This is a genomic window from Salinimicrobium oceani, assembly GCF_012037645.1.
Window position 1 is genome coordinate 1 of sequence record NZ_JAAVJR010000011.1, and the last position, 57671, is coordinate 57671.

Below are 57671 nucleotides of genomic sequence, written 5' to 3' on the forward strand. Positions count from 1 at the left end.
TCAATAGAAACATATAATAATGATAGGCCACACTTGAGTCTTCAAATGAAAACGCCTAACTTTATTCATGAAAAAACCTGTGAAGAAAACTCCACAGGTCTATCTAAATTTTTTATTTAAAAACTGTAAACCTATTTTAGGACGACACAAAATAATTTGATTTTCAGGAAGCTAGAAGTTACGCCGTTAAAACCTAAAGGAAAAATAGGCTTTCGGATAAATTCATAACGAATAATACATTTTTGACAGTTCAAATGCTTTAATGGCTGAGGATCTGTAAATATTCTGTACAAGTTTTTGAGAAAGATCATTTTAGGTAAGTCATAATTTCCTCCCTTTTGTTAACTTTAGCGCCGCAAATAAATTTTAACAAAAATTATGGAATCATTGATGATTTGGTTGCCAGCGATCCTGGCGATCATAGGGCTCATTTTTATGTGGGCAAAGCGCACCTGGGTTTTAAAGCAGGATGCGGGAGATGGAAAAATGAAAGATATTTCCTCTCATATTTACGAAGGAGCACTGGCATTCCTTAATGCCGAGTATAAGATCCTCACCATTTTCGTGATCGTGGCCAGTATTCTCCTGGCAGGAATCTCCTTCATTGTTCCTACCACTCATATTTTAATTGTTGTAGCCTTTATTTTCGGGGCTATATTTTCTGCCTTTGCCGGAAATATCGGGATGCGTATAGCAACCCAGTCAAACGTTCGTACTACACAGGCCGCCAGAACAAGTTTACCACAAGCTCTAAAGGTCTCCTTTGGAGGAGGAACTGTAATGGGACTTGGTGTCGCTGGTCTTGCGGTTCTTGGTTTGACCACTTTCTTTATCATTTTTTTCCATGTGTTCATGGGAGGAGAATGGACAGACGTTCATCAAATGACTATTGTCCTCGAAACCCTTGCCGGATTCTCTCTTGGAGCTGAATCTATCGCACTTTTTGCACGAGTGGGCGGTGGTATATATACAAAGGCAGCCGATGTGGGTGCCGACCTTGTAGGAAAGGTGGAAGCCGGTATTCCTGAAGATGATCCTCGAAACCCTGCAACTATTGCCGATAACGTAGGTGATAACGTAGGAGATGTAGCTGGAATGGGGGCCGACCTCTTCGGAAGTTATGTCGCTACTGTTCTTGCAGCCATGGTGCTTGGAAACTACGTGATCAACGACATGGGCGGAAATATTGTGGCTGAAGGATTCGGCGGAATTGGTCCTATTCTTTTACCAATGGCCATTGCCGGCTTCGGGATCATTTTCTCCATTTTTGGAACGTTCCTGGTAAAGATCAGTAGTAACTCTGCCAAGGAAGCACAGGTACAGGCTGCTCTTAACCGTGGGAACTGGGTATCTATTGTACTCGTGGCAATCTCTTCTTTCTTCCTGGTCACCTGGATGTTGCCTGAAACCATGCAAATGGAATTCTTTGGAGAGGGACCTCAGGAGATCTCTTCCCTCAGAGTTTTTTATGCTACTTTGGTAGGACTTGTTGTAGGAGGTGTTATTTCGGCAGTGACCGAATACTATACCGGCCTGGGCAAGAAACCTGTTCTGGATATAGTTAGAAATTCAAGTACCGGTGCAGGTACTAATATTATTGCAGGACTTGCTACAGGGATGATTTCCACTTTCTATTCTGTATTACTTTTCGCCGTTGCGATCTGGGCTTCTTATGCCTTTGCAGGCTTTTACGGGGTTGCGCTGGCAGCTTCGGCCATGATGGCTACCACTGCTATGCAGCTGGCTATTGACGCTTTTGGGCCTATTGCCGATAATGCGGGTGGTATTGCCGAAATGAGCGAATTACCTTCAGAAGTGAGAGAGAGAACAGACATTCTTGATTCCGTAGGGAACACAACTGCTGCCACCGGGAAAGGATTTGCGATCGCCTCTGCAGCGCTTACTTCTCTTGCGCTTTTTGCAGCTTATGTCACCTTCACCGGTATTGATGGGATCAATATCTTTAAAGCGCCTGTACTTGCAATGCTTTTTATTGGAGGAATGATCCCTGTTGTCTTTTCTGCTCTTGCCATGCAATCTGTTGGAAAGGCGGCTATGGATATGGTAAACGAGGTACGCAGGCAGTTCCGTGAAATTCCGGGTATTATGGAGGGTACCGGAAAACCTCAGTATGACAAGTGTGTGGAGATTTCCACCAAAGCTGCACTACGAGAGATGCTTCTCCCGGGATTACTTACTATTGGTTTCCCTATTCTTATCGTACTTTTTCCAATGGTTCTTGGTTATGAAAATCGTCTAATCGCCGAAATGCTGGGTGGCTACATGGCCGGAGTTACCGTAAGTGGTGTACTATGGGCTATTTTCCAGAACAATGCCGGAGGTGCGTGGGACAACGCTAAGAAATCTTTTGAAGCCGGAGTAATGATCAATGGAGAGATGACCTATAAAGGGTCTGAAGCGCATAAGGCGGCCGTTACGGGAGACACGGTAGGAGATCCATTTAAGGATACCTCGGGACCTTCCATGAACATTCTTATAAAGCTTACCTGTCTTATCGGGTTGGTGATCGCGCCAATTCTTGGGCAGGATATGGCTGTTGCCAATACCCCCGAGGTGGAGGAAGTTACCATCCTTCAGCCAGAGACGCAGAAGGAGCCTGGAGCACAGTTTTCTGAAGATAAAAATGAAACGCTGGTTGCTGCGGAAAAAATAGCAAATGCTGCGGAAGCTACTTCTACTGAAAAGCCTTTAGAGGAGATTTCCGAAGAAGAATAGTCTATTGGAAATTTCCTAAAAATTTTTTAAAATCCTCTGCAAAAGCAGGGGATTTTTCATTTTAGATGTACCTTGAAACAGGTGTCAAAAATGTCATTTTTAAAACCCTTTTATGCAGATCCTTTCCCGGCTAAAAAATCATCTCACCGCAAAACCTGAAGTAAAACTCGCTACTTACCGCAGCTATGGTACAGCCAGTCATTTGTATTTACTTGGTCGCGCGATTGATGATGATAACCTTAAAATGCACGAAGATCAATCCTTTTTCAGAACGCTGGCCAATACCTACAAGCAATTCGACAGCTATGAGATTGCAGGGGCAGAGGTTTGGCTGGAGCTTCCAAATGGAGAGATCCTCAAGACCGAAACAAATGCTGATGGCTATTTCCTATATGATAAGACCATTTCACTTAATTTAAGAGATTTTGCAGATGATGAAGGTTGGGTAAAACTTAAAATGTCTTTTGCTTCCGAAGTGCCCAACAGTATCATCACCCATAATAACCAGTTTGAAGCAGAATTGCTTATTCCTCCACAAAAAGCGAGTTTTGGAGTAATTAGTGATATCGACGACACCATTCTTCACACCGGGGTTACTTCTTTTCTAAAATGGAGGGTGGTTCATAATTCCCTTTTTAAGCACGCTTATAAAAGGATCTCTTTTGAAGGCTCTCCCGGTTTCTACCAGAAGCTACATGCGGGGAAAAATGGCAAGGAGCAAAATCCCATGATCTATCTTAGTAACAGCCCCTGGAATTTGTACCAGTACCTTAAGCTGTTTCTGGAGATCAATGATTTTCCAAAAGGGCCAATTCTGCTAAGAGATTTTAGAACTCCATTTGATAAGACGCTACGCCCTGAAAAACCGCATAAGCAGAAGGAGATCATCAATATCCTGAAAACCTATCCACACCTGAATTTCATCCTCATTGGTGACAGCGGGGAACATGATCCTGCGATCTATACCGAAATTGCAGCTCAATATCCAGATCGCATTCTGGCGATCTACCTGCGAAGTGTAAAGCACCGCCGAAAAATGGAACGGGTACAGAGTATCGTCGACGATTTCGAAACCGTACCTGTCCTGCTTGTCGAGAGCTCTAAACAGGCAGAAGCTCATGCAAAAGAGCAGGGCTTCATCTAAGTGAGCTTCGGAAAACCAGTTTATTTAAAAAGGCCGTGTAGTTCTCCGTCTACCCTGGTGATAATGTTACCAAGATCTTCCGGATTGTCAACGAAATTGATATTGTCTACGTCTATAATGAGCAGGTTGCCTTTGTTGTAGTTGTGTACCCAGGCTTCGTAGCGTTCATTAAGTCGGCTTAAGTATTCGATGGAAATGGAATTTTCGTAATCCCGGCCACGTTTATGGATCTGAGATACCAGGTTGGGGATACTGCTGCGCAGGTAGATCAAGAGATCTGGTCCCTGCACCACGCTTTCCATAAGGTCGAAAAGGGAGCGGTAATTTTCATAATCCCTGTTGGTCATAAGACCCATAGCATGCAGGTTTGGTGCAAAAATGTGGGCATCCTCGTAAATGGTCCTGTCCTGGATAATGGCTTTTCCGCTTTCCCTAAGTTCCAGGATCTGGCGAAAGCGACTGTTTAGAAAGTAGATCTGCAGGTTAAAAGACCAGCGTTCCATCTTATTGTAAAAGTCCTCGAGGTAAGGATTTTCAAGCACATCTTCAAATTGAGGCTCCCAGTTAAAATGTTTTGCTAGTAATTTAGTAAGGGTAGTTTTCCCTGCCCCTATGTTTCCCGCAATGGCTACGTGCATGTTCAGTGAATATTTTGGCTGTTAATTTGGAGTGGGGGAAATCCCCCGCGTGGTAAATATAAGAGAATTCAGCTTTGAAATAAAAACGGCTTTGCGTTAAAATGTATAGTTATCGGGGAATTGGAAAATGTTAAGTGGGATTAGAGCATCTGCCGGAAAGATCGAGAATGGCTTTCCTGTAACAGCTATCATCTCTGGTCCCTTAATTCTTAACTCTTGGCTCTAAAAAAGGCCTTCAAACACCTCTGCAGCCGAACATGCCTCGCACTTCGAGAGCATCCAGAGGCAATCGATAAAATCTGTGATCATGTGAAAGGCCAGTCCTATCATGATGAGGCGAATGATCTTGTGCTTTATAAAAACAGCTCCCAAAAAATAGAGTGGGATCACATATTCGGAATGCAGCAGATGAAATCCAATGCTGCATCTTCCGGGACTAAAAATGGGTGTAGCCAGCAGGTGATCGAGATCGACCAGCATTGTCGCCAGCAGGAGCAGCCAGTATTTCTTCCAGTTGTTTTTGTCGTACCAGTAGGCAATAGCGCCTATGAAAAAGAAGTGGAGGAAGTAATGAGTAATTGTTTGCAACAATTGTTCAAGGTTTAAAGTTGAATGTTCAAGGTCGGACCTATGTAAAATGCCGGTTTTAAAATTAGGTTCAAAGTTACATCTTTATAGGTCAGGATAGGGAATGGGAAAGGTTGGGCTAAAGCCCATTTTGTTGATTCCTTTTTAATCCTCCGGCTGAAGCCGGAGGCAATTGATGTTCCAACATTTCTCTCTGCTAGTCAAAAATGATAATAAATAAATTGCACCACAAGATCTTAAAGGAAATTCAGATGATAGGAAATGACAATTGAATAAAAGATTTTGGGCTAAAGCCCATTTTGTTGATTTCTTTTTGATCCTCCGGCTGAAGCCGGAGGCAATTGATTTTCGAAACTTTTTCTATGTTTTTTGAAATGAAAAAAGGAAATGATTTGCTCCACCGCTGCTGGAACCAGGGATTGAGATTCAGATCTTAATGGAAATTAAATGAAAGGAAATGACAATTGAATAAAAGATTTTGGGCTAAAGCCCATTTTGTTGATTCCTTTTTAATCCTCCGGCTGAAGCCGGAGGCAATTCATGTTTCAACATTTCTCTCTGCAACTCAAAAATGATAAAAAAATGATTTGCTCCACCGCTGCTGAAACTAAGAACTTAGATTCAGATCTTAATGGAAATTCAAATGAAGGATTGACAATTAAATGAAAGATTTGGGCTAAAGCCCATTTTGTTGCTTCCTTTTTGATCCTCCGGCTGAAGCCGGAGGCAATTCATTTTCGAAACTTTTTCTATATTTTTTGAAATGAAAAAAGGAAATGATTTGCTCCACCGCTGCTGGAACCAGGGATTGAGATTCAGATCTTAATGGAAATTAAATGAAAGGAAATGACAATTGAATAAAAGATTTTGGGCTAAAGCCCATTTTGTTGATTCCTTTTTAATCCTCCGGCTGAAGCCGGAGGCAATTCATGTTTCAACATTTCTCTCTGCGAGTTAAAATGATAAAAAATGAATTGCACCGATTCCCTTTTTTGCTGAAGCCGGAGGCAATTCATTTCTAATATTTCTCTTTGCTTTTCAAATAATAAAAAGAGAAAAGATCAAGTGCCCCCACCTTCAGGTGGGGGATAACAATTATAATCAGAACATGGGCTTTAGCCCAATGAAAAAGCCGAAATCCCAAGGATCCCGGCTTAAAAAATTCTAAAGGCTCAAGTTTTAATTTCGGGCCCTGGTTTCTACATAAGTTCAAAAACCATTTCAATATACATTATACAATCTTACACTATACAATTTAATGCGCCATACACCCATGTGCATGTCCTTCCTCATGCCATCCAAAAGAGGGATTATAACCATTATTTTCCCAGTAGAACTCATTCCTTTCTTTTGGTTCATTTCCAATTTCATTCATGGTATTAGCGTCATAAAGTCTTCCGTTTACCATGGTATAGATGATCGTGTTGGTATTCTGAATATCCTCCAGCGGATTCTCCTCAAGAACAATAAGATCGGCTAGTTTGCCTTCTTCCAAAGAACCTATCTCGTCACCCATTCCAATATATTCCGCAGCGTTTATAGTAGCGGTTTTTAGAGCTTCCATGTTGCTCATGCCACCCATCTGGATCAGCCAAAGCTCCCAGTGAGCTCCCAGCCCTTGTAATTGTCCGTGGGCACCCATGTTTACTTTTACTCCGACATCCGAAAGTTCCTTTGCAGTTTTTGAAACCAAAATAGGTCCGTGCTCGTATTCTTCATCAGGCAACTTGGTGCGGTGTCTTGAACGGGAATCAACCACTGACCGCGGAGTGAACTCTAAAAGTTTTTCATTCTCCCAAACATTGTGCTTGTCGTAGAAATAATATTCCCCGTTGATTCCGCCGTAATTTACTATAAGCGTTGGTGTATAACCGGTGTTACTGTTGCCCCAAAGGGTTTTGATATCCTTGTAAACCGGTGCGACTGGAATATTGTGTTCGATCCCGGTATGCCCGTCCACGATCATGTTCATGTTGTGGAAGAAAGTACTTCCGCCTTCAGGAACCACATTCATACCGAGCTCCCTGGCAGCCTGCATCACCTGCTGACGTTGCTCCCGGCGCGGCTGATTATAACTCTTTACTGAAGTCGCTCCAAAGGCCTTGGTTCTTCTCAAAGCCGATCTCGCGTCTTCTAAACTGTTAATCTCGGCCTTGAAGTCACCTTCAGCTCCGTAAAGTATAATTCCAGTAGAGTAGAGGCGTGGTCCCACCATTTCTCCGCTCTTGATGAGTTCGGCCATTCCGAAGACAGTTTCACTCAAAGCAGAAGGATCATGCGCGGTGGTCACTCCGTAGGCAAGGTTTGCAAAGGCAGGCCAGTGCTGCTGCGGCGTCAATCCGTATCTGAAAGCTCCAATATGCGCATGCGCATCTACCATTCCGGGCATGATGGTCTTGCCCTGAACGTCATAAACCTTCGCATTTTTCGGAACATTTACTTCGGAAGCATTTCCTATCTGCACAATCTTGTTGCCTTCAATAAGAATACTTCCGTTCTCGATCACTTTTTCGCCTTTCATGGTGATGATGCGGGCGTTGGTGAATGCTATCTGTCCCGAAGGTACATCGGTCTTCACTTTCAACCCGATCTTCGTTCCCTGCTCAGTAATTGGCGGAATGGAATCTACTGAGTTCTCTAAAAAGGTAAAACGCTCGGTAATTTTATTGGTAAAATATTCGTCACCTAAGGTCCAGTGTACATTCTTGCTGTCGTTAGACCAGTGGATATTGATCCCCGCGTCTTTTGCCAGCTGGCTCACAGGAACAGTTTTGGAATCGGGGCCAATTTCTACAGCCTTGCCGGTCATCATCAGCGGCGCCACGTAAGCTTTGTGAAGATTGCTGAAAGCTACCCATTTATTGTCGGGGCTTGGCACCAGGCGACCGCCGTACTTGGATTCCATATGCGTGCGTTCATCTTTTCCATTGAGGTCGACACTTTTCAGGCTCTTGGTAAGGCTTCCGAATAAATATCCTCCTGTCTGGAACAGGATGCGGTCATCACTGGCATTGAACATGGCAAATTCTCCTTTATCGCTGATCTTCCTTACATTCTCTCCGGATGCATTCATCAAATAGATCCCGGGATTTTTGGTAAAGGTTCTTCCCAGGTCTGAGTTTCCACCTTCCTTGTTGAAGACGATCATTCGGCCGTCACTTGAAAAAGAAGGGTTCCTGAAAATGCCTTTTTCGGCAGTCAGTTTTTTTGCATTTCTTCCGTTAAGACCAACTGTTCTCACAGCACCCATATTATCGTCGCTCCAGGTTACGTAAACAATGGTTTTTCCATCGGGTGAGAAGCTGGGTTCAAATTCGAATTCTTCAGCTTTGGTGATCCTTTCCGGAGTTCCGTTAGGAAGACTTTTCTTCCATAGGTAACCTACTGCGTTAAAGACTAGGGTTTTTCCGTCAGGTGAAGTCACTGCGTGGCGAATCACCTTCGGATTGAATTCTTCTGAAAACACCTTGTGCTTCACCTGGTGCGTTTCGGCGATCTTGATGGTGTTGTTGACCTCGAAAGGAATTTCAGAAACATTGGAGGTCTCAATATTTGCTCTCTTGATCTTTCCCTGGCTCCAGAAAACTAATTCCTGACTGTTAGGTAACCAGCCAAAGCCGGGATAAACTCCAAAAATGGCCCATGCTTCCTGTTGATCCTTGCTCAGCTGGTCATTTACCGGCCATTCTTCACCTGTTTCCAGGTCATGGATATAAAGAACAGAACTCGTGCGCACCCGCTTCACGAAAGCCAGCTTTTTCCCATCAGGTGACACCTGTGGTCTCGCCGCACCACCCGGGCCGCCTGTAACTCGATCGATCTCCCCGGTTTTAAAATCGTAGCGGTTGATCACGTAGATCTGGTTATTTGGATCTTTATTATACTGGAACACACCTCCGGGGTACACGTCCTGGCTGTAGTACAGGTAACGGCCATCGGGTGAAATGCTGGGCTCGTTGATATCCTGCTGCTCGTTCTTCTTTTCTACCAGCTGAATTCCCGCAGCGCCTGCACCTATGTGGTACATCCACATTTCTCCGGCACCAAGCGAACGGCCTGAAGTGAAGTGCTTGCGGGCAACAATTGCGTTGCCATTGGGCATCCACACTGCGTTGTTGAGGAGCCTGAAATTTTCTTTTGTTAGCTGCTTTGCATCGCTGCCATCGGCATCCATGATCCAAATGTTATCTCCGCCTCCCGCATCACTCGTAAAGGAGATCCTTTTTCCGTCGGGACTAAAGCGCGGTTGCACATTATAGGCCATACCGCTGGTAAGGGCGGTAGCTTTTCCGCCAGAGATCGGCATATGATATATATCTCCTAAAAGGTCAAAAACGACCTGCTTTCCATCGGGGCTTACGTCCAGGTTCATCCAGGTGCCTTCGTCGGTATTGAGAGCTACTTCTTTGATGTTCCAGTCGTCTGTATAGGGATCGTTCACATCCCATTTTATGTCATCTTTTTTTTCTTCTTCCTGTGCAAACAAGGCAGATGTGGTCATTAGCAGTACTAACGCCAACAGGTGTTTATATGTCATAAATTATAAATGAGTTAAAGTTTAAAGAGCGCTAAATATAGGGAATTTTTGAACTTTTAATAAAGAAGCCTTTAAGGTGAAAACAACAAAGGAGTGCAGATATTTTATAAAAATCCCTATCTTGATTCTCTTAACAGGTTAATGTTTGCGTCCCTACCCGGCAACCGACCTATTGTTTTTCCGTTTTTATTCATCGCATTGAACCTGCCTGTCATGAAAAAAAATTTACTGCTGGGGTTACTTTTTTCTACTATTGTCGTTTCTTTTTCATGTGAACCTGAAGGTTCTGGTGGCGGTGATCCCAATCTGCAACAAGAGGACATCATCTCAATACCCGATGCTGAATTTAAAAATGTGCTGATTCATACCAATTCCATCGATACCAATGGAGATCACATTGGAGACAGCACAATTGACCTTAATAATGATAATGAGATCCAGCGATCTGAAGCAGAGGCAGTAACAGGATTGATCATGAACTATAACTATTTTGGAATCGGAAGGCTTGTCGATTTTGCCGGAATAGAAAATTTCAATAACCTTCTGTACCTCAAGATCACAGGGCTGGGTGAAGCTTCAGGAGGCAGTATAAATGGAGATGAGTTGCTGTCTTATGATTTTAGCGCGCTTAAAAAACTGGAATATCTGGAATTCAACAATGTCGTCACCAATTTTAGTAACACCCTCAACCTCTCGGGCCTTCCTAATCTCAAGCACTTAAAATTAATAAATGACCGACCATATTACGAGGTCTTTACTGACGAAAATATTGCACTTCCTGTCAACTTTATAAATGTGGATCTCCAGGGTACAGAAAATCTTCTTGAGCTCGAAATGATCAACAGTTTTCTGAAAATCAATTTCTGTGAAGTCCCTGCCCTTAGAAAGCTCAACATGTCTTATTTAGAAGGAGGGGAGCCCGAAGTTTTCGATTTTCATTGCCTCACACAGTTGGAGTGGCTTGATATTTCGGAAAATTTAATCAAATCTCTTATTCTGAAAAATTCTTCTGTGACAAATACCTTGATCGCTAACGATATTGGAGCTTCCAATATGGGAAATTACCCGTTCGTGGAATATATCTGCCTTGACGATATTCCCGAAGAATTAGAACAGATTGTAAGCTTAAGAGACGAAAGTACTGTAGTAGATAGCAAATGTAGTTTTCAGTGATGGCACTTGATTTTAAGATCCTTCAAAAAAGACATTTTTGACACCTCTTCTAAAAAATCCTCTATGGCACTTATCCGAGCCTTATTCCTGTTTCTTGCTCTTGTGGCACTTATGCTTGCACTTGGTATGACCCAACTTTACCTGCTTGAACTGGTGAACCCTTCAGAAAACGTTTATCTTCATGGAATGGGGATCATTACCTGGATCACGCCCTTTATTGCCTACGGAACGATCTTTTATTTTTCAGAATTTCAACTTGATCTAAAAGTGTTGCCTGCAAAGCTGAAGTCTCTTAATTCCGAAGTTTTACTTTATATTTTAGCGATTGCCATAGGGCTGGAATTTCTGGACCGGCCATTATTCGATTTTAAAAGGATCTGGGATTTCATAGATGTAGGAAATGCAGAGCCATATTACATGCCTGAAGCAGACAGGTTTATTATCTATACCGGAGTTTTCGCTATGATTTTAGCGCCTGTATTTGAAGAATTATACTTCAGGAAATTCCTTTTTTCCAAGCTGCTTGAAAGGTATTCAGCTACAACTTCGATTTCGGTTTCCAGTCTTTGTTTTGCGCTCTTCCACCTGCCGAGTTTCCGTAATTTGTTGCCTACTTTTATTTTTGGTGTGGTCGCCTGCCTGCTTTATAAAAAGACCGGGAACATTCTTTATACCATCTTCCTGCATGTCCTGGTAAATACCCTTTGGTTTACGCTACAGTATTGGGGAGGGGATTTTTACAACTGGATCTTTGAGCTGCAATTCAGTGTAAATTATTGGATGCTATTCCTCTTTGGGGTTGTTCTTACCTATTACGCAGTACATAGAATTATCCGGGTTGATGAGAAGCAGCTTTGAACGGGATCTTTCATTTTTTTCTTCTCCCGTTTTTAACCATTAAACGATTCGTAGCGGTTTAACGAATATTTTATATTTTTATCATCTAAAGACAATGAGTTTAGGTTTTTATGTTCTGAAAATTTTGTTTGTCATTAGAATGTATGAGGGGAGATGAAGGAGATCCTGAATTTACCAATCTTTTAAAATACATACCTATGAAACCCAGAACGCTTGCCATCCTTGCCGGTTTTAGTTATCTCGTTATCTTCTTTGCTGCAATCTTCGCAAATTTTATGGTTCTCGAAGCTATACTTGAAAATCCGCTGGAGACGGTACAGCAGGAGAGATTTTTAGTGGGGCTGGGAATCTTTGCCTTTATGCTCACCGTCATCTTTGATGCAGTAGTAGCCTGGGCCCTTTATGAACTGTACAGAGAACATAAGTTGTCGGGTCTTAGTACGATCTTCAGGCTCATTCATGCCACGGTCATGGGAGTGGCTATAGCTATGCTGCCACTTGCCTTAGATCTTACCTCAAACCAGGAGATCTTGCAACAGGTGGAGATCTTCAACACTATATGGCTGCTTGGTCTTTTCTTTTTTGGGGTGCACCTTATTCTGCTTGCCAAGATTCTGGATAAGCCACAGATCATTCGGATTTTATTGCTGTTGGCGGGAATCATGTATATGGTAGATACCACAGCCCATTTTATGCTGCCAAATTATGAAGACTATGCTTCTGTGTTCCTGATGCTCGTTGCAGTGCCGAGCATTTTAGGGGAAATGTCATTCGCGATCTGGCTTCTGGTAAAAGGGGGGAAGGATCTCCACTAAACCAGAATATTTTTTTTCAGGGAAAAGGGCAGTCTTTAATTCACGACTAAATCGTAATTTTCATAAACTTATGAATATCAAAACCTCAAGATTGGTCATTCGTGAACTCCAGATCTCCGATCTGGATGCATTTCATGCCTATCGTTCCAATCAGGAAGTGGCTAAATTTCAGGGTTACGAGGCTATGGATTTGCAGGAAGCCGAAAGTTTTATAAGAAAGAATGCCAGGTTGGATCCTGAAGGTTCTGTGCAATGGGTTCAGTATGGTATTGAACAGCTGGAAACTTCAAAGCTCATTGGCGACTGCGGCATTAGGTTAGAATCTGGACTGGCAGAGATCGGGATCACGATCTCTCCGCTGCACCAAAAGCAAGGTTTTGCACGAGAGGCTATGAAAGGCGTCCTGGATTTCCTGTTCAGGAAGAGAAATGTTGAGGAGGTAGTAGAAAGGGTAGATACGAAGAACGAAGCTTCTGTTAACCTGCTCAAAAGCCTCAATTTTCGTAAAAAGGGATGGTTTAAGGACTTGATGTACAAGGGGCAGCTTTGCGATGAATTTGAATTTGTACTTTCAAAAGCCGACTGGGATCATGGGAACCTGCAAAAATAAAGGTCTTCAAAAATGCCTTTTTTGACTACCTTTAAAATTACCAATCTTTAAAATCAAACCAATATGAAACTAGGAGCATTTTCCGTCAGCCTAAATGTGCAGGACCTGCAGGTTTCCAGGGAATTTTACGAGTCGCTTGGCTTTGCGGTCTTTGCCGGAAGCGCAGATAAGAACTATCTTATCATGAAAAATGGCAATGCACTGGTTGGTCTTTTTCAGGGCATGTTCCAGGGAAATATCCTCACTTTCAATCCAGGATGGGATGAAAATGCCCAGAACCTGGAAAAGTTTGATGATGTACGGGAAATTCAGAAGCATTTAAAGAACAAGGATATACCTCTGCTTTCTGAAGCAGATGAGAATTCTTCAGGCCCTGCCAGTCTTATGCTTACCGATCCCGACGGCAACATGATCCTTGTTGATCAACATCGTTAGGAGAACCCAATTTAGCGCAGGAAGTTTTCAAAATGCATGGCAAAAATGACATTTTAGGCACCACTTCTGGATAAGAAATGCTGAAAATTTTTGCAGGCAGTTCTCAATTTCGTACTTCTAAAAATACTACTTCAAAAAGCCCTTTTTGACACCTCTGTCTTTCATGATCTACTTCCTTTGAAAATATTTATCTTGTCCGGTAAATTGATATTTCCAGATTTAAATGTCCAGGCTTAAAAGTATAAGAGAACAACAGCACCTCACCCAGCAGGAGCTTTCAGAAAGGTCGGGTGTTTCAGTCAGGACCATTCAGCGGATAGAATCGGGTACAGATCCGAAGGGGCAGACCCTGAAAATGCTAATATCCTCACTGCAGGTAAAAGAGGAGGCGCTGGTAGAAAGACCTTCCGAAGGGACCAAACCGGTAAATCAAACATTGGTCAAATTGATCAATTTTTCGTCCTTGCCAGTTACCATATTTCCTCCGGCAAACATTCTCTTGCCACTGGTCATTATGTTTTTTGCGAAGAAATTCAATCCGCTCACACGGCAGATCGTTTCCCTGCAGATCTTTTGGAGCATCTGTGCCTTCATCATTTTTATGCTGTTCAATTTCATGAAGAATTCCTTTGGCTGGAGTAATGATCTTACGCTGGTGATGATGATCGTTCTGGTGCTTTCAAATGTGATCATCATCCTGGTAAACGCAGCAGAAATTGACAAAAATCAAAGGTTGCGAATAAAGCTCAACTTCAGCATTATTTAAATCAAACCCTTACTGACGGCCGATTGGCGGATTATTGGCGGGAGGATTTTCAGGTTAAAAGCTCTGTTTATTTCACCTTTGTCAAAAACACAATTACATGATCAACCGAATCTTTTTTATTGCATTTTTTATCACTACCGGCATCTTTGGTGCGTACTCACAAGTTGATGAGAATTCAGAATTATTCCGCAGCCTGAAGCAACAGGACAGCATCTTTTTTGAGCGGAGCTTCAATCAGTGTGACCTTGAGTATCTAGAAGAAAATATTACTGCCGACCTGGAGTTCTATCATGACAAAGGCGGATACCAGGACAGGGCAACCTTTCTGAAAAATACAAAGGAAAATATCTGTGCAGGGACAGGAGCAAAACCCGTTAGAAAAGTGGATGAGAACAGCCTCGAAGTTTTTCCGATGTATAAGAACGGAAAACTTTACGCTGCCATTCAAAAGGGCGTGCATCATTTTTATCTGCGGGAAAAAGGGAAAGCGGAGGTGCAAACCGGGACTGCAAAATTTACGCATGTATGGAGGCTGGAAAACAGAAGCTGGAAACTGGCTGAGGTGCTGAGCTACGACCATGGCGAACCGGCAATGAGTAAAACGATAGTAAATATTGAGCAGCTTTTAAAAGAAAATGCGGTTCCGGCATTAGGGCTGGGGATCATCGAAAAGGGTAAATTGACAAAGGTTGAGGTTTACGGCACTCTGGACAAAACCACGCCGGCGCCTTATAATACCATCTTTAAAGTTGCATCACTCACTAAACCCGTCGTGGCCGTTACTGCCTTAAAATTGATAGACAAGGGCATGATGAACCTTGACGAACCCCTGCATCAATACTGGACAGATCCCGATCTGCGTAGTGATGAGCGGCATAAACTTTTAACGCCGAGACTGGTTCTTACTCACCAAACCGGTTTTCCCAACTGGAGATATTTGAACGAAACTGGAAAGCTCGCGTTTGAGTTTGACCCCGGAAGCAAATACCAGTATTCTGGGGAGGGCTTTGAATACTTGAGAAAAGCTATGGAAAGTAAGTTTGGAGCGAGCATTGAACAACTCGCCGAGGAACATGTGTTTTCTCCTGCCGGAATGACCGACACCAGGTTCTGGTGGGATGAGGAAATGGATGAGAGCAGGTATGCACAGAATTTTGATAAAGAAGGCAAGAAGATCGAAACCACGAAATATTATGAGGCTAATGCAGCTGCAAACCTGCTCACTACCGTTGAAGATTACGGAAGGTTCCTGAGCTATGTCATCAATGGTGCAGAATTATCCAGTGATCTTTTTCAAGAGATGCAGAGTCGGCAGGTGAAGCTGAAGGAGAACGACTATTTTGGGTTGGGTTGGGAGATCCTCACCAATTTTACAGGCGGGGAGTATGCCCTGCTTCACACGGGAGGAGATCCTGGAGTAAGAACCCTCGCGGTTATATTTCCGAAGTCCAAAAATGGTTATTTGATCTTTTTAAATGCTGAAAATGTCGATGCCATATTAGAAACAATCCTGAATGACTGGCTCTACCTGGGGAAAGAATTGTGGGGCAGGAGATAAAAAAAGAGGTAGTCAAAAATGTCATTTTTGACTACCTCTTTTTTTAGATATTGAAACTCAGGCAATATAGCAGGCATTAAATCACTGAAGCTGTCCACGCCGAAGCTGTAAAATAACATCGGGAAAAAATTCATTTAGCTCAGAAAGATAATTCTAAATAATTCTTCCAGCTGTCTGGTTTTGATCAAACTACAGAAGACGAGGATTGAATTATTTGATTTAACTTGTCGAAGTTTTGCTGTTCTGCGACACAACCTCAACAGGTTGTCATGGGGAATTGGTAAAATAATTTCACCCGGCAAAACCTGGTACTATGAAAAATTTCAAGCTCGGACTCTTCTTTTTTTGCCTGATCAACTTTCTTTCCATCAATCCCGTTCTGGCACAGGAACAGGTCAATGTTACAGGCGGCATCGGCACCCCCGAAAGCCTAAATATTGGTCTTAGAATTCAAGTGGACCAAACTCAATATGGAATTGCCATTGGAACGAGTCCGGGCTACAAGAATGACAATTTTACGATCTCGGGTGATTTTTATTATCACTTTGCCGGAAGGTCCGGGCAATCAGATCTAATGCCCTGGTACATAAAATCTGGCCTCACCTACATGAGTAATGAAGGGGAATGGGAGAAAAGGATGAATTTGTTGCTGGTGCCAAGGCTGGGGAGAGATTTTAACCTTACCCCTCAATTTGGTGTTGCACTTGAGGCAGGGATCATGCTTTTGCTCCTTAATAAGAATATTGCAAAAAAGGAAAGAACAGGCGCTGTGTCGGGGGACCTTGATGTAATTGGCTCCGGGTTTATCCAACCTTCCGCCGGATTAAAATTCTTCTATAGACTTTATTAGATCAATGAGCAATAAACAATGATCAATTAACAATTATCTGGGATATCTCTGACATCTACAAGGAATTTCAAAAACTCAGACAGCTTAATCCAAGTTCAGAATAGTTCTAAATTCTAATTTCGTACTTATAACTTCATTAGTTATCTTGGGAATCTCAAAAATCCCATTAATCCATGATAAAAAAGTTACCGATGTACGGACTGCTTTTTGCGGTGGGCGTAAGCTGCCAAACCCAGAAAGCTGTACCGGCACAAGCGAATCAGGCTCCGGCACAAAAGAAGCCGCAGGATGATACCAAGCCTTATAAAGAAGTGATCACGGCTGAAGCTAAAAGTGATAGAGGCCTTTTCACCACCCATTTTGTGGGTGATAAATTGTATTTTGAAATTCCGTTAAGCGTGCTCGAAAAGGATATTTTGCTGGTGAGCCGTATTGCCGGAGTGCCTGCAGGATTTGGCGGCGGATATGTCAATGCAGGTTCAAAGGCTAACGAACAGGTAGTGAGATGGTCCAGGCGAGGCAATCATATCGACATGAAGGTGATTAGCTTTGAGAACGAGAGCGAAGAAGGCACCCCGATCTATCAGTCGGTCGCGGCAAATAATTTCTTCCCCATACTTTTCAGTGCAAAAATTGCTGCTTTCAGTGACGACAAAACTTCCGCAGTAATCGAAGTGAGTGATCTTTTTAAAGAAGAAGTAGCAGCTATAAACGGCGTTTCTCCCGATCTTAGGAAGCGGTACAAAGTGAAAAAGCTGGACAAATCTCGTTCTTACATCACATCGGCTAAGGCCTTTCCTGAAAATGTTGAGGTAAAGCATGTGATGACCTATGAGGCAGAGGAGCCACCCGAAAGAGATCAGGCAGGGACCATTACCATGATGATGAACCAGTCCATGATCCTGCTTCCGGAACATAAAATGCAGCCACGCCTGGCCGATCACAGGGTTGGCTGGTTTACTACAAGAAAATTCAATTATAATTCCGACGAGCTAAAAAGTGATGATTACCGAATCATTAATCGCTGGAAGCTGGTACCAAAAGACATTGAAGCCTACAAAAGAGGAGAACTGGTAGAGCCGGTTGAGCCAATAGTCTGGTATCTTGATCCTGCTACTCCCGAAAAATGGAGGCCATATTTTAGACAGGGGATCGAAGACTGGAATGTTGCCTTTGAAGCTGCAGGTTTCAAAAATGCCGTTATAGCCAAAGATCCTCCAACAAAAGAGGAAGATCCCGATTTTAGCCCGGAAGATGTGCGCTACTCTGTTGTGCGTTATGTCGCGAGTACCACTCGTAATGCCATGGGCCCTTCGGTGACCGATCCTCGCACCGGCGAGATCATTGAAAGTGATATTATTTGGTATCACAACCACCTGCGCTCTTACAGAAATCGTTACATGATCGAAGCCGGGGCTCAGAATCCTTCAGCCCGCACACTTAATACTCCCGAAGAAGAGATTGGGGAAATGATGCGTATGGTGATCGCACACGAGGTGGGACATGCTTTGGGATTGCCACATAACATGAAAGCAAGTTCAGCCTATCCAACAGATTCCTTACGTTCTCCTGAATTTACCCAGAAGTACGGCTTAACTCCCTCTATTATGGATTATGCCCGGGTGAATTACGTGGCACAGCCGGGAGATGAAGGCGTAAGATATATCAGGATGATGGGACCTTATGATCTTTACGCTATCAACTGGGGTTATCGATATATTCCTGATGCTACCACTCAGGAAGAAAAACCTGTGCTTAGCGAGTGGATCCTGGAAAAAGCGGGCGATCCTGTTTATGAATTCGGAAGTGGTTACGGCGGAATTGATCCGCAATCTCAAAGAGAAAGCCTGGGGGATGACCAGATAAAAGCGAGTGAATACGGACTCGCAAACCTGAAAAAAGTAGTGCCAAACCTTGTGGAGTGGACTTCAAAAGATAATACAGATTATTCTGAATTGTCTGAAGTCTATCGCGAACTAACCTTCATGTGGAGAGGTTATGTCTCCCATGTGGTGGCAAATGTGGGCGGGGTTTATGAGACCCGCAAAACCGCCGATCAAGAAGGCAGCGTTTACACACATGTTCCTGAGGAAAAACAAAAGGAGGCAGTAGATTTTTTAAATGCTCACGCCTTTTCTACGCCCCAATGGTTACTTGACAGGGAGCTGTTGCAACGCATAGAGCCAACAGGAGCTATTGAGCGTATTCAAAATCTTCAAAGCAGGGCGTTGAACGACCTTCTGGATGAGGATCGCCTGCAAAGAATGATCACAAATGAGCAGCTGAACGGCAAGAACGCCTACACTGCTGTTGAAATGCTGAATGATCTTAGAAAGGGGATCTTTGAGGAGCTGTATAAATCTCAAAAGGCAGATGCCTATAGAAGGAATGTGCAGCGTGCTTATGTAGATGCTGCAGTTGAATATGTGGCACAGCTCAAAAAAGAAGGAGAAAATGAAGTTACTGCTACAGATGTCATTGCACTGATGCGCGGCGACCTTGAGCAGTTAAGAAGAGATCTTAGAGCGAGGAAAAGCCGTAGTGGCGATCAACTTAGCCTTTATCACTGGAACGACCTGCTGGCCCGAATTGATGCCGCCCTTGCTGTGGATGCATAATTACAGATTGTAATACTTTTAAAGAGGCTGTCTGAAAAGTCTAATTTTCGTCAAGCTGAACTTGGTTCAGCTCCAACTTTTTTAATTATAAATTGGTTGGGATCCTGAAATACATTTAGGATGGCATTAAATGCTTTTTAGACGGCCACTTTTGATTTAAGACTAATCCTCATCTATGGGAATGGTCAACAGGGGAATATTTACCTTTTTTAGCAGCTTTAAGGAGACGCTCTCTCTTAGAAGATTGTGCAGGAAACTGTGCTTGTGAGTTCCCGTGATGAGCAGATCTGATTTCAGTTTTCTTGCCTCTTCCAAAACTGCTTCTACAGTAGAACCCTGTATCAATAAAGCTTCTTTCTCTATACTGTCACTAAGAAAAGTGTCGCAATACATTTGCAGGTTGCGGTGCTCTTCCCGAAATTCTTCAGCTTTGAAATCCCGTATGTATTGGGGTCCTGGTTCATAACCCACAAAATCAGGATCGGGTTCTGCCACATGCAGCACCCATACCTTGGCACCGAATTTTTCGGCAAGTCCTTCAGCATATCCCAGCAATTCTCCAACAGCGTCATTAAAATCGACAGCCACGAGTATATTTTTTAGTTCCTTCATGATATTCGTTTATGGTTACTTAATTAATGTTTTCACTTATGAAAAGGACTTTTTCCAAATACTGCTCACCGACCACTTAGGACTATCAATATTCCTTCTCTCTGTTCACCACATTTTTTAGTTCGTTTCCGGCCTTCATTCTTTGATAGTTCTCCAGGATTTGTGGGGCTACTGTCACGGGGTAGGTGACGCTTGCTACGTGTGGGGTGATCTTGATCTTCTGGTTTTCCCAGAAAGGATGATCTTTCGGCAGCGGCTCTGTCCTGAAAACATCCAGAGCTGCCCCCGCTAAATGTCCTCTTTCGATCATTTCCAGAAGATCTTCCTCGACCAGATGTGGTCCGCGGGCGACGTTGATCACATAGGCGCCTTTCGGTAACTTTTCAAAAAGGCGTTTATTGAGAATATTCTCAGTTTCGGAAGTCAGCGGCAGGAGACAGACAAGGATCTGTGAGGCCTCGAGAAAATCCTGCAGCTGCTCATCGCCATGGTAGGTGGTGACTCCTAATATCTCTTTTTTGGTACGTGACCAGCCGGTCACGTTAAACTTGTTCTGAATTAGCTTTTCGGCTACGCCCACTCCCAGGACTCCCATCCCCATGATTCCCACCTGCACTTCTGAAGGGCGCAAGTATTTTAGCGGTTTCCATTCTTTGCTGCTGTAGTGGAAAGAAAGGTTTCTAAGGTGTTCCAGGATGAGAGACAGCACAAAGACGCTCATGTCTTTGGTGAGCTGCTCGTCGATCACCCGTGTGATCTTTACATGCTGCGGAATATCATTATCTTCAATGATGTGATCTATACCGGCGCCCATAGAGGCGATCACTTTTAGGTTGGGGTAATTTTTATAGATGCCATGAGGATGTCTCCAGGAAAGGACAAATTCCACTTTTTCCGGATCCTTTACCTCGGGATAAACCTCCAGGTCTATTTGCGGATCTTGTTCTTTTAAGGCATCGATCCAGGCTTTTGGATCTCTTTGTGAGCTAACAATTAGAAAGGACATTTATTATTTTTTAGTCTGTAGTTGATAGTTAGTAGAAGGTATTTTTATTCTGTTTATGTTTCAAATTCCGAATTCCGAATTCCGAATTCCAAATTCCAAATTCCAGATTCCAATGTCAAATTTTACTCCGAACTCTTAACTAATTTACAAAAGCACTATACCCGGTGATCGCTCTTCCCACAATAAGGGAATTGATCTCCTTAGTACCTTCATAGCTGTAAATAGCTTCGGCATCGGCGACGAATCGGGCTACATCGTATTCCAGCAGGATTCCGTTACCGCCCATCACTTCTCGTGCTCTGCTTACTACATCTCTCATTCTCATACTGCAATAGACCTTTGCAAGGGAAGCATGTTCATCTTTTAACAGCCCCTGGTCCTGCAATTCAGATAATCTGAAACACAGCGTTTGCATCGAGGTGAGATTGGCGATCATTTCTACAAGGTGATTTTGTATCAACTGGTAAGACGCAATGGGTCGTCCAAACTGCTCTCGTTTCTTTGTGTATTTCAGGGCACTTTCATAAGCTCCCCGGGCACAACCTACGGCCTGCCAGGCTACTCCTGCACGGGTCATTTTTAGAACTTTTGCGGTATCCCTGAAAGATTCGGCTTTCTGGAGGCGGTCGCTTTCCGGAACTTTGCAGTCGGTGAGGTCGATAAGGGCGTTCTGCACAATGCGCAGCGCCATTTTGTCCCGCATCTTTTCAGCCTTAAAACCAGGATTTCCTTTTCTTACTAAAAATCCTTTCACCTGATTCGAATCTTCATCTCTAGCCCAGATCACGATCACATCGGCAAAAGTGGCATTTCCTATCCATTTTTTCTGACCGTTCAGCACCCAGTTTTCGCCATCCCATTTACAGGTGGTTTCGAGTCCGCCGGCAACGCCGCTTCCCACGTTGGGTTCGGTAAGGCCAAAGGCGCCAATAGCTTCCAGTTTTTGCATTTTTGGCAACCATTCCTGCTTTTGCTCTTCACTTCCGCAGAGATAGATAGACCCCATGGCAAGTCCGCTGTGAACTCCAAAAAAAGTGGAGATCGACACATCTACCCGGGCAATCTCCTGCGCAATGATGCCTTCCATCAAAAATGGCAAATTAGGGCAGCCATAACCTTCATACGGAACGCCTGCAATATTTAGTTTTTTGAATTTTTCAATGATCTCAAACGGAAACTTTGCGCGGTTCCAGTGTTCATTCACCAGGGGCCGCACTTCATCTTCCATAAAGTTGCGCACCTTCAGCTGTAGTTCACGCTGCTCTTCGGAAAGTTTTAGGTCCAGATTATAGAAATCTCCATCAATCGGCGGGAGATCGTGCTGGCCTTTCCGGCGTTTGGTCTTCAGCATTTTCATGAGGCCTTTGAGCTGATTTTCATCCAGCTGTCCCAGCGTTTGCATTGCTTCCGAAAGATCGATCTGCTTGTTGATCTTCGCAAGTTGATCAAGGTCTATGTTCTTAAGGAGGTTGATCGTATTTCTTACTTTTCCGAAGAAGGCCATAATTTCAGGTTTTTCTAAAAATAGGTATTAAAGAAAAGGCAGCCTGTTAAAGCTTTCTCAAACCGAAGTCATGTTTTCATGATCCGCTTCTTTTTTGATTAAATTACTTTCTCAAAAAAGAACAAAATGGGAATTTTTTCATCATTAATGGGCAATGCAGGGGCAGTCGATAATCAAAAACTGCAGGCAGAATACGGGCAGCTTCTGTTTGAGGCCGAAACTATTGAAGCCGGCTTTAAGATCTTTAGAGACACCTTTGTTTTTACGAACAAAAGGTTGATCTTGATAGATAAACAGGGCCTTACCGGCAGCAAAACACAATATCTTTCCATAGGCTATAAAAGTATCTCCCGCTTTAGTGTGGAAACGGCAGGGACTTTTGACCTCGATGCCGAACTCAAGATCTGGATCTCTTCGGAACAGCAACCCAGTGTGAGCAGGAAATTCAATAAATCTGTCAATGTGTATGAAGTTCAGAAACTGCTGGCTCAACATGTTCTGAAATAGAGTTTTAGCAAAATTTTAGAGGCTTTCTTCGTCCTTTCCGAAAAGAGATTTGGTAATTTCATGGAAACATGAGGTGTCAAAAATGTCATTTTTGAACCTCCTTAAAAAGAATGACTATGAAAGACGACAATGAAAAAATGAAGGATCCGCAGCAGAAGCACGCACAACCTCCTTTTGAGGGTCAGGAGCGACAGGAGCCGCCGGGGCAGGAAAAGGATATGCAGCCAAAGGTTGATCACGGGGAAGATTCCTATAAAGGCTCCGGAAAATTGAAGGGGAAAAATGCCATTATTACCGGGGGAGATTCCGGGATAGGCAGGGCAGTGGCAATCGCCTTTGCCCGGGAAGGTGCCAATGTACTGATCTCCTACCTGGAGGAAGATAATGACGCCGAAGAAACGGCGAAATGGGTGAGGGAAGCCGGAATGAAGGCCGTGTTGGTACCTGGTGATGTAAGCGAGGAAGAGCATTGTAAACAGATCATCAACAAGGCGGTCGAGGAATTCGGGCAGATCGATATTCTTGTGAACAATGCCGCTTTTCAAATGGCGCGGAAAAAGATCCAGGATATTCCCAGTGAGGAATGGGATAAGACTTTCAAGACTAATATCTACTCCATTTTTTACCTGGTTAAAGCTGCAGAGCCTCATATGAAGCGCGGCAGTACCATTATTAATACCACTTCCATCAACGCTTATAAACCCCACCCACAGTTACTGGCCTATGCCGCAACAAAGGGTGCGATCCAGAATTTCACAGCTAATCTGGGACAGATCCTGGCAGAGAAGGGCATACGTGCCAATTGTGTGGCTCCCGGACCTATTTGGACTCCGCTTATTCCGTCTACTATGCCACAGGAACAGGTAGAAAGCTTCGGAAAAAACACTCCAATTGGCCGCCCCGGACAACCCGCCGAACTTGCTGCGCCTTTTGTGCTCTTAGCGTCTGAAGATTCCAGTTATATGACCGGCTCCACGGTGCAGGTAACAGGAGGAACACCTACCATTTAGAATGCACAGATGGGAAGTTAGATTTTAGAAGTACGATTTTAGAAGCTAGATCGTAGAAGTACTCTTTGGAAGTTAGATTTTAGAAGTGCGATTTTAGAAATAAAAATTAGAAGTGAGCCTGTAGAACTGAAATCTGCTGCGACTTTTACAGTTAAAAAGAGGCTGTCTGAAAAGCATGTAATACGTCATCCTGATTTTATTTCAGGATCTTAACCAATTGAAAATTTCAACCAATTAGAAGCTGAAACTCCCGAAGCTTCGGGACAGCTTGACGAAAAACAGACTTTTAAGGCAGCCTCTTTTATGTATTATGAATTCTAAAAAAATACTCAGTACTCAGTACTAATTCAACCCAAACTCTTCCTTCACCTTATCCACGTAATTGAGCTCTTCCCAGGTAAATAATTTCACCTCTACAGTTTTTTCGCCGTTGTACGGACTCTTGAACACCTTTCTCTCGGTTCTCGGTTCTTTTCCGAAGTGACCATAAGCTGAGGTTTCGCGATAAATAGGATTTCTAAGGCCGAGTCTTTCTTCAATGGCCGATGGACGCATGTCAAAGATCTCAAGCACCTTTTGCGCGATCTCTCCGTGGGAAAGTTCTACTTTCTTAGTACCATAGGTTTCGACGAGAATGGAAGTTGGTTCCACAACCCCAATAGCGTAAGAAACCTGAACCAGTACTTCGTCAGCCACGCCGGCAGCTACGAGGTTCTTAGCGATATGCCGCGCCGCATATGCAGCCGATCTATCCACCTTACTTGGATCTTTTCCTGAAAAGGCACCCCCACCGTGAGCACCTTTTCCGCCGTAAGTATCTACGATGATCTTTCTTCCGGTAAGTCCGGTATCGCCGTGAGGTCCGCCAATCACGAATTTTCCTGTAGGATTGATGTGGTAGGTGATCTTGTCATTGAACAGCTTCTGAACATATTCCGGAAGTTGGGTCTGCACCCTCGGAATAAGGATCTCGATAATGTCCTTCTTGATCTTGTCCAGCATTTTTTTATCATCCTCATCAAATTCGTCATGCTGCGTAGAAACCACGATAGAAACGATGCGTTGCGGCACGTTGTCATCGCTGTATTCGATAGTTACCTGGCTCTTGGAATCGGGTCGCAGGTAAGTGATCTCCTCATTTTCCCGACGCAGCTTCGCCAGCTCAATAAGGATCTTATGAGAGATATCGAGGGCCAGCGGCATGTAGTTCTCAGTTTCTTTGGTGGCGTAGCCAAACATCATTCCCTGGTCCCCGGCACCCTGTTCTTCCTTGTTTCCGCGGTCAACTCCCTGGTTGATATCCTGAGATTGTTCGTGGATAAGGGAGATCACTCCGCAGGAATCCCCGCTGAATTTATAAGCTCCTTTAGTGTAGCCAATATCATTGATCACATCTCTGGCAATGGTTTGCACATCGAGGTAAGTATCGCTCTTAACCTCTCCTGCAAGCACCACCTGTCCCGTTGTTACAAGCGTCTCGCAGGCAACCTTAGATTCTGGATCAAAAGCAAGGAAATTGTCTAAAAGGGTATCGCTAATCTGGTCTGCAACTTTATCTGGGTGGCCTTCAGAAACACTTTCTGAAGTAAATAAATATGGCATGCTTCGTCTTTTTTAAAAATTAATTTCAAGCAGAAATTTGACGTGAAGCGCTAAGAGGAGTTTTCACTGCTTTAGCATTTTTAAGGGTTGCAATCAGTCAAATTTTTCCCTGAAGTTGATGAGCAGCAAATGTATAAAAATTGTTTTAAATCAGCTGCTTTATCTCATTTTTAAGAATAATTTGGGCGCTCCGGTGCGGCCTCCCGGTCGCCCCGTCAGGCTTTCGCGGGTCGCTTCCCTCAGCCTCTCGGCTGCGGGAGAGCTCCAACAACCGCTCAATCCTTAGCGCAACTTCAATTAGCTTTTAACAATGATCAATAAACAATTAGCAGCCGAGGGCGCGGATTTGCAATCCGTGCCGAGCAAAATTGTTGATTCGCAAAGATTAGCTATAAAGCCCTGCCAATACTCAGAAAATTAAATTAATCTAAATTTTATTTGTTCCTTAAAATTTTCTGTCGTTAACTTTGCTTCATACAAAATCGAGAAATGAACCAGGTAATTTGTAATATGATGTGTATGATGTGGAGAACTTCCGCAGCGCGTCCTATTGCATGAATCTGAAAAAGATAAAATAGCAAAAAGCCGCTGCCACCGCAGCGGCTTTTTTGTTTCAGAAAAATCGAAAAAAGAGAGGTGTCAAAAAAGGCATTTTGACACCTAACAAAACAAGAGGCCGGAAAGCCGAAAAGTAGAAACATGAAAAATTACAGAGCAATAGCAAGAATGATGATGTGTTGTATGATGTGCATGATGTGCGCACCAACCCGCTATTGCCAAGAAATGAGGATCTAAGTTAGTTATATATTCAGTTACTAAAAATCCCTTTGGCAAGCGAGTCAAAGGGGTTTTTTCATTTAAAGCAATTAGCAATTAGCAATAAACAATAAACAATAAACAATAAACAATGCACCAAGTACCAAATTCCAAATTCCAAATTTAATTCGGGAAAAGAGTATACCTTAAATTATTCGTGAATTCGTGGCCATTTTAAGGGAACCGAGAACCGACAATAATGAAAATTCAACAATTATCAATGAACAGCAAAAACCGGATGAGATCTCTCGTCGCATTTGCTTTCTCCGAAAGAAAATGCTCTGTCGGGATGACAAAAAATAATCCGACAACTAACAACTGAGAACCGGAACAGGCAATTAGCAATTAGCAATAAACAATAAACAATGAGCAAGAAAAAAGCACCAAGTACCAAATTCAAAGTTCCAAATTTAATTCGGGAAAAGAGTATGCCTTAAACTATTCGTGGATTCGTGGCCATTTTAAGGGAACCGACAAGCGACAATAATGAAAATTCAACAATTATCAATAATGAACAGCAAAAACCGGATGAGATCTCTCGTCGCATTTGCTTTCTCCGAAAGAAAATGCTCTGTCGAGATGACAATAAAAAATCCGACTACTGAGAACCGGAACAGGCAATAAACAATAAACAATGAACAATGAGTAGAAAGAAGCACCAAGTACCAAATCCCAGATTCCAAATTTAATTCGGGAAAAGAGTATGCCTTAAACTATTCGTGAATTCGTGGCCATTTTAAGGGAACCGAGAACCGACAACTGAGATCCTAACAATCAACAATTAACAATTAACCGTTAACAATTAACCCTTAAACATTAAAAACATGAGTACAACAAACAATTTTTCGACCAAGGCTCTCCACGCAGGGCATGACGTAGCAGCAAACGGAGGAACAAGAGCAGTTCCTATTTATCAAACCACTTCTTACGTCTTCAAAGATTCAGATCATGCAGCAAATCTTTTTTCGCTGGCAGAACCCGGGTTTATCTACACCAGGTTAAACAACCCTACCAATGACATTTTAGAGCAGCGACTGGCAGCCCTGGAAGGCGGAATCGCAGCTGTGGTGACAGCATCGGGAACGGCGGCGATCAGCACCACCTTACTTACGCTGCTAAAATCCGGAGATCACATTGTTGCTTCCAGCAGCCTTTACGGCGGAACTTACAATCTCCTCAGCGTTACCTTACCTCGCCTGGGCATCACCACCACTTTTGTAGATCCGCAAGATGCTGAGAACTTTTCTAAAGCCGTAAAGGAAAATACCCGGGCTGTTTTTGTAGAATCTCTTGGGAATCCAAAGCTTGATGTGCTGGACCTGGAGGCGATCTCTGCAGTGGCTAAAGAACATAAAGTTCCTTTCATAGTTGATAATACCGTCGCTACTCCGGCGCTGGTCAAGCCGATAGAATATGGTGCCGACCTGGTGATCCATTCTCTTACCAAATACATTGGCGGCAATGGAACTTCCCTCGGCGGTGTCATCATTGATGCCGGAAAATTCGACTGGAGCAACGGCAAATTCCCTGAATTCACCGAACCTTCTCCCGGTTACCACGGACTCGTCTATCACGACGTTTTAAAAGAAGCTGCCTTTATCGCCAAAGTGAGGATAGAAGGTTTACGCGACCTTGGTGCGGCCTTGAGCCCATTTAATGCTTTTCAGATCCTGCAGGGGCTGGAGACGCTGGAAATAAGGATCAAAAAGCACAGCGAAAATGCTTTGGCTTTGGCAAAATGGCTACAGCAAAAAGAAGAGGTGAGCTGGGTAAATTATCCGGGGCTGGAAAGCAGCGCTTATCACGAACTGGCTCAGAAATACCTTCCGAAAGGCCAGAGTGGAGTAGTGACTTTCGGAGTAAAAGGTGGTTATGAAGCAGCGAAGGTTCTGGTCGATGAAACCAAACTCTTTTCCCTGCTTGCCAACATTGGAGATACCAAGTCTTTAATTATTCATCCGGCCAGTACTACACATCAGCAGCTTAGCGACGAACAGCAGGAGTCGACCGGAGTAACCAAAGACCTGGTGAGGCTTTCTGTAGGGTTGGAAGACCTGGAAGATCTTAAATCTGATTTGGAGCAGGCGCTGGTACAGATAAAGAGTAAAAAAGAGGCTAAAGCAATTTAGCAGGGTTTCGAAGTTGTTCCTTGGAATAGAATTTCTTGGATTTTTGAAATCTTTTGGTCATTTATTTAACGAATTTTAAAAATGTAAGGAAATATTGATCAAGACTAGCTTTTTTGTAAGTGTAGCGGTCTCCCGGCGTTAAAAATTTTTGAAGCCTTGGAGAAAATTTAGCCGGGAGAGCGCGGTTCTGATTTTGCGTGAGCAAAATTGGAAACACCTATCAAAAAAGTGTCCTTTTTTTGGTTCGTTTTTTTGGACAAGCAAAAAAATGAACATACATGAAAGAAGACCAATTTAGACGACCAGAGGGAGAAGTAAAATAGCCTTTGCGCCTTTGTTCATTATAAGTTCACTTCGAATGGTTCCATAACATCCTAAAACTCTAGATAAATGTTGAAAGAAATAATAATTCCTAATTACCAAAACTCGGCCGACACTGTTCAGAAAATCCATGTGTTTTATCGCATTTTTGGAAGGGAAGCAGGCACTGCACCTGTGGTGCTGGTGAATCACGCCCTTACCGGAAATGCCAATGTCACGGGAGAAGATGGCTGGTGGCAGAAATTAATAGGACCTGGAAAATGCATCGACACCAACAGTTTTACAATTCTGGCTATAAATATTCCGGGCAACGGCGCCGGCGGTAAAAAGGAACATCTGCTGCACAATTATACAGCATTCACCCTGGATGATGTTGCAAAGATCTTTGTGCAGGTTCTGGAAGAATTGAAGATCGACAGCCTGTTTGCTGCTATTGGAGGCTCCATTGGCGGCGCCCTGTCCTGGCATCTTGCGGTCCTAAAACCAAACCTGATCCAAAACCTGATCCCCATCGCTGCCGACCTCAAGGCGACCGATTGGGTGCTGGGGCAGAGCAAGGTACAGGACCAGATCCTGAATAATTCTTCAGATCCCGTTCATGATGCGCGAATGCATGCCATGACTTTTTACCGTACTCCGGCATCCTTTTCGGCTAAATTCCGCAGGAAAAAGAATGAGCTGAATTTTCAGTTCGAGGTGGCGAACTGGTTAAGTTATCACGGCCGGAAACTGGAAGGTCGTTTTGAACTGGCTGCCTATAAGCTGATGAACCACCTGCTCACTACTATTGATATTTCAGGCGGGAAGGGAGAGACTTCAGTTGTAGCAAAGGAAATCAGCGGGAATATTCACTTGGTGGGAATTGATTCCGATTTGTTTTTCCTTCCGGAGGAGATAAGGAAAACATACCGGGAGCTTTCCGAAGTAAAAGAGAATGTGTGCTATCATGAGATCAAATCCATCCATGGACATGACGCTTTTCTCATCGAATATGAGCAGCTGGCTCAGATTTTAGCGCCCATTTTTAACTCAAAAAAAGACAATAATGAAAAAGATAAACATAGTACTCTTTGGAACAGGTAACGTTGGAAGTAAGCTCATAAACCAACTGCTAGAGGCACGCGAACAGCTGCGGCAAAGAGAAGGAGTGGAGCTGAACCTTCCTGTGATCGCTAATTCTACCACCGCCTTTTTTCAGAAGGAGAATCAGCAGCCCTCATGGGAAGCCGATCTTGAAAAGTTCGGTTTTCCATACAAGCTCGAGGACATCATAAATTATGTGCAGCAGCAGGATTATGAGAATTTGATCGCTGTAGATGCTACGGCCAGCGAGGAATTCGTGGATAATTATTTCAGCCTCATTGAGTCCGGATTTCACATTGTTGCTGCCAATAAGGTGGCGAACACCCGTTCCTCTCAATTTTATACTGAACTACGGAAAAAACTGCTGGAACATGGCAAGTTTTTCTTTTACGAAACGAATGTGGGCGCTGGTTTGCCAATTGTGGAGACGCTGCGGAATTTCCATCGTTCCAACGAACGGGTGACAAAAGTAAGAGGAGTATTCTCCGGCTCGCTAAGCTATATTTTCAATACCTATTGTGCCGAAGAAAAGACATTTTCTGAAGTATTGACCAAGGCGACTGATAAAGGCTTTACAGAACCCGATCCTCGTGTGGACCTTTCCGGAAAGGATGTGGCGAGAAAACTATTGATCCTGGGACGGGAGCTGGGCTTAGAGAAGGAATTTGAAGAGATCACAATTCAGGATTTGGTGCCGCCGCATCTCAACGGGCAGTCAACTTTAGAGAACTTTCAGAAGAATAAAATTGATCTGGATCCACTCTTTTTAAAACTCAAGAAAGAGTTAAAGCAGGACGAGGTGATACGGCATGTAGGCGAGCTGGATATTCAAAAAGGAGTTCTGGACGTGAAACTTGTGACCGAAAAGAGAACTTCAGCGCTTGGCAGTCTGCAAAATGCCGACTCTTCTTTTGAGATCTTTACTGAATCTTATGGCGAACAACCGCTGGTGATCAAAGGAGCAGGGGCAGGAGCTGCGGTGACGGCACGCGGAGTTCTTACAGATTTAATTAAATTAGCGGAAAAAATACCCTCATGAAGATCCATCTTAAAAGGCTGAACGACAATTATCATTTTGAAACTACCAATGAGCGCGGCGATGTGGTGCAGCTCGATAACAAGAGTGAACCAAATCCGCAGGGTGCCAGCCCAATGGAATTGCTGCTTATGGGAATTGCCGGCTGCAGCGGAATTGATATTGTGATGATCCTGAAAAAACAGCAGCTCGAGATGACGAATCTGGAGATGGATGTGGAAGGTTTTCGAGTTGACGGTGCCGTTCCCAATGTGTTCACGAGAATTCACCTGACGATCACTATTGACGGGGAAATCCCGGAAAACAAAGCTAAAAGAGCAGTAGATCTTTCTTTAGAGAAATATTGTTCGGTTGCAAAAATGCTGGAGAAAACTGCCGAGATCACCACAGAAGTTATCCTGAACGGTTCGCCGGTAAAGAAATAATTCCGGCGCTCGTCCCCCCATGCGAAAACTGCTGCTCCTCTTTTTAATTTGCCTTGGCCAGACTGCTTTTTCACAGGAGAAGCATTATTCTGTAGAGGCGAATTATTTCTATGGCAGCATCTGGGAGCACAACCCCAATATTTCACATTTGATCACGGAGCATCCTTATGGAATGCTGCTGCATTTCAACCGAAAGACTTACGGCGATGAGGCCTGGGAGCGGCGTTATAACTATCCAAACGTCGGATTTTCGCTCTCTTACCAGGATCTCAAAAATGAGCATTTAGGAAAGAATTATGGAGCCTATGCGCACCTCGGATTTTATTTTCTGAAGCGGCATCTTTTGCTGAAAGTAGGACAGGGGCTTGCGGTAACGACAAACCCATATCACCCGGATGATAACTACCGTAACAACGCCTACGGCTCCCGAATTTTAAGCTCCACGATCTTCACCGGGAATCTGCAGTTTGAGAATATCATTGGTGGCCTCGGCTTCCAGACCGGACTATCACTTATACATTATTCCAATGCCGATTTTAAATCTCCGAACAGCTCCACCAACACCCTCGCCTTGAGCGCCGGATTGAATTACGACTTCAATCACGAATCTCAAAGAGAATTCATTCCTAAGGATCCAAAAATGCCATTTTCGGCACCCCTTAGGTACAATTTTGTTTTGCGCGGCGGAGTCAATACCACAGGCGTGATAGGATCTGAATCCTATCCTTTCCTGACACTTTCAGCTTACGCCGATAAGTCTTTGAACCATAAAAGCACCTTACAGGCAGGAGCAGAATTGTTTCTTTCCAGAGCGATGGAAGAGTATATTTATTTTCACTCGGTCGCTTTTCCGCTTGACGGGTCGGCGGGAGATGAAGATTCGAAACGGGTGGGCTTCTTTGCAGGGCATCAACTCACCTTCAGGAAACTTTCACTTATTACGCATCTCGGTTATTATGTCTACTATCCTTACGATAAATATGTGGATAGAATTTACAACCGGGTGGGGCTGCAAAGGGAGATCTGGAATGACATTTTTGGATCTGTAACCGTCCGCTCCCATGGTGCCAATGCCGAAGCAGTGGAATTTTCAATTGGTTATCGCCTATGAAACAGCTGCTGAAAAAATATCTGCTGATTTTCCCCTTTTTGGGACTGCTCATATTTATGGGTTGTAACACCGAAGATGCTCCCGACTGTTTCCAAACCGCCGGAAAGATCATAGAAAAGGATTTTGTGGTTGATGCCTTTGATGAACTCATTGTTTATGAAGACATCGAGCTTTTCATTGAACAGGGTGCAAAGCACAGTGTAGTGGTAAAAACCGGAGAAAACCTCATGAACGAGATCTCTGCTGAAGTAGTCGATGGCAGACTCATTCTGCGGAATGACAACGGCTGCAATTTTGTAAGGGATTATGATGTTACCAGCATCTATGTCACCGCCCCCAATCTTACCTGGCTTCAAAATGCCGGAAACCGGGTGATAAAAAGTGTGGGAGAATTGCATTTCAAGAACATCTGGCTCCGAAGTCTGAACCAGGAAAGAGCTAAGGGTGTTTATACAGTTGGAGATTTTGATCTGCATTTGATTTCAGATCATGTTCGGGTGACGGGAGATGATTTTTCCAATTTCTTTCTGCGGGGAGAGACGGATTATCTGAACCTGTTCATGGCAAATGGAGATGGCAGAGTAGAAGCAAGGGAGCTAAAAGCCGGGACAGTAGAGATCCAACACCGCGGAACAAATAAGCTCATCGTGAATCCGCAGCAGGTTTTGAAGGGCGAGATACGAAGTACGGGAGATGTAATTTCGGTGAACCGCCCGCCGGTAGTTGAGGTGGAGGTGTTTTATTCGGGGAGGTTGATCTTCGAGTAAAATGTGATATGTATCGGCACGGATCACAGCCGCGCTAACAGAAAGGATTACGAGGGTTTATAAACCGTGAAGAAAATCAGATCCGCGCCAACAGGAAGAATAACGAGGTTTCATAATGAAGAAAATCACAGATTTGCGTCAGCAAATAGATAAAATAAGAATGAATAGTCTCCGGCTTTAGCCGGAGGCTAATAAAAATTTTCCTGCAGGGCTTTAGCCCAACTTTATACTCCCTAGATGGCGCCTATTTACAATCCGCTATAATAAGGTTGCTTTTAAATATTTCGCACCTCCGGCGCTCTTTATTCCCCGGAATAATATTATCTATAAATATTCCGCACCTCCGGCGCTAACTCTGCAAGTAACCCTTTCAGGGTTTGGAACCCTGAAAGGGTTGAAAAGGCTACTTCTGCAGCGTCAATTCTGAAAATAAACTTTCGAGATTCTTATTCTTTCTATTCAGCTGCAGGGTTTTTAATCCGTTGTCATGGGCAAAGTCGAAAACCGTGGGCCGCATGTCCTTTTCGGTCTCAAAGCTGAGTTCGTAAACAAAGCCGCCGGTGTTTTTGATGTTGAGTAAATGTGGCAGGCGCTGCAATGCAATTTCTTCAATACGATAGTCAAATTCCACCTCAATGATCTGTACCTGTTCATCACGAAGATCTTCCAGGCGCTTATCGGCCACGATGTGTCCCCTGTTGATGATGATCACCCGCTCGCACAGGGCTTCGACCTCCCGCATGATGTGCGTAGAGAACAATATGGTCTTTTCTTTTCCAATTTTTTTGATGAGCTCTCTTATTTCCACCAATTGATTAGGATCGAGTCCGGTGGTAGGTTCATCGAGGATAAGCACTTCAGGATCGTGTAAAAGGGCATTTGCAATGCCCACTCTTTGGCGGTAGCCTTTGGAAAGCTGGTCGATCTTCTTATTGGCTTCCGGTGAAAGTCCGGTTTGAAGAATTACCTCTTCAATTCGCTTTTTTGGCACCTTATAAATGAGCGCATTGAATTCCAGATATTCCCTCACATACATATCTGTATAAAGCGCGTTGTGTTCGGGCAAATAACCAGTACTTTTTTGAGCTTCAAGCATGTCTTCAGAAAGAGGAAAGCCATTCACGCTGGCTTCTCCCGAGGATGGCTGCAAATAGCCGGTAAGGATCTTCATTAGAGTAGATTTACCCGCGCCGTTGGGCCCAAGAAAACCGACAATTTCCCCTTTTTGAATAGAAAAGGAAACTTCATCGAGCGCTTTTTGCTCCCCATAAAATTTAGAGATCTTATTTACCTGAATGGACATAGCAGCTTTTTCCCAAAAGTAAATCAACTTTTTCAAAAGGCGAACTTCTGCCTTGGCAAATTAGCGAAATCGTTCTCGTGATTTTTTCAGGAAAAAATATCGTTTTCTGAAAATATGTACTACATTAGCCATTCACAGAAATGACAATGAAAATTTTATTTATCTGGAACGCCTGGTATTACTTTTATTTCTATAACAGAGATAGGATCGGGAGTGCCGTATAATTAGAATTATATAATAACTGAAATCCCGATGTAAGCATCGGGATTTTTTTTTGATATATATATGGAAGAAAAAATTGCAATTCAGGGAATCGAGGGATCATTTCACCATCAGGTAGCGAGGGAGTATTTTGGCCTGGATGTGCTTGTAGAGGAATGTATGTCATTTGGAGAGGTAGTAAAGAGCCTCACAACAGGCCAGTCACAGAAGGCGGTAATGGCCATTGAGAATTCAATTGCAGGCTCTATCCTTCCCAATTATGCCTTAATAGATGAGAACAACCTGAAGATCATTGGAGAGCATTATATCCCAATTCAGATGAACCTTATGGCAGTGCCGGGAAGAAAGATCGAGGACATAAAAAAGGTATTTTCTCATCCCATGGCCCTGCTGCAGTGTAAGGAATTCTTCAGCAATTATCCGCATATAAGGCTGGTTGAAGATGCAGATACAGCTTCGGTAGCGAAAAGGATCTCAGAAAATAATTCTCAACATTCCGCAGCTGTAGCGAGTCAAACGGCAGCCGAGCTATTTGGACTGGAGATCCTGGCGAGTGGTATACATACTATAAAAAGCAACACTACCCGTTTTCTTGTACTTTCGGCTACTGAAGAAAATCGATCCCGGCAGATCTCCCCCAACAAAGCATCCATTAAATTTGTCATGGAAAGCCGGCATGGCAGCCTGGTGAGTGCATTAAATATTCTTCGGGATTTTAACCTTGATATGACAAAGATACAGAGCGTTCCGGTCATAGAAATGCCATGGAAATACGCTTTTTTCATAGATGTCATTTTTGATGAGCCTGAGAGATTTGTCCGGGCGATGGAAATTCTGGAGGTAATGACCGAGGAGCTGAAGATCCTTGGAACTTATCAAAACGGTTTAGAAGCTTTGGCCTCAGTTCCTGCTTCTGCCTCGGTAGCGAAAAAATAATAAGTAATTGGCGGTCTCCCTGAAGGTTTAGCACCGCAATATTATAATTTAAAAATATGGAAAATAAAAAAGAGCTAAGAACCTGGTTAGATAATTTTGGATTGGAACATCCACTTGTGATCGCAGGACCGTGTAGTGCAGAAACCGAAGAACAGGTTCTCAAGATCGCACATCAACTTAAGGATACAGATGTGAATGTATTGCGGGCAGGAATATGGAAACCCAGAACCCGCCCCGGAAATTTTGAAGGAGTAGGGGCTTTAGGTTTGAAATGGCTTCAGAAAGCAAAAGAGGAAACAGGAATGTTGACCACCACCGAGGTTGCCAATCCCAATCATGTGGAATTGGCGATGAAGCATGACATCGATATCCTCTGGATTGGAGCCCGTACCACAGTTTCACCGTTTATTATCCAGGAGATCGCCGATGCTCTTAAGGGTACTGATAAAGTTGTGCTGGTCAAAAACCCCGTAAATCCCGATCTTTCTTTATGGCTGGGGGCAGTAGAGCGTTTGTACACCAATGATATTAAGAATTTGGGAGTGATCCATCGTGGTTTTTCGACCTATGAAAAAACCAGGTACAGAAATAATCCTGAATGGCAGATCCCCATCGATCTACAGACCAAATTTCCCGATCTCCCGTTGATCCTGGATCCATCACACATCGCAGGGAATCGAACTTCCATCTTCGACCTGTGCCAGACTGCACTTGACCTTAATTACGACGGAATTATGGTCGAAACCCATCATGATCCTGATAATGCCTGGAGCGATGCTGCCCAGCAGATCACCCCTGCAACCCTCGTGAAGTTCATGCAGGACCTGAGGATTAGAAAAGAGATCTCAGAAAGTGAAGAATTTCAATCGAAACTGCAGAGTTTAAGAGCTATGATCGATATTGCCGATACGCAGCTGCTCGATGTGCTTTCGAGAAGGATGAAGATCGCCGATGAAATTGGGAGGGCCAAAAAGGCACAGAACGTTGCCATTCTTCAAAACCAAAGGTGGAGTGAGATCTTAGGAAAAATGACCAAAGAAGGTGAGCAAAATGGGCTGAGTGAAGATTTCATCATGAGAATATTCAAGGCGATTCACCAGGAATCCATTAATCACCAGGAAGAAATAATGAAAAAAGCATAAGTAAAATTGCAGCCCGTGAACTTCAGCATTACGGGCTGTTCTTTTAAGAGATTGGAATTGGAATGCTCTCTTCTGCTTTGGCAGCCTTTCCTAAAAATATAGGGTAGTCAGTAATTTAAATGTAATTTTGCGCCAGGAACATCACAAGAAATAAATATCTTTTTCAATTGAAATAGGATGCTTCCGAAGAAAAAGAGGAAAATCATTGACAGATTAATGACTGGAACTGTATACAAATCGACTGGAAGCTGGTACCAGGTAAAGGCTGAAGACGGCAAGTTCTACAAATGCCGGATCAAAGGGAAATTCAGGATCAAAGGAATTAAAAGCACAAATCCTGTGGCAGTTGGCGATCGTGTAGTCATCAAGCTCGAAGACAATACAGAAGGTGAGCAAAATGGAGTGATCACGGGAATAAAGGACAGGGAAAATTACATCATTAGAAAATCTGTTAACCTTTCAAAGCAAACCCATATCATAGCCTCCAATATTGATCAGGCTTTTCTTCTGGTGACGCTCAATAATCCGCCCACCTTTACCACTTTTATAGACCGTTTTCTGGTAACTGCCGAAGCATACGCCATCAAAGCAATCCTGCTGTTTAACAAGGTAGATACCTATTCTCCTGAGGAACTTGATGAGGTAAAATATATGGCTGCCATGTACCGGCAAATAGGCTATGAATGTATAGGAATTTCTGCAAAGTCTGGAAAGAATATCGAGAAGGTAAAGGATCTTATGAAAGATAAGACCAGCATGATTTCCGGGCACAGTGGTACGGGAAAGTCGACTTTGGTGAATGCAATTGAGCCAAAACTTGATCTTAAAACTACACAGATCTCTGAACAACATAAGCAGGGGCAGCACACCACCACTTTTGCCGAAATGTTTGACCTGGATTTTGGGGCCAGGATCATCGATACACCTGGAATAAAAGGCTTTGGAGTGGTTGATATTGAGAAAGAAGAGCTGGGAAATTATTTTCCGGAATTTTTTGCCCGAAAACAGGACTGCAAGTTCTATAATTGTTTGCATCTCGAAGAACCAAAATGTGCAGTTAAAGAAGCCTTGGAGCAAGGGGAGATCCCGTGGTCCCGTTATAAGAGTTACCTGCAGATCCTTAAAGGAGAAGATGATCAGCACTACAGGTTCGAAAATTACGAGACAGAATGAGAGCAGTAATTCAGCGGGTACTGGAAGCATCTGTAGTTATAGAGGGTGTCAAAAAAGCAGAAATTGGAGCAGGTTTGCTTATCCTTTTAGGGATTGAGCATGAGGATTCTGAGGAAGATATCAACTGGCTGAGTAAAAAGATTGCCAATATGCGAATTTTCAGTGACAAGGATGGAGTCATGAATGAGTCCATTCTCGATCACAGAGCCCGGGCTATAGTGGTGAGCCAGTTTACTTTGCATGCCAGCACGAAAAAGGGCAACCGCCCCAGCTATATAAAGGCAGCCAAACCTTCGGTTGCACGTCCTCTTTATGAAAAATTTGTTCAGACTCTGGAGCGGGAACTTGGTACAAGGGTAGGGACAGGGGAATTTGGCGCCGATATGAAGGTGCAGCTTATAAATGACGGTCCGGTCACGATATTTATAGATTCCAGGGACAAGGAATAAAAGAATTTCATTGCACTTGAATGGTTCTGTGAAAGAATTTCCCTCCAATCAATATTCCTGAAATTTTTCTGTTAAAAAGAGTTAAATATTTTTATATTGCAGAAGTAACTCACCATTCTGTATATGTTTCGCATTTTTTCTCTTCTGTTAATGCTGTTCATTTCTGCAGCTGCAGTTTCCCAAAGCTCCCCATACGCCGTTAATCTTATTGACTCCAAACTAAAGGAGAATTCAAACGCAGTTGTGCGGGAAGAAATCCTTTCTATTGCTATTGAGGCAGTTGATAAAATGCGGATCAACACGCGAAAAGTAGTTACGATCCTAAATGAAAAAGGAGATCGTTATGCTTTTGCAGGAGATTTTTACAGCGACAATTCCAGGATAAAACATCAAAGCCTTTTCATCTATGATAAAAATGGGGCCGAGATCAAGAAGATCAAAGCTAAGCAGTTCAATGACCGCAGCGCCATCTCTTCCGGCACACTTTACAGCGATACCCGGGTAAGTTATGCTGAGTTCACACCTCGAGAATATCCATATACCGTGGTCTATGAGAGCGAGGTGGAAATGGGGAGCACCATTTTCCTTCCCGATTGGAGTCCTGTGAGAGGTTTTTATGTAAGCGTGGAGAAATCTACCTATAAGGTGATCAATACAGCGAATATCGAATATAGAATCCAGGAAAGGAATATGGAGGAGCTTGAGCTGGAGAAGGATCGATCCAGCAACGGACTTACCTACACTTTGCAGAGTTTTCCCGCTTACCGGTACGAAACTCTAAGTCCGCCACTTCAGGATTTTACTCCGCAACTGCTTGTAGCGCTTAACGAATTTTCTCTGGTGGGCGTAAAAGGCAGCGGCTCCAACTGGAATGACTTCGGAAAGTGGCAGTATGATAATCTCATTGCCGGTCGCAACCAGCTGCCAGCAGCGACCGTGAAAAAAATTACCGCATTGACCTCGGGTGCAAAGGATGATGTGGAAAAGGCCAGGATCATCTACGACTACGTGCAGCAGAATTCCCGGTACATTAGTGTGCAACTGGGAATTGGAGGTTGGGAGCCTATCCCCGCGGCCGAAGTGGATCAGGTAAAATATGGAGACTGTAAAGGCCTTACCAATTACACCAAGGCATTGCTCGATTCTCAGAATATTCCTTCCTACTACGCAGTGGTATATGCAGGTGAGGAAAAAAAAGATATTGATCCCAATTTTGTTTCCATGCAGGGAAATCATGTGATCCTGAATTTACCGCAAGAGGGTAAAGAGGATATTTGGCTGGAATGTACAAGCCAGACCTTGCCTTTCAATTACCTGGGAGATTTTACCGACGAACGCCATGTGCTTTTATTAAAGCCGGAAGGAGGCGAAATTGTAAAAACCAGAACTTATGCTCCTAGTGAGAACACTCAGGAGAGCAAGGTACTGGTAAGTTTAGCCGAAGATGGAAGTTTCTCTGGTTCTTTGGAAAGGCTGAGCAAGGGAATTCCCTATGGAAATATCTATGGAATTAGTACTGCAGCCGAAAAAGACCAGGTCCTATTCTATAAAAAGCAATGGGGACATCTTAAGGATCTCAACCTGGAGACACCGGTATATGTAAATGACAGGGAAAAACATGAGTTCCTTGAGCAACTTCAGTTCACTGGAACAAAATACATGTCTAAGGCCGGTAACAGGCTGCTGCTGCCACTTACTTTTTTAAGCCTTGACACTTATTCTGTGTCTGGGCGTGATGGAAGAAATCTACCCATCAAGATAGGCCGCGGCGGAACAGAAATAGACCATTTTGAGTTTGAATTGCCTCAGGGTTTTGATATCGAAGCAATGCCCGAACCAGTAAATATCGAAAGCGAGTTCGGGAGCTTTAGTATGGCACCTGTACTGATCGAAAAAGAAGGTAAAAAGTATATAAAAGTTGACCGCTCCTACACGCTCAACGAGGGAACCTGGCCCGCATCATCACTCCAGGAGTTTAGAGAATTTATGTATTCAATCCATGCTCTTGGCAATCAAAAAGCTGTACTTGTAAAGAGCGATTAAAACACCCCAACATGCAAAAGTTTTATTTTTTGGCGGCATTTATGCTGCTAGTCACTGGAGCAGGAGCACAAGACTACCGCTTTGGAAAAGTTTCTGTAGAGGAGCTGCAGGAAAAAAATCATCCTCAAGATGAAGAGGCAGATGCTGCCATACTTTATCGTAGTCAGAGTGTATACTATGAATACAGTGAACACAACGGCTTCACCCTTGTCACAGATGTTCACGAAAGAGTAAAGATCTACACCAAGGAAGGTTTTGATTGGGCGACCAAAGAGATCTCTTATTTTCAGAATTCCAACGACGAGGAAAAGGTCACCTCTATTAAAGGTTATACCTATAACCTAAAAGACGGGCGTATCAAAGATGAAAAACTGAAAGGAAATGGCATTTTTGAAGAGGAAGAAAGTGACTATCGTCTTACCACAAAACTCACCATGCCAGCAGTGCAGGAGGGAAGTGTAATAGAATACAAATATACACTGAGGTCACCTTTTGTAACCTCAATAGATGATACGCCACTGCAAAATTTGATCCCTATCAACAGGCTTGAAGTCAGGATCACCATCCCCGAATTTCTGGTCTATAGGAAGTATCTAAACACAAAATCACCTTTAAATCTGCCTATCTCTCAGGGAACAAAACCCTTTTTACACCTCACCCATTCCACCAACAGTAATGCCGACAGGCTGGAGTTTCTGCAGAATACCTATGAGATCAATGCCAGTGATGTGCCAGCTTTGAAGGATGAAGATTATGTGGACTATCTGCACAACTACGCGGCTTATATCAAATGGGAACTCATTTCCACCCGTTTCCCGAATTCCATGATCAAGAATTATTCTGTGAGCTGGGATGATGTGGCGAAGGGTATTTACGATGACGGAGGATTTCAAAAGGAAGTTAGCCGGGACGGTTTCTTTAAGAAAGACGTCGATAAAATCATTGAAGGAGTGAATTCCCCTTTAGAGAGAGCAGCTCTCATCTATAGTTATGTAAAAGAAAAAGTGAAGTGGAACGGTTACTATGGATTTACTGCTGAAAACGGAGGGAAATCTGCATTCCAAAGTGGTGAAGGAAATGTAGGAGATATTAATCTTCTACTTACAGCCATGCTGAAGTATGCAGGTCTTAACGCGAGTCCCGTGGTTGTAAGTACAAGGAATAATGGTATTCCTGTCTATCCAACAAGGAACGGCTTCAACTATGTTGTTTCGGCAATTGAGATGCCAAACAACAACAACATCCTGCTTGATGCTACAGATCCTCATGCTGCTATAGGTGAACTGCCATCCAGAGCCAGGAACTGGCAGGGCAGGATCATAAGAGAAAATGAAACTTCGGAATGGATCAATCTTAATCCGCAGGTCCTGTCGCAGGAAACTTCTATTTTGAGTTATGAAGTTGGGGAAGACATGGTACTACGAGGAAAATCTATTAGCGTTGAAAATGGCCTCTTCGCCAAAGCCTACAGGGAGAAATTTGGCGGACTTAATGACCAGAGCTTGCTTGAGAATCTGGAGAAAGGAAAAGGGAACATCAAGGTTTCGGAGATCAACCAGGAGAATCTTAAAAAGGTGGGAGAAGATGTAAAAGAGACTTACGACTTTGAACTTCAGCAGGGTATGGACGTCATTAACGGAAAGATCTATCTGAAGCCGTTCATTTTTAATGGTCTTGCTGAAAATCCCTTTAAAGCAGATGAACGAAATTTTCCGATCTTCTTTGATTTTCCGATGTTAAGGACTGCCACTGTAAATGTGCTTATTCCTGAAGGCTATGAGGTTGAATCAATGCCCGAAAGTCTTATCACGACCATCAATGGAGGAGAAGGAGAATTCAAATTCTTGGCAAATCAAAATGGCAGGTTCCTGAGACTTCAGGCGGAATTTGGATTAAAAAACATCATTTTCCTTCCATCGCAATATCAGGCATTAAAAGAATTTTATGCTCAGATGGTGGAGAAACAATCAGAAGCTATAGTTTTGAAAAAAACTATTTAATGAACATTGAAAATGCACAGGAGGCTGTAGATGCCTGGATCAGGGAACACGGGGTAAGATATTTTAATGAACTTACCAACATGGCGCAGCTCACAGAAGAAGTTGGAGAAGTAGCCAGGATCATAGCCCGCCGTTACGGGGAGCAAAGTGAAAAGGAGAGCGATAAATCCAAGGACCTGGGAGAAGAGCTTGCAGATGTTGTTTTCGTAGTACTTTGCCTTGCAAACCAAACGGGGATCGATTTGCAGCAGGCCTTCAACAAAAAACTGGAGTTAAAAAGCCAGAGAGATAAAAACAGGCATAAGAATAACGAAAAGCTACGATAGATGCGTATTCTTGAAGATATTAAGAACCCAGATTACTGGGTGAAAGTACTGCAACTAGGCAGCATATTTTTTGTGATCTTTGTAGGATTATCATTGCTGCTATCGCATTTTAGGCAGATCATTGCCGGGAATTTTGCAGCTATATATGAAGATGAGTGGGCCAACGGGCAATGGGTAGAGTATTTCCTTATCAAAGCGGCCATTAGCCTGGTGTATGCCATCTATATGACCAGCCGCCGAAGAAATTTTAAGAAATACTAATATGAAAGTGCAGGTTGTAACCAATACCCGGGACATCTCGGGCAGGATTGCCGTAACTGGTTCCAAAAGTGAATCCAATCGGCTGCTTATTTTACAGGCGCAATTTCCGAATCTTCGCATTGAGAATCTCTCTAACAGTGATGATACACAGGTGCTTCAAACAGCTCTCGCTGGGCCAAAGACCATAGTTGACATTCATCATGCAGGCACCGCAATGCGTTTTCTAACGGCCTATCTTTCTGCTAAAGAAGGTGTCGAAGTGATCCTGACAGGAAGTGAGCGCATGCAGGAACGGCCTATTGGCGTTCTGGTAGATGCACTTCGCGAGCTTGGCGCCGAAATATCCTATGAAAAGCAGGAGGGTTTCCCGCCATTAAGAATAAAGGGAAAAAATTTTGAAAAAGATAGGGTCGAGGTGCAGGCAAATATCAGTAGCCAGTATATTTCGGCTTTAATGCTCATGGCGCTATCGCTGCCACGGGGTCTTAAAATTGATCTTGAGGGCAAGGTGACCTCTGTACCCTATATTGAGATGACCCTGCAGTTGTTGAGACAATGCGGAATAACCGGAACTTTCGAAAATAACAGCATCAGCATAAATTCTGCCGCTCATATAGATGACAAATCCCTGACCGTGGAATCTGACTGGAGTTCTGCGTCCTATTTTTACAGCATTGCGGCACTTTCCAACACTTCGGAAATTACGCTTAGCTCCTATCGTGAAGACAGTTTACAGGGTGACCGCAGCGTCGCTGAGATCTACCAGAAATTAGGCGTGAAAACCACCTTTTTGGAAGGTGAGATAAATCTTCAGAAAGTGGAGATGGAGCCTTTAAAAGTTCTGGAACTCGATCTTGCAAACAGTCCCGATCTTGCCCAGACGGTAGCTGTAACTTGTTTTGGGTTGGGAGTGGAGCTAAAGATGACTGGCCTGCATACGCTGCGAATTAAGGAGACCGATCGACTTCAGGCGCTTAAAAATGAGCTGGAGAAGCTGGGAGGAAAAGTGGAGATCACGCAAGACAGCCTCCATCTCTTTGCTTCCGAAGTAATAAATTCCGGGGTTGCGATAGATACCTATAATGATCACCGCATGGCCCTTGCTTTTGCACCTTTGGCGTTAAAAGTGCCCATTTACATTAATGATGCCGGTGTGGTGAGCAAATCTTTTCCGGAGTTTTGGAAAGATCTGCAGAAGCTGGGCTTTTCAGTAGCAGATTCGGCAACCGACTAAAAATTTTTCAAAAGATCCCGGTGTGTGGTCGCATGGATTAACAGATTTCTTAAATAAACCTCTATTTACTTGACAACGCCTATCTCGAGGTTGTATATTTGCAGCTTCTAAAAATGTATCTTATATGGGAATGAAATTATCGCACTTCAATTTTGATCTTCCGCCAGAATTATTGGCCGAGTATCCTTCAGAAAACAGGGATGAAGCTCGTCTAATGGTTTTGAACAGAAAGGATCAAACAATTGAGCACAAGCAATTCAAAGATCTTATAGATTATTTTGAGCCAAATGACGTGATGGTGTTGAACAATACCAAGGTTTTTCCTGCGCGTTTATTCGGAAACAAAGAAAAGACCGGTGCTCGTATTGAGGTGTTCCTGTTGAGGGAATTAAATGCTGAAACCCGTTTGTGGGATGTACTGGTTGATCCTGCCAGAAAGATTAGAATTGGGAACAAGCTGTACTTTGGTGAAGATGAAAGTCTGGTTGCTGAAGTTATTGACAACACCACTTCTCGCGGAAGAACCCTTAGGTTCCTTTACGACGGTTCTTATGAAGAATTTCGTGATAAACTTACAGAACTGGGGGAGACCCCATTGCCGAAATATATAAAAAGAGAGGTTCAGCCTGAAGATAAAGAACGCTACCAGACGATCTATGCAAAATCTGAAGGTGCAGTTGCAGCTCCAACCGCCGGACTTCACTTTTCAAAACACCTGTTGAAGCGTCTTGAGATCAAAGGTATCGATTTTGCTGAAGTTACGCTTCACGTAGGTCTAGGTACTTTTAGTCCTGTGGAAGTGGAAGATCTTTCCAAGCACAAAATGGACAGCGAGGAGGCCTTGATCGAAAGACCGGCTGTAGAGACCATTAATAAGGCGATTACCGAAAAGCGCAAAGTGTGTGCTGTAGGGACAACAGTGATGCGATCATTAGAAAGTTCTGTTTCCTCAAACAGGAAGTTGAATGAATTTAAAGGCTGGACCAATAAGTTTATTTTTCCTCCATACGACTTCAGTATCGCAAATTGTATGATCACCAACTTCCATACGCCAAAATCAACCTTGTTGATGATGGTATCGGCTTTCGCCGGACATGATTTCATGAAGAAGGCTTATGCAGAGGCAGTAAAAGAAAAATACCGTTTCTATACTTACGGTGACGCGATGCTTATTTTATAAGTCAACAGCTTTCAGTAGGGACTATATAATTGAATCAAACCTCACAGTTTTTTAAAAACTGTGAGGTTTTTTTGTCCACTTTAAACTTTCTCGTCAACATCTGTAATATCAAAATTTGAACCCGGACTTAAAACCGGCTAACTTATTGATCTTCAAAAATGACATTTTAGAGAAGTATTATAAATCACATTAAGTTTAGTATTTTTGCAAAGTGAAAAATGGAAAGAAAGATATACGGGCGTTAACCAAAGAGCAACTTCAGCAATTCTTTGTTTCTCAAGGGGATAAGTCCTTTAGGGGAACTCAGGTTTATGAATGGTTGTGGGGCAAAGGTGCGCATGCTTTTGAGGATATGACGAATATCTCTAAAAGTACCCGTCAAATGCTGAGCGACAATTTTGTGATCAACCACATTAGGGTAGACCAGATGCAACGGAGTAGTGATGGCACCATTAAAAATGCCGTAAAGCTTCACGATGATCTCACTGTGGAATCTGTTTTAATTCCCACGCCCTCGCGAACAACGGCTTGTGTTTCATCACAGGTGGGCTGTAGCCTGGATTGTAAGTTCTGCGCTACAGCGAAGTTAAAGCGAATGCGAAACCTCAATCCCGATGAAATTTACGATCAGGTAGTTGCAATTGATAATGAAAGTCGGCTATACTTTGATAAGCCGCTTTCCAATATAGTTTTCATGGGGATGGGGGAGCCTCTTATGAATTATAATAATGTCTTGAAGGCAATTGAAAAGATCACTTCTCCTGAAGGACTGGGAATGTCCCCAAAAAGGATCACGGTATCCACTTCGGGGGTGCCAAAAATGATAAAAAGAATGGCCGATGAAGAGGTGAAATTCAAGCTTGCTGTTTCCCTGCATTCGGCAATTGATGAGGTTCGAACATCCATTATGCCTTTCAATGCCACTTTTCCCTTAAATGATCTGCGGGAAGCTTTGGAGTACTGGTATGAAAAGACCAGGAGCCGAATCACTTATGAATACGTAGTCTGGAAAGGGATCAATGACTCCAGGCGCGATGTAGAGGCTCTTGTAAGATTCTGCAAATACGTGCCCTGCAAAGTGAATCTTATTGAATATAACCCTATAGGTGACGATCATTTTATGCAGGCACCCGAAGAAACCACCAACATGTATGTGCGGGAACTGGAGCGAAACCACATCACCTGTACTGTACGTAGATCTCGTGGTAAGGACATTGATGCGGCCTGTGGACAACTGGCAAACAAGACTAAAGAAGTTGCGGTGTAAGGTGCCAAAAAGGGCAAATTTCGAGAGCGTTAAAAATTAATCTTTTAACTATCTTAGCAGCCCTTATGAAGGTTATTTCCAAAATAAAACTACCGGTAGAAAAGGAGATGGAACTTTTTGAAAAAAAGTTCTCTCAATCAATGTCTTCCAAGGTTGCTCTTCTTAACAGGATCACTCATTTTATCGTCAACAGAAAAGGGAAGCAAATGCGACCCATGTTTGTGTTCCTGGTAGCCAAGATGGTATCTGACGGGAAAGTGAACGAGCGTACCTACCGTGGGGCCTCTGTTATAGAACTTATTCATACTGCTACCCTTGTGCATGACGACGTGGTCGATGATTCTAACCGGCGACGTGGTTTCTTTTCGATCAATGCGCTTTGGAAAAATAAGATCGCCGTTCTTGTGGGAGATTACCTGCTCTCCAAAGGCCTTTTACTTTCCATAGATAATAACGATTTTGACCTGCTCAAGATCATCTCTGTCGCCGTGAGAGAGATGAGTGAAGGAGAGCTTCTGCAAATCGAAAAAGCCAGGCGCCTTGATATTACTGAAGAGATCTATTATGAGATCATTCGGCAAAAGACGGCAACTCTTATTGCTGCCTGTTGTAGTCTTGGTGCAGCCTCTGTCCAGCCCGATTCTCCCGAAGTGGAAAAAATGAGGCATTTTGGAGAGCTAATTGGCATGGCTTTCCAGATCAAGGATGATCTCTTTGACTACGGAAATGAACGTATTGGAAAACCAACCGGAATCGATATAAAGGAGCAGAAGATGACCTTGCCGTTGATCCACGTTCTCAACAAGGTGAATGATAAGGAAAAAGCCTGGGTGATCAATTCTGTAAAGAATCATAATAAGGACAGTAAAAGAGTTCGGGAGGTGATCGACCTGGTAAAGGAGCGTGGGGGGCTTGAATATGCAGTGGCTAAAATGAAATCCTTCCAACAAGAAGCGCTTGCTCTACTAGATGAATATCCCGATTCCCCGTTTAAAGATTCTCTTATCCTAATGGTCAATTACGTGATAGAACGAAAAAAGTAGTTGTTCTAATTTTCCTTTCCTCTTCCTTTTTCTTTTAAGACCAGTCTTGCCATTTCTGAATCCAAGGAAGGGGAGCTATTCTTTGTGCGTATCTCCGACAGTTGGCGATTTGCGGTAAAAATCTGTACTTTTACTGCCCTAACAACTTGCTCAACACTTGCTCAAATACCCTTTTTTCATGAAAAAACATGTGCGCAACCTGCTGTTAATCATGGTTTTCTCATTTGGTGCTACTACAGCACAGGAATTATCACCACCTATACAAAACTATTCCTCCCAGGAATACCAGGCCGCAAGCCAGAATTGGGACATTGCCCTGGATGAAACGGGAGTGATCTATGCTGCCAACACGCAGGGCTTACTCACCTATGATGGTCAGAGATGGGAATTATTTCCGCAGGAGAGTGGATCCATTATTAGATCGGTCTATCCGCATAAGGAGCGTATTTATACTGGCTCGTATAGAGAATTTGGTTACTGGGAAAAGGACAGTCGAGGAGACATGTGTTACACCTCTCTTATTCCATTACTTGGTGATTATAAGTTGCAGAGCGAAGAGTTCTGGGAGATCATCGCTCATAAAGGAGCCGTATATTTTCGGTCTTTTGGTGGGGTTTACAGGTATAAGGAGGAGAAGATCGTGCCTTTGAAAAATGCGAACATCAACCAGATGGAGATCTTCAATGACAGGCTGGTAGTCGCATTAGGGGAGAATGGACTCTTCTACCTTTCTGAGGCAGGTGATCTGGAAGCTCTTCCAGATCAGGAACTACTCAAAGGAAAAATTATACGAGACCTAGCGTTGCATAACAAGGAGCTGTTAATTGGTGTCAAAGACGGCCTGTTACATTTTGATGGAGCCGGGGTAAAGGAAATGAACCATAGGGCGCTTAAGGCGGAACTTCAGGAGTACGAGCTCAATCATGTGCTTTCCATCGCTCCCGGAGAAATTATTATTGGCACTGTAAAGAACGGGATTATACATTTCAAGGAGCGAACAGGAGAAGTAGCTTCCTATAATCGAAGGGACGGGTTACAGAATAATACGGTCTTAGCCATGGCACATAGCAACGGCAAGATTTGGCTGGGACTTGATAACGGGATTGATGCTGTTGATATTCATTCTCCCGTCAGGTTTTTTACAGATGAAAGTGGAGAATTGGGATCTGTTTATGATTTGGTTTTTCATCAGGAAGATCTTTACCTGGCCAGCAATACCGGAGTCTTCAAGCTGGTTGGCGATAAATTGGAGATCCTCGAAGGGGCCGAAGGTCATTCCTGGAACCTGCAGGAATATGATGGCGAATTGTACAGTAATCACAATAACGGGACCTATAAGATCCAGAAAAGCGGCTTTTTACCGGTTGATGAACGTACCGGAAGTTTTGAAATGCTAAAGTATGATCAAACACGCTTCCTTATTGGAAATTACACGGGCATCGATTTTTACAATAAGAATACAGGAGAAGTAAAGCGCCTGAACGGGATCAATTTTCCGGTGAAGCAAATGTTGCTGGAAAACAATACGACCTTATGGGCTTCAGATGCTTATGAGGGAATTTACAGGATTGGGTTGAGCAGGCAGGCAGACAGCACCACCTTTGTACAGAAAATATCCTCTTCAGAAAAGAAAGGGGATTATAAGGCAGAGCTATTTAAGGTCAATAATCAGATTGCGGTATTGAGTAACGGCCGCTGGTTCAGGTATAATCCTTTTACCGAAAAACTTGAACCGCTGGAAGAGTGGGAGGCTTTTGAAAAGAACCGCCTGCTTCGGCAGGAAAAGGGAAAGTACTGGTTTATCAATCCTGAAGAAAATTTATTGAAGATCACCGACTTCAAAAATGAGGAAATCCGAATTTCTTCCGGAATGCTGAATAATCGAACTGTTAAGAACAATGAACGTCTCATCAAAGCAAATGATTCGATCTACTACATCACCCTACATGACGGTTTCGCGAGGCTCAACCTGCAGGAACTGAAAGCTTTTAGAGAGCGGGAATATTTAAGTACTCCCGTTGTGCAGCGGCTGCGGGATGAAAAGGGTTTTCATGATCTCGAGAAGGTACCTCACATATCAAGTAAGAATGCCAGGGAAGTAACCGTTCTTGCAGGTCTGCCTGTTTCACATGCGGTAGGCATGAATTATGAACTTGCCGGAAATAATGGAACGCCAATAAAAGGTAAGGTACAGGATGGAAGGATACAATTTCAGAATTTGCCTTATGATGAGTACAGCCTAAAACTTACCGCAGTTGGTTCTCAAAATAATGCTTCTGTCTTCAGCGTTTTCAGGTTTGTGGTTGATCCCCCGTGGTATCTAAAGAGCTCAATGAAATTTCTGTACCTGCTGGTGATTTTGCTTGTGGTCGTGTTGATCTATTACGTGAACAAGATGAAGTTGCAGCGGCACAGGCAGATGTTAAAGCTGAAGTATCAAAAGGAACATGAGGAGCGAATGATGAAGCTTGAGAAGGAGCAACTTATCAACGAAATCAATTTGAAGCGGAAGGAACTTGCTAATTCTACCATGATGGCAGCTAAAAAGAATGAGGTGCTTATGCAGATCCAGGGGGAATTGAACAGGGATAAAACCAAGTTTTCCAATGAATACAGAATGAAGCACATCATGAATAAGATCAATAACGCTGTCAAAAATGATGATGAATGGAAAGTATTCGAGACCAATTTTAATGAGGTACATGAAGATTTTTTCAAAGATTTACTGCAGAGATACCCAAAGTTGAGTAATCGGGATTTGAAATTGTGTGCCTATTTAAAAATGAACCTATCTTCTAAAGAGATCGCGCCTTTAATGGGAATTAGTGTAAGAGGTGTTGAGGTGCACAGATACAGGTTGCGCAAAAAGATCGATGTAGACAATTCCGAGAACCTGACGAATTGGCTAATCACCAATTTTTAGATTATTGATCCTGCTACAGGGCGATAAGAACACTACATCATCACTACGTCATAAGAAAATTTAACAGGGGTAAAATTACTTCATTCCTACTGTAAGACATTTAAAAAGAGTAAATTACAAAAGAAATTCGGGTGATGTAGCAAATGTGTACTACAACGTTTTCGTCATCTCACGATCTGATGTACTTTGTTCTAAATTTTGTAAACGGTTTACCTTATGAAAATTAAATTACTACTAACATTTCTGGCGCTCCTGTTTTATGGAATAGGGCATGCCCAGCAATCAAAAACAATTTCGGGTACTGTTGTAGGACCTGAAAATATTCCTTTGCCGGGTGCAGAGGTTAAAGTGATCGGGAAGAACATTTTTGATGTTACCGATTTCGATGGAAAATTCACTCTGGAAGGAGTGGTGCAGGGTGATACCTTCAGGATCACTTACCTTGGCTTTCAGCCCCAGGAATTACCTGTGGTAGAAGCAAACGAATATCAGGTTACGTTGCAGGAAGATGCAGCGGCGCTTGATGAAGTTGTGGTGGTGGGGTATGGTACACAGCGAAAGGCCGATCTTACCGGATCTATAGTTACCATACAATCTGAAGAAATTGAAAAAACTCCGACCTCAAATGTCATGCAGTCCTTACAGGGGAAAGTTGCCGGGGTTCAGATCACATCTATAGGATCTCCCGGAGATTCACCAAATGTGAGAGTGAGGGGACTTGGAACTTATACGAGTGGTACCAACGTACTTTATGTTGTAGATGGCGCCTTATATAATAATATAGACTTTCTAAGTACCAAGGATATTAAATCCATTAACGTTCTAAAGGATGCTTCTTCTTCAGCGATCTACGGAGTACGGGCAGCAAACGGGGTGATCATTATTGAAACCAAATCTGGACGTAACAATCAGAAGCCTCAGTTTGAATATGACGGCTATACCGGGGTACAAAGGGCTCAGGATATTGTGAAAATGGCCAATGCCGAGCAATTCACTACCATGATCTATGAATCTGGATCACAGGCAGACATACAGTTTGTGCTGAATGCCATGCAGAGATATGGCCGCAGCCGGGTCAATCCTAACGTTCCTGATGCCAATACCGACTGGTATGACGAGATCATCAGAGATGGGATCATTCAAAGTCATAGTATAGGGGTTTCTGGTGGAGGCGAGAATGTCACCTATTCTGTAGGAACCAACTATTTCGCCCAGGAAGGAATTCTTGACATGAAGAATGAGTACGAGCGGTTTAACATCCGGTCTAAAATGAACGTAGATATATCTGACCGATTTAAAACCGGTGTCAACCTGGTATTTAGTAATGCAACCAAGTTTGCTCCAGATAATGCAGCGTGGTTCAATGCTTATTTTGCTGTGCCAATTATGCCTGTTCTAGATCCGCAGAATACAGGAGCAAGCCCAATACAATATTCCAACGCAAGGGCTCTGGGATACAGGAATCCGCAGAATCCATTTCCAATCATGGACTTCAATGAAGACAGGATCAAGATAAGGAAGCTGTTAGCTACTTTGGATTTTGAATATGAGCTTATCGAAGATAAATTAGACTTTAAGACTACATACAGTCACAACCTTACGGCTTTAGAAGAGCGTTTTGTGAACCTGCCATACAACCTTGGATTTACAACCGAGGTGCAGTCTTCCATTCGAAGAGCGAATAACACTTTTTCCAATCAATACTGGGATAATGTTTTGACCTATGAAGACCAGATTGGAGATCACAGATTTACTGCAATGGCCGGTACTTCCTTTAGAGACGAGGCATCAAATACCTTTTCGGCTACAGGAAGGAACATTGCAGGAATAAGATTTGAATCGAGCTGGTATCTGGATTTTGCCGATCCCGATTCTTTCAGCGAGAACGTTGATGAAATTGGAAGAAGATTTTACGGGATGTCCTATTTTGGGCGAGTATCCTATAATTACCTGGATCGATACCTGCTTTATGGAACTTTCAGGGCCGACGGTTCTTCAAAATTTACCTTAGATCCCTGGGGTTACTTCCCATCTGTCGGTTTAGGCTGGGTGCTTTCAGAAGAAACCTTTATGGATAATGTAGGAGTGATCGATTTTCTGAAGTTCAGAGCTGCATGGGGAAAACTTGGGAATGACAATGTTGACGCCAGTGCAGGTTCCAATACCATTACTGTTATTACAGTTCCCTTTGGAGAACAACCCCGCACAGGGATCACTTCAACAAGCGTTTTCTCCAATAATACCTGGGAGGTCATTGAGGAACTCAACTTCGGGGTGGACCTGGAATTACTTGATAACAGGCTTTCTGTTACGGGAGATTACTACATAAGAGATACAGAAAATGCCATTTTGCCGGTATACATTCCTATAGTAGACAGGTCTGTGGACCGTAATTCAGGGATGATAAGGAACAAAGGTTTGGAGTTAAGTGCCAACTACAGCGGTAACATTGGTAGCGACTTCCAGTTTTCTGTAGGTGCTAATTTCACGACTCTGGAAAATGAGGCTATAGAGATAGAAGATTCCCGTGGCTACCTCGATGCTGGTTCGGCTGAATTCAGGCAAAGAACAATTGAGGGCGGACCACTTTTCGCATTTTATGGATATGAAAGACTGGGAGTATATCAAAACCAGGCTCAGATCGATGCAGATCCAGTTGCAGTAGCCAATAACCTGGTGCCGGGAGATCTCATCTATCGGGATCAGAACAATGACGGGTTAATAACAGATGAAGACCGTGTGATCCTGGGTTCATTCTTACCTAAAGTTACTTATGGTGGAAATATCGCCATGAATTACAAAGCCTTTGATTTCTCCATGAATTTCTATGGACAAACAGGAAACAAGGTGCTGAACAGGAGAAGAGGAGAGATCATTTTCACCAATGATACAAATATGGATGCCGACCTTGCCATTAACAGGTGGCACGGGGAAGGAACAAGTAATACCTACCCTTCTTCTGCAGGGATGAGGAAAGCCTGGAACCAAAAGTTGAGTAATTTCTGGGTAGAGGACGGAGATTTCTTCAGGATCCAGAACATTCAATTAGGATATACAGTAGACGAGGAGGATTTCCCTCTTGCAAGAATCTATTTGACAGCAGAGCGACCTTTCTCTTTCTTCGATTATAACGGGTTTACCCCCGAAGTTCCAGACGGTGTTGACAGGCAGACTTATCCGGTGCCTTCAATTTATACCGTTGGCCTTAACGTGAAATTTTAATCTACAGACGACATGAAAACTTCAAAAAATATATTATTCGGTCTCTCTGCACTAGCTCTTGTCCTGGTATTCAATGCCTGTTCCGAAAAGTTGGATACTCAGGAGGGACAGCTTAATACAGGAGATATAGACTATACCGATGCCAGTCAAATGATCGATCCTTTAATTGGGGCCTACTACGAAATAGCAAGCCTGGGTTGGGAAGAGCCTCTGTTACTGGGAGTACGTGGAGATGACGTAAACTCAGGTGGTCTGGGAGATCAGCCACTCTATGCGGAAACAGATCTTTTTAATTATAACAAGGATTTCTGGATGTACAATCAGGTCTGGAATTCTCATTATAATGACATTATTAACATGAATACTGCTATTGAGCAGATTGAGAACTTTCTGGAATTTGCAAGTGACTCAGATCTTGCTCGTGGGGAACAGTATATTGCCGAAATTAAGGTAATGCGGGCATGGTTACATCTTAACCTTGCCAGAACCTGGGAAGAGGTATTTATAATTACCTCAAGTCAGCCAGAAAGTGAGCTTGAACAGGGAGTTGCATCAAAAGAGGAGATAATGCAGTTCATTTCAAATCAAATGGACGAGGCAATTCCGGCACTTCCAGATCTTAGACCCAATCAGCGGACAGACCTTCCGGGAGGGGTGACGAGATATACGGCTTATGCGATCAAAGCTATGGCACAACAGGAACTTCAGAATTATCAGGGCGTTGCAGATGCTGCCGGTGCGATCATTAGCTCCGGAAAATTTTCTCTGTATCCCGACTTTTATCAGTTGTTCAAGAAACCAGGAGAATTGAGTAATGAAAGCCTTTTCGAGTTGCAGTATTCAGATTTCGGCGCACAATCTGGGGGAGAATTTTACCACTTATATGATCCATTCGGACCTCAGAACTGGGAACCGGCCAGAGAGAATGCTTCTGCAGGCTGGGGGTTCTATGAACCGAGTATGAAGTTCATCGGTTTTATGCTGGACCGAAACGAAACAGTGCGCCTGGAGACCAGCGTATTATTTACGCCTGATGGTATTAACGAGATACGAGCAGAAGGTTATACTATTCCAGATTTTGTGAGCAATGTCACTCCTTCTGGCGATGTGATCAATAACTACGTAAGAGCCGATTTTGCCAGTGGGAAACATTATTTACCCTCTATACAATTAACAGATGGGCGAAATAATTATGGTGGAGGAAAGAATTTCATTGTCATAAGATATGCAGAGATCCTACTTATGTATGCTGAAGCGCTTACTCATGGCGCTACTGGTACGGCAATGAGTGCAGATGAAGCTGTGAACCTGGTTAGAGAAAGAGCAGATATGCCTCCTTTAACCGGTGTGACTACAGAAGATGTGCTGGAAGAAAAATTCGCCGAACTAGCCATGGAGTGGGGAATCAGGTATTACGACATGATTCGCCTGGATAAGTACAATGAACTTAGCTATGACGGCCGCACATTTTCTGCCACAGATGAGTACCTGCCTTACCCACAGGCACAGGTTGATGCGTTACCGCTGGAAGCAACTGCGGTAGACAGGAATACCCCAATGAATGCTGTTTTATCAACATTAAACAGGTAAAAGATGAAAAATTACAACAGAATATTTTTAGGAATTCTCGCGGTGCTGTTCATAATGACAGGTTGTGAGCGGGAAGGAATTGACCCAATCACCAAAGTCGATCCGGGAGCAGATCAGGGTGCTCCCGAAGTGAATATCAAATATCCGCAGCAAGGGACTGTGATCAATGAGGCAGTAGAGCTTTCTACCATCACAATAGATCTTGAAGTGGAAGATGATATTGAACTTCAGGAGATCGTAGTTATGGTAAATGGAGAAGAGGTAGCGACCTTTACAGAATTTACCGATTATAGAATTGCCCTTAAAAAGGTCATTTTTGAAGGTCTTCCAATTGGAGAACATACTGTTACAGTAAGAGCGACAGATATGGACGGGAATGAAACCGTGCAAACTGTAAACTTCACCAAAGAACCTCCGTACTCCCCGAAATTCGAGAACGAGATCTTCTACATGCCTTTTAACAAGGATTTCATGGAGCTTGTTGGACTGCAAACTCCTGCCCAAATAGGAAGCCCTGGGTTTTCTGATGATGCTCAGGAAGGTACAGGAGCCTATAAAGGAGCGGCAGATTCTTATCTCAGCATTCCAATGGCCGATCTTGGAAATGAATTCACCGTGGCGTTCTGGTATAAATTAGATCCCAGCGTTGGCAGAGCAGGTATTATAACTGCAACAGATGATTCAGATCTTAATCAGGGATTCCGTTTGTTCAGAGAAGCATCTGGACCTGATGCTCAGGTCCTTAAACTGAATCTAGGGACAGGTGAGGACTCTGCCTGGAATGACGGCGGAAAAATTTCCAGTGTGGAACCCGAATGGACGCACATTACCCTCACTGTATCACCATCTGGGACTGCCATTTATTTCAATGGTGTCCTGGAGCGGGCAACAGTATTAAATAATGTTCCTGTTGACTGGACCGGGGTTGAAAACCTGGTAATTGGTTCGGGCCTTAACTTTAATGGATGGGGGCATCATTCAGATCCTAGTTTGATCGATGAACTGCGCATATTTGATGCCGCATTAACTGCAGAGGAGGTAAGCCTCATGGTCAATCCGCCTTCAGAAGATCTTTCACTTTACCTGCCGTTTGAGGGAGACTATACAGAACAAATTTCAGGACGTAACATCACTGTGGTGGGATCACCAGGATTTGCTGGAGAAGCCAAGGCAGGAACTGATGCTTATGCCGGTGCCGACGGGGCTTATTTGACATTCCCGTCCAGCGGTCTTCTCGGTGACGAGTTCACTACTACATTCTGGTATAAAGTAAATTCTACTCCAGACAGGGCAGGAATAATTTCCATTAGTGCCGTAAATGAGGCAGGCCCTAACATGAATAATTTGACCAAAGGCTTCCAGTTGTTCAGAGAGGGAAGTGCAGACAGCCAGCGTATCAAAGCGAGCGTAGGTACGGGAGCCGGAAACAGCTGGAATGATGGCGGACTCATTGACGTAACCGCGGGGGAATGGGTGCATATTGCATTTGTTATTACTGAAAACAAGAGCAGGATCTATCTCAATGGAGAACTGGCCACAGAAGCCAATGTAGCCGGCGGAGTAGACTGGACAGGAGCCGACCTGGTTTCAGTAATGTCTGGTGCACCACGTTTTGTGGAATGGAATCACCTTTCTGACCGAAGCTATGTCGACGATCTCCGTTTCTACAGAGTTGCTTTGACCGAAGAGGAAATAGAAGCCAATATGGCTAAATAGAACCTGAAATAACAGTCCTCAAAAATGACATTTTTGGGGACTCTTTTTTTACCGATTAATGCTGAAAGACTATGAGGCTAATAAAATATTTTTCTCTTCTTAACCTAATGATCCTTTTTTTGGCGTGCTCAGATGATGACGGGCCAGGATATCAGGAACCTTACATTCCCGATCCGGGAAATGGAGGAGAGCCGACACCAGAATTGACAGATGATGAATTGCTGGACCTTGTTCAGGAACAGACTTTTAGATATTTCTGGGACTTCGCAGAACCTACCTCGGGCATGGCAAGAGAAAGATCCCAGGATGATGCTTATAACGGGCTAAGCCCCAGGTTGGTAACTACCGGAGGTTCAGGATTTGGGATTGCTGCTTTTCCCGCAGCT

Annotated in this window: 44 protein-coding genes (1 of these 44 running past the window's edge); 36 read left to right on the forward strand and 8 right to left on the reverse strand. The window is 43.4% G+C overall.

Going from position 1 to position 57671, the window contains the following annotated elements:
• Positions 1-378 precede the first annotated feature (378 nt).
• Together HC175_RS14120 and HC175_RS14125 are read left to right on the forward strand one after the other, a co-directional pair.
• Entirely contained in the window at positions 379-2736 is a 2358-nt protein-coding gene (locus HC175_RS14120) for a sodium-translocating pyrophosphatase (RefSeq protein WP_168139140.1), read from the forward strand.
• Between the two features lie 112 nt (positions 2737-2848).
• Entirely contained in the window at positions 2849-3880 is a 1032-nt protein-coding gene (locus tag HC175_RS14125) for an App1 family protein (protein ID WP_168139141.1), read from the forward strand.
• A gap of 20 nt (positions 3881-3900) precedes the next feature.
• On the opposite strand, the gene HC175_RS14130 is transcribed toward HC175_RS14125, so the two are convergent.
• The 3 genes from HC175_RS14130 to HC175_RS14140 form a co-directional block, all read right to left on the reverse strand.
• Positions 3901-4518: a deoxynucleoside kinase gene (locus HC175_RS14130; RefSeq protein ID WP_168139142.1), complete on the reverse strand. Its 618-nt coding sequence runs from the start codon at positions 4516-4518 to the stop codon at positions 3901-3903.
• Between the two features lie 222 nt (positions 4519-4740).
• Complete coding sequence (locus tag HC175_RS14135; protein ID WP_168139143.1) at positions 4741-5109, reverse strand: DUF6122 family protein; 369 nt, start codon at positions 5107-5109, stop codon at positions 4741-4743.
• A gap of 1252 nt (positions 5110-6361) precedes the next feature.
• Positions 6362-9643 carry an amidohydrolase family protein gene (locus HC175_RS14140; protein WP_168139144.1) on the reverse strand — a complete coding sequence of 1094 codons (3282 nt, stop codon included), beginning with the start codon at positions 9641-9643 and terminating at the stop codon, positions 6362-6364.
• Positions 9644-9856: 213 nt separating this feature from the next.
• Between HC175_RS14140 and HC175_RS14145 the strand changes: the two genes are divergently transcribed.
• The 9 genes from HC175_RS14145 (at position 9857) to HC175_RS14185 (ending at position 19326) form a co-directional block, all read left to right on the forward strand.
• Positions 9857-10816, forward strand: a complete 960-nt coding sequence (locus HC175_RS14145; protein WP_168139145.1) for a hypothetical protein — start codon at positions 9857-9859, stop codon at positions 10814-10816.
• 63 nt (positions 10817-10879) lie between these two features.
• Positions 10880-11674 (forward strand): CPBP family intramembrane glutamic endopeptidase, encoded by a 795-nt coding sequence (locus HC175_RS14150; protein WP_168139146.1) that lies wholly within the window; start codon positions 10880-10882, stop codon positions 11672-11674.
• A gap of 197 nt (positions 11675-11871) precedes the next feature.
• Positions 11872-12489: a DUF4386 domain-containing protein gene (locus HC175_RS14155; protein WP_168139147.1), complete on the forward strand. Its 618-nt coding sequence runs from the start codon at positions 11872-11874 to the stop codon at positions 12487-12489.
• A gap of 70 nt (positions 12490-12559) precedes the next feature.
• Positions 12560-13099, forward strand: a complete 540-nt coding sequence (locus tag HC175_RS14160; RefSeq protein ID WP_168139148.1) for a GNAT family N-acetyltransferase — start codon at positions 12560-12562, stop codon at positions 13097-13099.
• A 63-nt stretch (positions 13100-13162) separates the two neighbouring features.
• Positions 13163-13534, forward strand: coding sequence for a VOC family protein (locus tag HC175_RS14165; RefSeq protein WP_168139149.1), 372 nt, complete (start codon positions 13163-13165; stop codon positions 13532-13534).
• 223 nt (positions 13535-13757) lie between these two features.
• Positions 13758-14300 carry a helix-turn-helix domain-containing protein gene (locus HC175_RS14170; protein ID WP_168139150.1) on the forward strand — a complete coding sequence of 181 codons (543 nt, stop codon included), beginning with the start codon at positions 13758-13760 and terminating at the stop codon, positions 14298-14300.
• Between the two features lie 97 nt (positions 14301-14397).
• Complete coding sequence (locus HC175_RS14175; protein WP_168139151.1) at positions 14398-15858, forward strand: serine hydrolase domain-containing protein; 1461 nt, start codon at positions 14398-14400, stop codon at positions 15856-15858.
• 313 nt (positions 15859-16171) lie between these two features.
• Positions 16172-16708, forward strand: a complete 537-nt coding sequence (locus HC175_RS14180) for a hypothetical protein (RefSeq protein WP_168139152.1) — start codon at positions 16172-16174, stop codon at positions 16706-16708.
• Between the two features lie 173 nt (positions 16709-16881).
• Positions 16882-19326: a zinc-dependent metalloprotease gene (locus HC175_RS14185; RefSeq protein ID WP_168139153.1), complete on the forward strand. Its 2445-nt coding sequence runs from the start codon at positions 16882-16884 to the stop codon at positions 19324-19326.
• A 162-nt stretch (positions 19327-19488) separates the two neighbouring features.
• Here HC175_RS14185 and HC175_RS14190 read toward each other — a convergent pair whose 3' ends face one another.
• From HC175_RS14190 to HC175_RS14200, 3 genes are all read right to left on the reverse strand, one after another.
• Positions 19489-19938, reverse strand: a complete 450-nt coding sequence (locus HC175_RS14190; protein ID WP_168139154.1) for a universal stress protein — start codon at positions 19936-19938, stop codon at positions 19489-19491.
• An 85-nt stretch (positions 19939-20023) separates the two neighbouring features.
• Complete coding sequence (locus HC175_RS14195) at positions 20024-20944, reverse strand: 2-hydroxyacid dehydrogenase (protein WP_168139155.1); 921 nt, start codon at positions 20942-20944, stop codon at positions 20024-20026.
• Positions 20945-21083: 139 nt separating this feature from the next.
• Positions 21084-22448, reverse strand: coding sequence for an acyl-CoA dehydrogenase family protein (locus tag HC175_RS14200; protein WP_168139156.1), 1365 nt, complete (start codon positions 22446-22448; stop codon positions 21084-21086).
• Between the two features lie 126 nt (positions 22449-22574).
• On the opposite strand from HC175_RS14200, the gene HC175_RS14205 reads away from it, so the two are divergent.
• Positions 22575-22955 (forward strand): PH domain-containing protein, encoded by a 381-nt coding sequence (locus HC175_RS14205; protein ID WP_168139157.1) that lies wholly within the window; start codon positions 22575-22577, stop codon positions 22953-22955.
• A gap of 116 nt (positions 22956-23071) precedes the next feature.
• Complete coding sequence (locus HC175_RS14210) at positions 23072-23965, forward strand: SDR family oxidoreductase (protein WP_168139158.1); 894 nt, start codon at positions 23072-23074, stop codon at positions 23963-23965.
• 342 nt (positions 23966-24307) lie between these two features.
• Here HC175_RS14210 and metK read toward each other — a convergent pair whose 3' ends face one another.
• A complete protein-coding gene (metK, locus tag HC175_RS14215; protein ID WP_168139159.1) occupies positions 24308-25567 on the reverse strand; it encodes a methionine adenosyltransferase in 1260 nt (419 codons plus the stop codon).
• Positions 25568-27207: 1640 nt separating this feature from the next.
• Between metK and HC175_RS14220 the strand changes: the two genes are divergently transcribed.
• The 6 genes from HC175_RS14220 (at position 27208) to HC175_RS14240 (ending at position 33255) form a co-directional block, all read left to right on the forward strand.
• Entirely contained in the window at positions 27208-28512 is a 1305-nt protein-coding gene (locus HC175_RS14220) for an O-acetylhomoserine aminocarboxypropyltransferase/cysteine synthase family protein (protein WP_168139160.1), read from the forward strand.
• A 390-nt stretch (positions 28513-28902) separates the two neighbouring features.
• On the forward strand, positions 28903-29916 hold the full coding sequence (locus tag HC175_RS24240; protein ID WP_235942628.1) for an alpha/beta fold hydrolase: 1014 nt from the start codon (positions 28903-28905) through the stop codon (positions 29914-29916).
• On the forward strand, positions 29879-30955 hold the full coding sequence (locus HC175_RS24245) for a homoserine dehydrogenase family protein (protein WP_235942629.1): 1077 nt from the start codon (positions 29879-29881) through the stop codon (positions 30953-30955). Before HC175_RS24240 ends, HC175_RS24245 begins: the two co-directional genes overlap by 38 nt.
• Entirely contained in the window at positions 30952-31377 is a 426-nt protein-coding gene (locus tag HC175_RS14230) for an OsmC family protein (protein WP_168139161.1), read from the forward strand. Before HC175_RS24245 ends, HC175_RS14230 begins: the two co-directional genes overlap by 4 nt.
• Before the next feature lie 19 nt (positions 31378-31396).
• Positions 31397-32488, forward strand: a complete 1092-nt coding sequence (locus HC175_RS14235) for an acyloxyacyl hydrolase (RefSeq protein ID WP_168139162.1) — start codon at positions 31397-31399, stop codon at positions 32486-32488.
• Positions 32485-33255: a head GIN domain-containing protein gene (locus HC175_RS14240; protein ID WP_168139163.1), complete on the forward strand. Its 771-nt coding sequence runs from the start codon at positions 32485-32487 to the stop codon at positions 33253-33255. Before HC175_RS14235 ends, HC175_RS14240 begins: the two co-directional genes overlap by 4 nt.
• A 403-nt stretch (positions 33256-33658) precedes the next feature.
• Here the strand turns inward: HC175_RS14240 and gldA are convergent, their stop codons facing one another.
• Positions 33659-34558 (reverse strand): gliding motility-associated ABC transporter ATP-binding subunit GldA, encoded by a 900-nt coding sequence (gldA, locus tag HC175_RS14245; RefSeq protein WP_168139164.1) that lies wholly within the window; start codon positions 34556-34558, stop codon positions 33659-33661.
• A 285-nt stretch (positions 34559-34843) separates the two neighbouring features.
• Between gldA and HC175_RS14250 the strand changes: the two genes are divergently transcribed.
• From HC175_RS14250 to HC175_RS14330, 17 genes are all read left to right on the forward strand, one after another.
• A complete protein-coding gene (locus HC175_RS14250; RefSeq protein ID WP_168139165.1) occupies positions 34844-35716 on the forward strand; it encodes a prephenate dehydratase in 873 nt (290 codons plus the stop codon).
• 56 nt (positions 35717-35772) lie between these two features.
• A complete protein-coding gene (locus HC175_RS14255; protein ID WP_168139166.1) occupies positions 35773-36858 on the forward strand; it encodes a bifunctional 3-deoxy-7-phosphoheptulonate synthase/chorismate mutase type II in 1086 nt (361 codons plus the stop codon).
• A 216-nt stretch (positions 36859-37074) separates the two neighbouring features.
• Positions 37075-38031 (forward strand): ribosome small subunit-dependent GTPase A, encoded by a 957-nt coding sequence (gene rsgA, locus HC175_RS14260; RefSeq protein ID WP_168139167.1) that lies wholly within the window; start codon positions 37075-37077, stop codon positions 38029-38031.
• Positions 38028-38480, forward strand: a complete 453-nt coding sequence (dtd, locus tag HC175_RS14265) for a D-aminoacyl-tRNA deacylase (protein WP_168139168.1) — start codon at positions 38028-38030, stop codon at positions 38478-38480. The genes rsgA and dtd overlap by 4 nt, the downstream gene beginning before the upstream one ends.
• A 123-nt stretch (positions 38481-38603) precedes the next feature.
• Positions 38604-40523, forward strand: coding sequence for a DUF3857 domain-containing transglutaminase family protein (locus HC175_RS14270; protein WP_168139169.1), 1920 nt, complete (start codon positions 38604-38606; stop codon positions 40521-40523).
• A gap of 11 nt (positions 40524-40534) precedes the next feature.
• Positions 40535-42523: a DUF3857 domain-containing protein gene (locus HC175_RS14275; protein WP_168139170.1), complete on the forward strand. Its 1989-nt coding sequence runs from the start codon at positions 40535-40537 to the stop codon at positions 42521-42523.
• The gene (locus HC175_RS14280) at positions 42523-42849 is read left to right on the forward strand and encodes a nucleotide pyrophosphohydrolase (RefSeq protein WP_168139171.1); all 327 of its coding nucleotides are present in this window, start codon (positions 42523-42525) and stop codon (positions 42847-42849) included. The genes HC175_RS14275 and HC175_RS14280 overlap by 1 nt, the downstream gene beginning before the upstream one ends.
• The gene (locus tag HC175_RS14285) at positions 42850-43110 is read left to right on the forward strand and encodes a hypothetical protein (RefSeq protein ID WP_168139172.1); all 261 of its coding nucleotides are present in this window, start codon (positions 42850-42852) and stop codon (positions 43108-43110) included.
• Between the two features lies 1 nt (position 43111).
• Positions 43112-44344, forward strand: coding sequence for a 3-phosphoshikimate 1-carboxyvinyltransferase (aroA, locus tag HC175_RS14290; RefSeq protein ID WP_168139173.1), 1233 nt, complete (start codon positions 43112-43114; stop codon positions 44342-44344).
• A gap of 130 nt (positions 44345-44474) precedes the next feature.
• Positions 44475-45524, forward strand: coding sequence for a tRNA preQ1(34) S-adenosylmethionine ribosyltransferase-isomerase QueA (queA, locus tag HC175_RS14295; RefSeq protein WP_168139196.1), 1050 nt, complete (start codon positions 44475-44477; stop codon positions 45522-45524).
• A gap of 211 nt (positions 45525-45735) precedes the next feature.
• Positions 45736-46791: a dual-specificity RNA methyltransferase RlmN gene (gene rlmN / locus HC175_RS14300; RefSeq protein ID WP_168139174.1), complete on the forward strand. Its 1056-nt coding sequence runs from the start codon at positions 45736-45738 to the stop codon at positions 46789-46791.
• Positions 46792-46856: 65 nt separating this feature from the next.
• Positions 46857-47834: a polyprenyl synthetase family protein gene (locus HC175_RS14305; RefSeq protein WP_168139175.1), complete on the forward strand. Its 978-nt coding sequence runs from the start codon at positions 46857-46859 to the stop codon at positions 47832-47834.
• 178 nt (positions 47835-48012) lie between these two features.
• Complete coding sequence (locus HC175_RS14310) at positions 48013-50757, forward strand: helix-turn-helix and ligand-binding sensor domain-containing protein (RefSeq protein ID WP_168139176.1); 2745 nt, start codon at positions 48013-48015, stop codon at positions 50755-50757.
• Positions 50758-50973: 216 nt separating this feature from the next.
• Positions 50974-53979, forward strand: a complete 3006-nt coding sequence (locus HC175_RS14315) for a SusC/RagA family TonB-linked outer membrane protein (RefSeq protein WP_168139177.1) — start codon at positions 50974-50976, stop codon at positions 53977-53979.
• Between the two features lie 12 nt (positions 53980-53991).
• Positions 53992-55569 (forward strand): RagB/SusD family nutrient uptake outer membrane protein, encoded by a 1578-nt coding sequence (locus HC175_RS14320; protein ID WP_168139178.1) that lies wholly within the window; start codon positions 53992-53994, stop codon positions 55567-55569.
• A gap of 3 nt (positions 55570-55572) precedes the next feature.
• The gene (locus HC175_RS14325) at positions 55573-57285 is read left to right on the forward strand and encodes a LamG-like jellyroll fold domain-containing protein (RefSeq protein ID WP_168139179.1); all 1713 of its coding nucleotides are present in this window, start codon (positions 55573-55575) and stop codon (positions 57283-57285) included.
• 71 nt (positions 57286-57356) lie between these two features.
• On the forward strand, positions 57357-57671 hold the 5' portion of the coding sequence (locus HC175_RS14330) for a glucoamylase family protein (RefSeq protein WP_168139180.1). 1050 nt of this gene lie beyond the right edge of the window; the window shows 315 of its 1365 coding nt (coding positions 1-315); it begins with the start codon at positions 57357-57359; the stop codon falls past the right edge of the window.

Bases quoted from the DNA above. Each gene is read 5' to 3' on its own strand.
- HC175_RS14120 (WP_168139140.1), top strand. From the start codon at position 379: ATGGAATCATTGATGATTTGGTTGCCAGCGATCCTGGCGATCATAGGG.
- HC175_RS14125 (WP_168139141.1), top strand. From the start codon at position 2,849: ATGCAGATCCTTTCCCGGCTAAAAAATCATCTCACCGCAAAACCTGAA.
- HC175_RS14130 (WP_168139142.1), bottom strand. From the start codon at position 4,518: ATGCACGTAGCCATTGCGGGAAACATAGGGGCAGGGAAAACTACCCTT.
- HC175_RS14140 (WP_168139144.1), bottom strand. From the start codon at position 9,643: ATGACATATAAACACCTGTTGGCGTTAGTACTGCTAATGACCACATCT.
- HC175_RS14145 (WP_168139145.1), top strand. From the start codon at position 9,857: ATGAAAAAAAATTTACTGCTGGGGTTACTTTTTTCTACTATTGTCGTT.
- HC175_RS14150 (WP_168139146.1), top strand. From the start codon at position 10,880: ATGGCACTTATCCGAGCCTTATTCCTGTTTCTTGCTCTTGTGGCACTT.
- HC175_RS14155 (WP_168139147.1), top strand. From the start codon at position 11,872: ATGAAACCCAGAACGCTTGCCATCCTTGCCGGTTTTAGTTATCTCGTT.
- HC175_RS14160 (WP_168139148.1), top strand. From the start codon at position 12,560: ATGAATATCAAAACCTCAAGATTGGTCATTCGTGAACTCCAGATCTCC.
- HC175_RS14165 (WP_168139149.1), top strand. From the start codon at position 13,163: ATGAAACTAGGAGCATTTTCCGTCAGCCTAAATGTGCAGGACCTGCAG.
- HC175_RS14170 (WP_168139150.1), top strand. From the start codon at position 13,758: ATGTCCAGGCTTAAAAGTATAAGAGAACAACAGCACCTCACCCAGCAG.
- HC175_RS14175 (WP_168139151.1), top strand. From the start codon at position 14,398: ATGATCAACCGAATCTTTTTTATTGCATTTTTTATCACTACCGGCATC.
- HC175_RS14180 (WP_168139152.1), top strand. From the start codon at position 16,172: ATGAAAAATTTCAAGCTCGGACTCTTCTTTTTTTGCCTGATCAACTTT.
- HC175_RS14185 (WP_168139153.1), top strand. From the start codon at position 16,882: ATGATAAAAAAGTTACCGATGTACGGACTGCTTTTTGCGGTGGGCGTA.
- HC175_RS14190 (WP_168139154.1), bottom strand. From the start codon at position 19,938: ATGAAGGAACTAAAAAATATACTCGTGGCTGTCGATTTTAATGACGCT.
- HC175_RS14195 (WP_168139155.1), bottom strand. From the start codon at position 20,944: ATGTCCTTTCTAATTGTTAGCTCACAAAGAGATCCAAAAGCCTGGATC.
- HC175_RS14200 (WP_168139156.1), bottom strand. From the start codon at position 22,448: ATGGCCTTCTTCGGAAAAGTAAGAAATACGATCAACCTCCTTAAGAAC.
- HC175_RS14205 (WP_168139157.1), top strand. From the start codon at position 22,575: ATGGGAATTTTTTCATCATTAATGGGCAATGCAGGGGCAGTCGATAAT.
- HC175_RS14210 (WP_168139158.1), top strand. From the start codon at position 23,072: ATGAAAGACGACAATGAAAAAATGAAGGATCCGCAGCAGAAGCACGCA.
- metK (WP_168139159.1), bottom strand. From the start codon at position 25,567: ATGCCATATTTATTTACTTCAGAAAGTGTTTCTGAAGGCCACCCAGAT.
- HC175_RS14220 (WP_168139160.1), top strand. From the start codon at position 27,208: ATGAGTACAACAAACAATTTTTCGACCAAGGCTCTCCACGCAGGGCAT.
- HC175_RS24240 (WP_235942628.1), top strand. From the start codon at position 28,903: ATGTTGAAAGAAATAATAATTCCTAATTACCAAAACTCGGCCGACACT.
- HC175_RS24245 (WP_235942629.1), top strand. From the start codon at position 29,879: ATGAAAAAGATAAACATAGTACTCTTTGGAACAGGTAACGTTGGAAGT.
- HC175_RS14230 (WP_168139161.1), top strand. From the start codon at position 30,952: ATGAAGATCCATCTTAAAAGGCTGAACGACAATTATCATTTTGAAACT.
- HC175_RS14235 (WP_168139162.1), top strand. From the start codon at position 31,397: ATGCGAAAACTGCTGCTCCTCTTTTTAATTTGCCTTGGCCAGACTGCT.
- HC175_RS14240 (WP_168139163.1), top strand. From the start codon at position 32,485: ATGAAACAGCTGCTGAAAAAATATCTGCTGATTTTCCCCTTTTTGGGA.
- gldA (WP_168139164.1), bottom strand. From the start codon at position 34,558: ATGTCCATTCAGGTAAATAAGATCTCTAAATTTTATGGGGAGCAAAAA.
- HC175_RS14250 (WP_168139165.1), top strand. From the start codon at position 34,844: ATGGAAGAAAAAATTGCAATTCAGGGAATCGAGGGATCATTTCACCAT.
- HC175_RS14255 (WP_168139166.1), top strand. From the start codon at position 35,773: ATGGAAAATAAAAAAGAGCTAAGAACCTGGTTAGATAATTTTGGATTG.
- rsgA (WP_168139167.1), top strand. From the start codon at position 37,075: ATGACTGGAACTGTATACAAATCGACTGGAAGCTGGTACCAGGTAAAG.
- dtd (WP_168139168.1), top strand. From the start codon at position 38,028: ATGAGAGCAGTAATTCAGCGGGTACTGGAAGCATCTGTAGTTATAGAG.
- HC175_RS14270 (WP_168139169.1), top strand. From the start codon at position 38,604: ATGTTTCGCATTTTTTCTCTTCTGTTAATGCTGTTCATTTCTGCAGCT.
- HC175_RS14275 (WP_168139170.1), top strand. From the start codon at position 40,535: ATGCAAAAGTTTTATTTTTTGGCGGCATTTATGCTGCTAGTCACTGGA.
- HC175_RS14280 (WP_168139171.1), top strand. From the start codon at position 42,523: ATGAACATTGAAAATGCACAGGAGGCTGTAGATGCCTGGATCAGGGAA.
- HC175_RS14285 (WP_168139172.1), top strand. From the start codon at position 42,850: ATGCGTATTCTTGAAGATATTAAGAACCCAGATTACTGGGTGAAAGTA.
- aroA (WP_168139173.1), top strand. From the start codon at position 43,112: ATGAAAGTGCAGGTTGTAACCAATACCCGGGACATCTCGGGCAGGATT.
- queA (WP_168139196.1), top strand. From the start codon at position 44,475: ATGAAATTATCGCACTTCAATTTTGATCTTCCGCCAGAATTATTGGCC.
- HC175_RS14305 (WP_168139175.1), top strand. From the start codon at position 46,857: ATGAAGGTTATTTCCAAAATAAAACTACCGGTAGAAAAGGAGATGGAA.
- HC175_RS14310 (WP_168139176.1), top strand. From the start codon at position 48,013: ATGAAAAAACATGTGCGCAACCTGCTGTTAATCATGGTTTTCTCATTT.
- HC175_RS14315 (WP_168139177.1), top strand. From the start codon at position 50,974: ATGAAAATTAAATTACTACTAACATTTCTGGCGCTCCTGTTTTATGGA.
- HC175_RS14320 (WP_168139178.1), top strand. From the start codon at position 53,992: ATGAAAACTTCAAAAAATATATTATTCGGTCTCTCTGCACTAGCTCTT.
- HC175_RS14325 (WP_168139179.1), top strand. From the start codon at position 55,573: ATGAAAAATTACAACAGAATATTTTTAGGAATTCTCGCGGTGCTGTTC.